Annotated in this window: 43 protein-coding genes (1 of these 43 running past the window's edge); 32 read left to right on the top strand and 11 right to left on the bottom strand. The window is 42.9% G+C overall.

Features of this window, described 5'->3' with window-relative positions:
* The 5 genes in view from DXB58_RS08755 to DXB58_RS08735 are tightly spaced (at most 47 nt apart) and all read left to right on the top strand, a layout consistent with a single transcriptional unit that may run on beyond the window.
* Window positions 1-636, top strand: the 3' portion of a protein-coding gene (locus tag DXB58_RS08755; protein ID WP_122136569.1) for a ribonuclease Z. It extends 303 nt beyond the left edge of the window; only the last 636 of its 939 coding nucleotides appear in the window; the start codon falls outside the window, past its left edge; its stop codon occupies window positions 634-636.
* Complete coding sequence (locus tag DXB58_RS08750) at window positions 626-2,167, top strand: L,D-transpeptidase family protein (RefSeq protein WP_233527263.1); 1,542 nt, start codon at window positions 626-628, stop codon at window positions 2,165-2,167. The genes DXB58_RS08755 and DXB58_RS08750 overlap by 11 nt, the downstream gene beginning before the upstream one ends.
* A 24-nt stretch (window positions 2,168-2,191) precedes the next feature.
* Window positions 2,192-2,743, top strand: a complete 552-nt coding sequence (locus DXB58_RS08745; protein WP_004304634.1) for an RNA polymerase sigma factor — start codon at window positions 2,192-2,194, stop codon at window positions 2,741-2,743.
* 47 nt (window positions 2,744-2,790) lie between these two features.
* Window positions 2,791-3,171, top strand: a complete 381-nt coding sequence (locus DXB58_RS08740; protein WP_122136567.1) for a hypothetical protein — start codon at window positions 2,791-2,793, stop codon at window positions 3,169-3,171.
* A 27-nt stretch (window positions 3,172-3,198) separates the two neighbouring features.
* Complete coding sequence (locus tag DXB58_RS08735; protein ID WP_122136566.1) at window positions 3,199-3,666, top strand: hypothetical protein; 468 nt, start codon at window positions 3,199-3,201, stop codon at window positions 3,664-3,666.
* 106 nt (window positions 3,667-3,772) lie between these two features.
* On the opposite strand, the gene mazG is transcribed toward DXB58_RS08735, so the two are convergent.
* Together mazG and DXB58_RS08725 are read right to left on the bottom strand one after the other, a co-directional pair.
* Window positions 3,773-4,561: a nucleoside triphosphate pyrophosphohydrolase gene (mazG, locus tag DXB58_RS08730; RefSeq protein ID WP_008775510.1), complete on the bottom strand. Its 789-nt coding sequence runs from the start codon at window positions 4,559-4,561 to the stop codon at window positions 3,773-3,775.
* 12 nt (window positions 4,562-4,573) lie between these two features.
* A complete protein-coding gene (locus DXB58_RS08725) occupies window positions 4,574-5,629 on the bottom strand; it encodes a DUF3810 domain-containing protein (RefSeq protein WP_122136565.1) in 1,056 nt (351 codons plus the stop codon).
* A 140-nt stretch (window positions 5,630-5,769) separates the two neighbouring features.
* On the opposite strand from DXB58_RS08725, the gene DXB58_RS08715 reads away from it, so the two are divergent.
* The 3 genes from DXB58_RS08715 (at window position 5,770) to DXB58_RS08705 (ending at window position 11,126) form a co-directional block, all read left to right on the top strand.
* Entirely contained in the window at window positions 5,770-6,408 is a 639-nt protein-coding gene (locus tag DXB58_RS08715; RefSeq protein WP_122136563.1) for a hypothetical protein, read from the top strand.
* A 65-nt stretch (window positions 6,409-6,473) separates the two neighbouring features.
* The gene (locus DXB58_RS08710; protein WP_122136562.1) at window positions 6,474-9,110 is read left to right on the top strand and encodes a valine--tRNA ligase; all 2,637 of its coding nucleotides are present in this window, start codon (window positions 6,474-6,476) and stop codon (window positions 9,108-9,110) included.
* Between the two features lie 117 nt (window positions 9,111-9,227).
* Window positions 9,228-11,126 carry a HAMP domain-containing sensor histidine kinase gene (locus tag DXB58_RS08705; protein WP_122136561.1) on the top strand — a complete coding sequence of 633 codons (1,899 nt, stop codon included), beginning with the start codon at window positions 9,228-9,230 and terminating at the stop codon, window positions 11,124-11,126.
* A gap of 315 nt (window positions 11,127-11,441) precedes the next feature.
* Here DXB58_RS08705 and DXB58_RS08700 read toward each other — a convergent pair whose 3' ends face one another.
* Window positions 11,442-12,017 carry an RNA polymerase sigma-70 factor gene (locus tag DXB58_RS08700; protein WP_122136560.1) on the bottom strand — a complete coding sequence of 192 codons (576 nt, stop codon included), beginning with the start codon at window positions 12,015-12,017 and terminating at the stop codon, window positions 11,442-11,444.
* A gap of 134 nt (window positions 12,018-12,151) precedes the next feature.
* Between DXB58_RS08700 and DXB58_RS08695 the strand changes: the two genes are divergently transcribed.
* From DXB58_RS08695 to DXB58_RS08665, 7 genes are all read left to right on the top strand, one after another.
* The gene (locus DXB58_RS08695) at window positions 12,152-13,174 is read left to right on the top strand and encodes a FecR family protein (RefSeq protein ID WP_122136559.1); all 1,023 of its coding nucleotides are present in this window, start codon (window positions 12,152-12,154) and stop codon (window positions 13,172-13,174) included.
* A gap of 168 nt (window positions 13,175-13,342) precedes the next feature.
* Window positions 13,343-16,732: a TonB-dependent receptor gene (locus tag DXB58_RS08690; protein WP_008775515.1), complete on the top strand. Its 3,390-nt coding sequence runs from the start codon at window positions 13,343-13,345 to the stop codon at window positions 16,730-16,732.
* Between the two features lie 12 nt (window positions 16,733-16,744).
* Complete coding sequence (locus DXB58_RS08685) at window positions 16,745-18,259, top strand: RagB/SusD family nutrient uptake outer membrane protein (protein ID WP_122136646.1); 1,515 nt, start codon at window positions 16,745-16,747, stop codon at window positions 18,257-18,259.
* Window positions 18,260-18,274: 15 nt separating this feature from the next.
* On the top strand, window positions 18,275-19,585 hold the full coding sequence (locus DXB58_RS08680) for a SusE domain-containing protein (protein ID WP_122136558.1): 1,311 nt from the start codon (window positions 18,275-18,277) through the stop codon (window positions 19,583-19,585).
* A 28-nt stretch (window positions 19,586-19,613) separates the two neighbouring features.
* Complete coding sequence (locus DXB58_RS08675; protein WP_122136645.1) at window positions 19,614-21,179, top strand: DUF4874 domain-containing protein; 1,566 nt, start codon at window positions 19,614-19,616, stop codon at window positions 21,177-21,179.
* An 88-nt stretch (window positions 21,180-21,267) separates the two neighbouring features.
* Window positions 21,268-23,595 carry a beta-galactosidase gene (locus DXB58_RS08670; protein WP_199487939.1) on the top strand — a complete coding sequence of 776 codons (2,328 nt, stop codon included), beginning with the start codon at window positions 21,268-21,270 and terminating at the stop codon, window positions 23,593-23,595.
* Between the two features lie 67 nt (window positions 23,596-23,662).
* The gene (locus DXB58_RS08665) at window positions 23,663-25,798 is read left to right on the top strand and encodes an alpha-N-acetylglucosaminidase (RefSeq protein ID WP_122136556.1); all 2,136 of its coding nucleotides are present in this window, start codon (window positions 23,663-23,665) and stop codon (window positions 25,796-25,798) included.
* Between the two features lie 236 nt (window positions 25,799-26,034).
* Here DXB58_RS08665 and DXB58_RS08660 read toward each other — a convergent pair whose 3' ends face one another.
* The 5 genes from DXB58_RS08660 to DXB58_RS08640 form a co-directional block, all read right to left on the bottom strand.
* Window positions 26,035-26,481 (bottom strand): hypothetical protein, encoded by a 447-nt coding sequence (locus tag DXB58_RS08660; RefSeq protein ID WP_117936535.1) that lies wholly within the window; start codon window positions 26,479-26,481, stop codon window positions 26,035-26,037.
* A 61-nt stretch (window positions 26,482-26,542) separates the two neighbouring features.
* The gene (locus tag DXB58_RS08655; RefSeq protein WP_122136555.1) at window positions 26,543-27,649 is read right to left on the bottom strand and encodes a DUF6340 family protein; all 1,107 of its coding nucleotides are present in this window, start codon (window positions 27,647-27,649) and stop codon (window positions 26,543-26,545) included.
* 181 nt (window positions 27,650-27,830) lie between these two features.
* Entirely contained in the window at window positions 27,831-31,148 is a 3,318-nt protein-coding gene (secA, locus tag DXB58_RS08650) for a preprotein translocase subunit SecA (protein ID WP_122136554.1), read from the bottom strand.
* 212 nt (window positions 31,149-31,360) lie between these two features.
* The gene (locus DXB58_RS08645; protein ID WP_122136553.1) at window positions 31,361-32,935 is read right to left on the bottom strand and encodes an alkaline phosphatase family protein; all 1,575 of its coding nucleotides are present in this window, start codon (window positions 32,933-32,935) and stop codon (window positions 31,361-31,363) included.
* Window positions 32,935-34,122: a DUF4105 domain-containing protein gene (locus DXB58_RS08640; RefSeq protein ID WP_122136552.1), complete on the bottom strand. Its 1,188-nt coding sequence runs from the start codon at window positions 34,120-34,122 to the stop codon at window positions 32,935-32,937. Before DXB58_RS08640 ends, DXB58_RS08645 begins: the two co-directional genes overlap by 1 nt.
* Between DXB58_RS08640 and DXB58_RS08635 the strand changes: the two genes are divergently transcribed.
* The 17 genes from DXB58_RS08635 to DXB58_RS08555 all read left to right on the top strand — a co-directional run bounded on the left by DXB58_RS08635 (window position 34,104) and on the right by DXB58_RS08555 (window position 54,113).
* Window positions 34,104-34,442, top strand: a complete 339-nt coding sequence (locus tag DXB58_RS08635; RefSeq protein WP_122136551.1) for a hypothetical protein — start codon at window positions 34,104-34,106, stop codon at window positions 34,440-34,442. The two genes, DXB58_RS08640 and DXB58_RS08635, sit on opposite strands and share 19 nt — an antisense overlap.
* 88 nt (window positions 34,443-34,530) lie before the next feature.
* Complete coding sequence (locus DXB58_RS08630; RefSeq protein WP_187343993.1) at window positions 34,531-35,319, top strand: type III pantothenate kinase; 789 nt, start codon at window positions 34,531-34,533, stop codon at window positions 35,317-35,319.
* Window positions 35,306-36,619 (top strand): outer membrane protein transport protein, encoded by a 1,314-nt coding sequence (locus DXB58_RS08625; protein ID WP_122136550.1) that lies wholly within the window; start codon window positions 35,306-35,308, stop codon window positions 36,617-36,619. Before DXB58_RS08630 ends, DXB58_RS08625 begins: the two co-directional genes overlap by 14 nt.
* A gap of 62 nt (window positions 36,620-36,681) precedes the next feature.
* Window positions 36,682-38,007 (top strand): hypothetical protein, encoded by a 1,326-nt coding sequence (locus DXB58_RS08620; protein WP_122136549.1) that lies wholly within the window; start codon window positions 36,682-36,684, stop codon window positions 38,005-38,007.
* A gap of 43 nt (window positions 38,008-38,050) precedes the next feature.
* Window positions 38,051-38,665 carry an LPS export ABC transporter periplasmic protein LptC gene (gene lptC / locus DXB58_RS08615; RefSeq protein WP_122136548.1) on the top strand — a complete coding sequence of 205 codons (615 nt, stop codon included), beginning with the start codon at window positions 38,051-38,053 and terminating at the stop codon, window positions 38,663-38,665.
* Between the two features lie 53 nt (window positions 38,666-38,718).
* Window positions 38,719-39,975, top strand: coding sequence for a hemolysin family protein (locus DXB58_RS08610; RefSeq protein ID WP_122136547.1), 1,257 nt, complete (start codon window positions 38,719-38,721; stop codon window positions 39,973-39,975).
* Window positions 39,976-40,094: 119 nt separating this feature from the next.
* On the top strand, window positions 40,095-42,236 hold the full coding sequence (locus tag DXB58_RS08605) for a peptidylprolyl isomerase (protein ID WP_122136546.1): 2,142 nt from the start codon (window positions 40,095-40,097) through the stop codon (window positions 42,234-42,236).
* Between the two features lie 209 nt (window positions 42,237-42,445).
* Entirely contained in the window at window positions 42,446-45,796 is a 3,351-nt protein-coding gene (locus DXB58_RS08600) for a DUF4062 domain-containing protein (RefSeq protein ID WP_122136545.1), read from the top strand.
* A 103-nt stretch (window positions 45,797-45,899) separates the two neighbouring features.
* Window positions 45,900-46,934 (top strand): 23S rRNA (adenine(2503)-C(2))-methyltransferase RlmN, encoded by a 1,035-nt coding sequence (gene rlmN / locus DXB58_RS08595; RefSeq protein WP_117971798.1) that lies wholly within the window; start codon window positions 45,900-45,902, stop codon window positions 46,932-46,934.
* Between the two features lie 18 nt (window positions 46,935-46,952).
* On the top strand, window positions 46,953-47,996 hold the full coding sequence (locus DXB58_RS08590) for a DUF4837 family protein (protein ID WP_122136544.1): 1,044 nt from the start codon (window positions 46,953-46,955) through the stop codon (window positions 47,994-47,996).
* A 4-nt stretch (window positions 47,997-48,000) separates the two neighbouring features.
* Window positions 48,001-49,095, top strand: coding sequence for a 4-hydroxythreonine-4-phosphate dehydrogenase PdxA (gene pdxA, locus DXB58_RS08585; RefSeq protein ID WP_122136543.1), 1,095 nt, complete (start codon window positions 48,001-48,003; stop codon window positions 49,093-49,095).
* Window positions 49,096-49,104: 9 nt separating this feature from the next.
* The gene (locus tag DXB58_RS08580) at window positions 49,105-50,346 is read left to right on the top strand and encodes a sigma-54-dependent Fis family transcriptional regulator (RefSeq protein ID WP_122136542.1); all 1,242 of its coding nucleotides are present in this window, start codon (window positions 49,105-49,107) and stop codon (window positions 50,344-50,346) included.
* Window positions 50,333-50,860, top strand: a complete 528-nt coding sequence (lptE, locus tag DXB58_RS08575; protein WP_009000581.1) for an LptE family protein — start codon at window positions 50,333-50,335, stop codon at window positions 50,858-50,860. The genes DXB58_RS08580 and lptE overlap by 14 nt, the downstream gene beginning before the upstream one ends.
* A gap of 5 nt (window positions 50,861-50,865) precedes the next feature.
* Window positions 50,866-51,639, top strand: coding sequence for a tetratricopeptide repeat protein (locus tag DXB58_RS08570; RefSeq protein ID WP_122136541.1), 774 nt, complete (start codon window positions 50,866-50,868; stop codon window positions 51,637-51,639).
* A gap of 6 nt (window positions 51,640-51,645) precedes the next feature.
* Window positions 51,646-52,038: a preprotein translocase subunit SecG gene (gene secG, locus DXB58_RS08565; RefSeq protein WP_009000583.1), complete on the top strand. Its 393-nt coding sequence runs from the start codon at window positions 51,646-51,648 to the stop codon at window positions 52,036-52,038.
* Window positions 52,039-52,284: 246 nt separating this feature from the next.
* Complete coding sequence (locus tag DXB58_RS08560; protein ID WP_009000584.1) at window positions 52,285-53,673, top strand: MFS transporter; 1,389 nt, start codon at window positions 52,285-52,287, stop codon at window positions 53,671-53,673.
* 95 nt (window positions 53,674-53,768) lie between these two features.
* Window positions 53,769-54,113: a PqqD family protein gene (locus tag DXB58_RS08555; protein WP_117936564.1), complete on the top strand. Its 345-nt coding sequence runs from the start codon at window positions 53,769-53,771 to the stop codon at window positions 54,111-54,113.
* Between the two features lie 261 nt (window positions 54,114-54,374).
* Here the strand turns inward: DXB58_RS08555 and DXB58_RS08550 are convergent, their stop codons facing one another.
* The 3 genes from DXB58_RS08550 to DXB58_RS08540 form a co-directional block, all read right to left on the bottom strand.
* Window positions 54,375-54,659, bottom strand: a complete 285-nt coding sequence (locus DXB58_RS08550; RefSeq protein WP_032843181.1) for a hypothetical protein — start codon at window positions 54,657-54,659, stop codon at window positions 54,375-54,377.
* 23 nt (window positions 54,660-54,682) lie between these two features.
* Complete coding sequence (locus tag DXB58_RS08545; RefSeq protein ID WP_122136540.1) at window positions 54,683-55,750, bottom strand: DUF4831 family protein; 1,068 nt, start codon at window positions 55,748-55,750, stop codon at window positions 54,683-54,685.
* A 72-nt stretch (window positions 55,751-55,822) separates the two neighbouring features.
* Window positions 55,823-57,334, bottom strand: coding sequence for an NAD(P)H-hydrate dehydratase (locus DXB58_RS08540; protein WP_122136539.1), 1,512 nt, complete (start codon window positions 57,332-57,334; stop codon window positions 55,823-55,825).
* Window positions 57,335-57,671 lie beyond the last annotated feature (337 nt).

Genomic DNA, 57,671 nt, shown 5'->3' with positions numbered 1-57,671 from the left:
CCGATGCTCGCTTTCTTTTGCAAGACTCTGACCTACAAAGTGTTCTTTCACGAATTCGAAACGAAGGAGCCGATGCTCATTTACGATGACCGCTCCGTGACTGTGACGACGATTCCCCTGAAACACCGTATTCCCTGTTGTGGTTTCCTTTTTGAAGAAAAACAGCGTCCTAATCATATCATCAGAGACATGGTAGACTTTTATAAAGTCCCGGTCTATGAACTGAACCGCATCAAGAACGGAGCGGATTTTGTAACTCCCGAAGGAGAAGTAATACCCAATTTACGTTTAACCCGCCCTTCGGCTCCGGCGCGTAAATATGCTTATTGTTCCGATACAATCTATCGTCCGTCCCTTGCTGAACAAATTAAAAATGTAGATTTGCTTTTCCATGAGGCCACCTTTGCACAGACCGAGCGGGCACGCGCCAAGGAAACTTATCATACCACTGCTGCACAAGCTGCGCAACTTGCTTTGGATGCCAATGTGAGACAACTGGTGATCGGACATTTTTCCGCCCGTTATGAAGATGAATCTGTCTTACTTCATGAAGCGTCCGCCATTTTCCCACAAACCATTTTAGCGAAAGAAAATTTGTGTATTGACGTTGATGGAGGGACTGTCTATGAAAAGTAGTAGACTGCTCTGGGGAGTAATCATCCTGCTCTTCGGTTGCCTGGCAGCCTGTAAAAAAGAGAAACCTCAATCTCCGATACCGGATTCTTTGTCTTCCCTCCGGGAACTGTTTCATCCTGCTTATCAAATAAATGCAGACAGCATTCATCAGATGATTCGTATTGGTCTGAACGAAAATCCGGTAACTCCCTGGGATTCGGTTTTGCTGGCGCATTATCAGGAAAAGGATGAATTCTTTTGGCTGAACGATTCTCTCATATCCGATAAACCTGCCGTACAGGTAGCGGACTCGATGTTATTCTGGTTAGGAAACATTTCACAACATGGAGTTAATCCGAATCTGTATCCTGTTGATAGCATCCGTGAGGAATTGCAGCAGATACGAACCTTGAAGCTGCGCGAAGGGAAGACGATGAACCGTCTGCTGGCAGACGTGGAATATCAGTTGACAGCCGCCTATCTTTCGTATGTGTGTCAATTGAAATTCGGATTCCTGCCTGCGGAGCGCAGATGGAATGATTCGATCAACCGTATTCCTTTGAAACAATGTGATGTGAAGTTTGCAATGGCCGCTCTCGACTCTTTGCGTGCAAATCCTAACGCCGCTTTTCGTCGGGCGCAACCCTCTTCTCCGCTTTATCATAAGATGCAGGAAGAACTGGTTCGTGTGAATGGCTGGGGAGCGACAGATACTACGGATTATTATCGCGACCGCCTATTGGTAAACATGGAGCGGGCACGTTGGCAGTATGCATTGGATAAAGGACGGAAATATGTGATAGCCAATGTGGCGGCATTTATGTTGCAGGCCGTCAACGAAGAAACGGATTCTATCCTGGAGATGCGTATTTGTGTGGGGAGTGTGAAGAATAAAACTCCTCTGTTGTCAAGCAGGATTTATTATATGGAACTGAATCCCTATTGGAATGTGCCTCAAAGCATTATCCGCAAAGAGATTATCCCTACTTACCGCAGAGATACGACGTATTTTACCCGTAACCGCATGAAGGTGTACGATAAGAATGGACTCCAGGTAGATCCTCACAGTATTAAATGGGCGAAGTATATAGGGAAGGGCGTACCTTATACGGTGAAACAGGATAATAAAACGGGAAATTCTCTGGGACGTATCATCTTCCGTTTTCCCAATCCTCATTCCGTATATCTGCATGATACTCCGTCACGGTGGGCTTTTACACGGAATAATCGTGCGGTGAGCCACGGTTGCGTCCGTCTTCAAAAAGCACTCGACTTCGCGTTCTTCCTGTTGAAAGAGCCGGATGAATTGTTGGAAGACCGTATTCGTATTGCAATGGATATCAAGCCGGTGAGTGAAGAAGGAAAGAAGCTGCCCATCAGTGCGGCTTATCGTGAATTGAAACATTATAGTTTGGAACAATATATACCTTTATTTATAGATTATCAGACGGTTTATCTGTCTGCCGATAATAATTTGAGGTATTGTGAGGACATTTATAAATATGATCCGTCCTTACTAGAGGCGATGAATAACCTGAATTTGAAACCATAAATAAACATACAGATACGAGAGATTATGATCCCTTATAACGAACGCGAAGTTCTGAAACTCCTTCAGGAGGAGAGTACACAGCGGAAAGGATTTGAAATGATTGTGGGGCAGTATAGCGAGCAATTGTATTGGCAAATCCGCCGGATGGTACTGTCGCATGAGGATGCGAACGATCTCCTGCAAAACACTTTCATCAAGGCATGGACGAATATCGATTATTTCCGTGCCGAGGCGAAGCTGTCGACCTGGCTCTATCGCATCGCGCTGAATGAGTGTCTTACCTTTCTGAATAAGCAGCGTGCCATGACTACCGTGGATATTGACGATCCCGAAGCAGTAGTTGTGCAAAAGCTGGAAAGTGACGCCTACTTCTCGGGCGACAAGATACAGATGTGCTTGCAAAAAGCCTTGCAGACTTTGCCCGAAAAGCAGCGTATGGTGTTCAACCTGAAATACTATCAGGAAATGAAGTACGAAGAGATGTCGGAAATCTTCGGCACGTCGGTCGGTGCATTGAAAGCATCTTATCATCATGCGGTGAAGAAAATTGAGAAGTTTTTAGAAGAAATAGATTAAACCTTTTAAATGAGACACTGTCTAATGAAAAGAGAGGAGAAAAACGTATGAAAGAAGAAGATATTTTATTGAAGAAGCTTGGAAAGGAAAATTCCTTCAAAGTGCCCGATGGTTACTTTGAGAACCTGACTTCGGAGGTAATGAATAAACTTCCTGAAAAAGAGAAAGTTGCTTTTAAGGAAGAGCCTGGCAGCACATGGACAAGACTGAAACCATTGCTCTATATGGCAGCTATGTTTGTAGGGGCGGCCTTGATTATCCGGGTGGCGTCAACAGACCATAAACCTGCTACAGCAGATGATGTAGCGGTGACAGAAGTGGATACTGAAGTAGTCGTATCTGACGAAATGATTGATGTAGCAGTGGATCGTGCCATGCTGGATGATTATTCGTTATATGTTTATTTGAGTGACGCAAGTGTAGAATGATTTATAAAAACTGATTGAATACAGAAAATGAGAAAACTTATCGCATGGATCGTTTTGTTATGTGGCTTTATGCCTGTTCTTTGGGCTGCTGATGGATGTGATCAGCACTTATCCCGGGAGGAGTTCAGGGCAAAACAAAAAGCTTTCATTATCGAACAGGCTGGATTGAATAAAGAAGAAGCAGCCAAGTTCTTTCCCGTTTATTTTGAACTCCAGGATAAAAAGAAGAAACTGAATGATGAGTCATGGGATTTGATGCGCAAAGGCAAGGATGATAAAACGACGGAAGCTCAATATGCAGAAATCAACGAGAAAGTAGCCAACAACCGTATTGCTGCCGACCAGCTTGATAAAACTTATTTGGGTAAGTTTAAAAAGATTCTTTCAAGCAAGAAGATTTTTCTCGTGCAACGTGCAGAGATGCGTTTTCACCGCGAAATGATAAAAGGTATGAATCGTAGCAAAGACAAGGGAGACGATTCAAAGAAGAAATAAAGAAAAACAGAGCGTCTGATTCGTATGAACAGACGCTCTATTTGAGTAAAATGAAGGCTCTATTCCCACCGGATAGAGCCTCTGTTTTTTTATGCCGGTAAGGAAGTTACAGTCCTTTTTTCTTTGCTTCATTCCAAATGGCATCCATCTCTTCGAGAGACATATCTTTCAGACTTTTTCCTTCCTTGATGGTGTGCTCTTCCAGATAATTGAAACGGCGGATAAACTTCTGGTTGGTAAGTTCCAGTGCATTATCGGGGTTGATTTTATAAAGGCGTGCCGCATTGATGAGGCTGAACATCACGTCGCCGAATTCAGCTTCTGCCTTCTCTTTATCCATGTTGGCCACTTCTTCCTGAAACTCACCTATTTCTTCTTTCACTTTATCCCAAACCTGTTCCCGTTCTTCCCAGTCGAAGCCTACATTGCGGGCTTTGTCCTGAATACGGTAAGCCTTGATAAGCGAGGGCAGGGCAGCGGGCACACCGCTCAATACACTCTTGTTTCCATCTTTCTCTTTGAGTTTCAACTGTTCCCAATTCTCGGAAACTTGTCCGGCTGTCTCTGCTTTCACCTCTCCGAACACATGCGGATGGCGGAAAATCAGCTTATCGCACAACTTGTCGCAAACATCTTTGATGTCAAAATCTCCTGTTTCAGAGCCTATCTTGGCATAGAAAGCGACGTGCAATAATACGTCTCCCAATTCTTTGCAGATCTCTTTCTTGTCATCCCTCATCAGGGCATCACAAAGTTCGTAAGTCTCTTCTATGGTGTTGGGACGCAGACTTTCATTCGTCTGTTTACGGTCCCAGGGACATTTAACACGCAGTTCGTCGAGAATGTCCAGGAAGCGTCCGAAGGCTTCCATCTGTTCTTGTCTGGTATGTGACATAAATCTATCTATTTAATTCATTTTTTTCCATTCCTGGTAAGAAATCAACAACCCTACTACTTCCGAGTAATTCTGGCGTCCGCTTTCTATCTTGTTTCCTTTCAGGTAAAGATCGTATATCCAATCCTGTACGGCTCCCACTACCGGGCTATACTTGGCAGCCCAATAGGCTTGATTATTCTTGGCTAATTCAATAATTTCCGGTCGGATGCGTTGAAAGAGTTTTGCATATTCTTCTTCTGAAAGTAATCTTTTTGCATTCCCCAATACATGCCCCAGTACAGAGAAATATCCGGAGAAACGGATACCCATCGCCTGTGAACGGGTGCAAACCTGATAAGCATAGAAATTGGCTTCCGCTTCGCTGGTGATACCTAACAGGTGGGCTAGTTCATGAGCATAAGTGGCGGGGTAGTTGGTGGGAAGCAAATCTCCGTTAAGGGTGAATTCGCAGAAGAAAGGCCCCATGCTACCGGTTACTCCTACCATGGAAATGAATGGAGTAAACAACATGGTCTTTACTCTCGGATGATCGTGAGGAGGTCGGTGTACGCCCAGACTATCACTTAACTGATTATAGATTCGTACGGTTTCTTCCTGTATCAAATCCTGGTTGATACTATTTACAGGGGTGTACGAACGATTTAATTGGGTGATATAGTCGTCAACGAACTCCTGAAAATTTTCGGGAGTGTAGGCTGTATACGGGATTTCGGTTCGTTGGTAAAAGTTCTTTTGAGAATAATTCAGTCCCCAAGCCAGATAGAACCATACATAAATCCACAACAGATATTCGCCGTCACGCAATAAAATTTTCTTCCAAGGCAACTTTTTACGGAGCCGGGCATAAATAGGGTAAATAATCACGCCTGCGATACTAAGGAAGATAAATAAGTCTCCTATCGCAAAAGGAAATAAATTGGAAAAAAACGACAAAACGTAAGAGATAAAAGGATAGATTGTTTGCGAATAGATTGTTGCCAGGGCAGGAATCCATTGCGTTAGCCACACCAGGATTAAGATTGCTCCTAAGGCTAAATATCTTATATTTGGCTTCTTTTTCATCATTTGTCTAATATCAGTCAACAAAAATATGCATTAAATAGACGTCGCGCGAAAAAATACCTCTATATTTGCAAAAAATCTGTTAACAATGGCTTTATAACTTCTGTAATAGGGAAAGTCATTCAACATAAACCGGATAGAAGATGGCTACATCAGAAGAAATTGAAAAGTATTGCCGGAATTGCGTATCACGTGATTTCGTGAATGGTAAAGGTCTTGTTTGTAAGCGTACCAGAGAACTTCCTGCTTTTGAAGAAGAATGTGAAAGTTTTGAGAAAGATGAAGAGCTGGAAAGATTAGCCCCTCCCAAGCCGGAAGACTTCCCGGTATCTATGACAGAAGAAGAAATGCTTGCCGAAGAGAATCTCTCCAAAGGAGTGCTGTACGCAGTCGCTGCCTGTATTGTGGGTGCGGTGGCATGGGGACTGATATCTGTTTCTACGGGTCGCCAGATTGGATTTATGCCCATTGCTATCGGGCTTATGGTGGGTTTTTCTATGCGGAAAGGGAAAGGAATACGTCCCATTTTTGGAATTATCGGTGCGGCATTAGCCCTGGTTAGTTGCATCTTGGGAGATTTCTTATCTATTATAGGGTATATTTCCCAAAGTTATGATATGGGCTATTTTGAAGTCCTGACAAGTGCAGACTATGGGGAAATATTTTCTGTTATGTTGAAAAATATGATGTCAATGACTGCTTTTTTCTACGGATTCGCTCTTTATGAGGGATATAAATACTCTTTCCGTGCACAGAAACGCCCCGAGGGTGGCAAGATTTGAATTTAAATTATTAATTTTGCACCCGTTATTTTAGAATATACATTATCATATATACATAAAACAATATGGAATTAGCAAGTAAGTACAATCCCGCTGACGTGGAGGGAAAATGGTACCAGTATTGGCTGGACCATCATTTATTCAGTTCGAAACCCGATGGCCGTGAACCTTACACCATCGTCATTCCACCCCCAAACGTCACCGGTGTGTTGCACATGGGACACATGCTTAATAATACCATTCAGGATATTTTGGTTCGTCGTGCCCGTATGGAAGGCAAGAATGCCTGCTGGGTACCGGGAACTGACCACGCCTCTATCGCTACCGAAGCAAAAGTTGTAAACCGACTTGCTGCTCAAGGCATTAAGAAAACCGACTTGACCCGTGACGAGTTTCTGAAACACGCTTGGGATTGGACAGATGAGCACGGTGGTATTATCCTGAAACAACTCCGTAAACTCGGTGCATCCTGCGACTGGGAACGTACGGCTTTCACTATGGATGAGAAACGTAGCGAAAGCGTAATCAAAGTGTTTGTAGACCTGTTCGAAAAAGGACTGATCTATCGCGGCGTCCGTATGGTAAACTGGGACCCGAAAGCATTGACCGCTCTTTCTGACGAGGAAGTGATCTACAAAGAAGAGCACGGAAAATTATATTATCTCCGCTATAAAGTAGAAGGTGACCCGGAAGGACGCTATGCCGTAGTGGCAACTACCCGCCCTGAAACAATCATGGGTGACACAGCGATGTGTATCAATCCAAACGACCCGAAAAACGAATGGCTGAAAGGCAAGAAAGTGATCGTTCCGCTGGTAAACCGCGCCATCCCTGTGATTGAAGATGATTATGTAGACATCGAATTTGGTACAGGTTGCCTGAAAGTGACTCCGGCTCATGACGTAAACGACTATATGCTGGGCGAAAAGTACAACCTGCCTAGCATTGATATCTTCAACGATAACGGTACATTGAGCGAAGCTGCCGGTATGTATATCGGCATGGATCGTTTCGACGTTCGTAAACAGATAGAGAAAGACCTCGAAGCTGCCGGACTGCTGGACAAGACAGAAGCCTATACAAATAAGGTAGGTTACTCGGAACGTACCAACGTAGTGATCGAACCGAAACTATCTATGCAATGGTTCCTCAAGATGCAGCATTTTGCAGACATGGCATTGCCTCCGGTAATGAACGATGAACTGAAGTTCTATCCTGCAAAATACAAGAATACCTACCGTCACTGGATGGAGAACATCAAAGACTGGTGTATCAGCCGTCAGTTGTGGTGGGGACATCGCATTCCTGCTTACTTCCTCCCGGAGGGCGGTTATGTGGTAGCTGCTACAGCAGAAGAAGCATTGGCAAAAGTGAAAGAGAAAACCGGCAATGCCGCCTTGACAATCGAAGATCTCCGTCAGGATGAAGACTGTCTGGATACCTGGTTCTCTTCCTGGTTGTGGCCTATCTCTTTGTTCGATGGAATCAACAATCCGGGTAACGAAGAAATCAACTATTACTATCCTACCAGCGACCTTGTGACAGGACCGGATATTATCTTCTTCTGGGTAGCCCGTATGATTATGGCAGGCTACGAGTACGAAGGACAGATGCCGTTTAAGAACGTTTACTTCACAGGAATCGTTCGTGATAAACTGGGACGTAAAATGTCCAAGTCACTCGGTAATTCTCCCGACCCATTGGAGTTGATCGAGAAATACGGAGCCGATGGAGTACGTATGGGTATGATGCTTTCTGCTCCTGCCGGAAATGATATTCTTTTCGATGACGCACTTTGCGAACAGGGACGTAACTTCTGCAACAAGATATGGAATGCTTTCCGTCTGATTAAGGGCTGGACAAATGCCAAAGGTACTATTGAGATCCCTACCGATGCGCATCTGGCAGTTCAGTGGTTTGACCAAAGACTGGATGCGGCAGCTGTTGAAGTGGCCGATCTCTTCTCCAAATATCGTTTGAGCGAAGCGTTGATGCTGGTTTACAAACTGTTCTGGGATGAATTCTCTTCTTGGCTGTTGGAAATCGTGAAACCTGCTTATGGACAGCCAGTTAATGGCTTTATTTATAGTATGGTTCTTAGCTCTTTCGAGCGTCTGCTTGAATTGCTGCATCCTTTTATGCCATTTATCACAGAAGAATTGTGGCAACAATTGCGTGAGCGTGAACCGGGTGAAAGTCTGATGGTTACTCAACTGTTTGAACCGGTTGGAGCAAATGAACAGTTTCTGGCAGATTTTGAAGTAGCTAAGGAAATCATCAGTAATGTCCGTAGCATCCGTTTGCAGAAGAACATTGCTCTGAAAGAAGAACTCGAATTGCAGGTTGTAGGCACTCATCCGGTAGAGAAATTGAATCCGGTGATTATCAAGATGTGTAACCTGTCTTCCGTAACAGTGGTAGAAAGCAAATCAGAAGGTGCTTCTTCTTTCATGATAGGAACGACCGAATTTGCCGTGCCATTGGGTAATATGATTGACGTGGAAGCCGAAATCGCCCGTATGGAAGCCGAATTGAAGCATAAAGAAGGATTCTTGCAGGGAGTGATGAAGAAACTTAGCAACGAGAAATTCGTCAATAATGCTCCGGCTGCCGTTCTTGAACTGGAACGTAAGAAGCAAGCCGATGCAGAGAGCATCATTAATTCTTTGAAAGAAAGTATTGCGGCTTTGAAGAAATCATAATCCTTTGATACTTAATTTTATATAATAAAGGGCATCTCAATTCGTTTTGGGATGCCTTTTTTTTGCACTAAAGAAATTAATACTATCTTTGCTTCCGCTATTTATAGAATACCACAAATGAAACAATCGTTACGGATCATTCCATTCCTCCTTGGATTATTCCTTTTTATTGAAGGATTCTTATCACCTGCGTCAGCCCGAACCGAAAATACAAATAAAGAAGTACTGGTTTTAAACTCAATTAATTTCAATCTGCCCTGGGCTAAAAACTTTTATTGGTGTCTTCATGATGCTCTTCAGAAACAAGGTATATCGGTCAAAGCGGAGTCGCTTTCTGTAGCTGCTTTGGAGAATGAGGTGGAAGTGAATGCTCTGATTATTCATTTGCGCCAGAAATATCCAACTCCTCCCACTGCGGTTGTGCTGATTGGAGATCCGGGATGGATGGTTTGCCGTGAGTTATTTGATGATGTATGGAAAGAGGTCCCGGTAATTGTGACAAATGCCCGCGATTATTTACCTGCTTCTCTTGAGGTCTTATTATCTCACGCCCCGTTGACGGAAGCCAATACAGTTTCGGGTGATGAATGGAGGCGGGGATATAATATAACCATTTTGAAGCAACATTATTATGTAAAGGAGACGATCGGCTTAATTAATAAACTGATACCTGATATGGAATGTCTGGCGTTTATCTCCGATGATAGGTATATCAGTGAGGAAACTCGCCGAGATGTAAAGGAAGCTGTAGAAGAGAACTTCCCGGATTTGCATTTGGATTTACTTTCCACCACTCAATTATCTACGGAAATGTTGCTGGATACTTTACGTGGTTATAAACCGAATACGGGAATCATCTATTATTCATGGTTTGAGTCACATAACAAAAATGACAATAACTATCTTTTCGATCATATTCAGGAGGTGATTGTCAATTTTACTCCATCTCCATTATTTTTGCTTTCTCCCGAAGACTTGTCGAACAATACTTTTGCTGGGGGGTATTACGTTTCGACAGAATCGTTCTGTAAATCTTTGTTGGAAATACTCGGTCGTGTATTGGATGGAGAGCAAGCACGTAATATTCCCGGTGGGGTAGGAGGACAGGGAAGTGCCAATCTCTGCTATCAGGTGTTGAAATCCCACAATATACCTTCGTCCCGCTATCCGGACGATGCGGTTTATGTCAATGAACCCAAAACTTTTTTCCAACAGTATTATATTCAAATTCTTTCTTGCTCTTTCTTTTTATTGATATTGATTGTTGCTATCATATATTATATCAGTATTCTTCGGAAAGCATATAGTCGTTTGCATGAAGCAATGGAAAAAGCGGAACAGGCCAATCAATTGAAATCTGCATTCCTGGCTAATATGAGTCATGAGATACGTACGCCCTTGAATGCCATTGTAGGATTCTCCAATATGCTTCCTCATGTCGAAAACCGTGAAGAAATGTCCGAATATGCAGACCTCATTGAAACAAATACGGATTTGTTGCTCCAGTTGATTAATGATATTCTGGATTTGTCGAAGATTGAAGCCGGTACATTCGATTTCTATCCTGCCTTGATTGATGTGAATCAGACGCTTGAAGAAATCGAGCAGAGTATGCAGCTACGTCTGCGACACAATAATGTGACTTTCACATTTGTGGAGAGACTGCCCGAATGTACATTATATACGGATAAGAACCGTTTGATTCAGTTACTTACCAATTTCATTGTTAATGCCATCAAATTTACAGAAGTGGGTACCATTCGTATGGGGTATCGTCTGCTAGGCTCCGAAACGATTTATTTTTATGTGTCGGATACTGGCTGTGGAATGTCTTCTGAACAGTGTATTCATGTCTTCGAACGGTTTGTGAAGTACAATTCCTTTGTGCAAGGTACCGGACTGGGACTTTCTATCTGCCATACGATTGTAGACCGCCTGGGAGGGAAAATAGGAGTGGAGTCGAAAGAGAACAAAGGATCTACTTTCTGGTTTACCTTACCTTATCGGCAGAATTAATGCTTTACTTCTCTCCAATCTATCAGTAGATAAGTTGCTATGCTCTTATTGCAAACTTCCTTTTCCTTATTGGATAAGTTGTCTTTGACTAAGAAGAAACTATAAACGCAAGTTCTGATTGTATAAACGAAACTTGCAATTATATAATCAGAACTTCCGTTTTTATAAATGAAGCTTGCAATTATAGATTTCTCTTAGCCAAAAAGAAGTTTGGCAGTAGGGGAATGTAAGTTTATCCCTAATACAAAGGAAGTTGTCTATTAGTACTTTAGTAAATAGATCGTAATAGATCAGAAAATAGATAGTAGGTTTATTTTAAGGAAATAGAATCGGTAGCAATAAAGGCAGATAATCCTTTAAATCTATACGTAGTTGCTTTAATGCTTGTTGAATGCGGTAATCTACTGTTTTGGGAGATACTCCCAGAATTTCCGCTATTTCTTTATAACTCATATCCCGGAACCGATGCATCACGAAAGCTTCCCGGTAACTTTCCGGCAATGTGGCAATGGCATCCTTGATGCGTTGTGTCAACTCTTCGACTTGATAAAGATCCGTATCTTGTAGCATTTCCTGCATTTCTTCATAAAATCGAGTGTCGGCACGTTGAGTGGCGTCAATATGTGCAAGCTTGTTCAGAGCTTTGCGGTATATCATTTTAAAGAGGTACGAACTAAGCGAGGTTTCGATAAACAAATTTTCTCTGTTCTCCCAAATCCATAAAAGAGAATCCTGCACAATTTCTTCCGCATCTTCCAGATCGACGAAGCGATGGCCGTAGGCACACAGTGCCGGATAATACCTCCGAAACAGTGCATCGAATGCTTTTTGGTCGCCTCGCTGTATAGCAGATAATAGGAAATTGCTTTCTGACAGGTGAACTTCTTTCATGTATTAGTTTGATATTTCACTGCAAATATAGCTTTTTTATAAGAAAACAAAGATTTTCTGAAAAAAAATGAGATTTGGTTTAGGAATCCCACAAGTCTCTCTTGTCTTATAGTAAAAGGCAATAAAATACGAATATGGATAAGACTGATAAAAATACAATAGAAGAATTGCTTCCCCGTTATTGTGAGGGACTGGCAACGGAAGAAGAACGTCTGCAAGTTGAGACGTGGATGGATGAGTCGGAAGAAAACCGGCGGATGGCCAAACAGATACATGCTCTCTATCTTGCTACAGATACCGTTCACATCATGACGAAAGTCGACACAGAGAAAGCATTGACAAAGGTGAAAAGTAGAATGTCGGGTAACAGACAAAGGAAAACGACATGGTGGGAATGGGCGCAACGTGCGGCAGCAGTGCTGTTCATTCCACTTCTCGTTACTCTGATGGTACAACATTGGGGAGGAAGCGAACAGGAATTGGCACAAATGATGGAAGTGAAAACAAATCCCGGAATGATGACTTCTCTGACATTGCCCGATGGCACATTGGTTTTCCTGAATTCCGAATCTACCTTGAGTTATCCCTCACGCTTCGATAGCGACACGAGAAATGTAACATTGCAGGGAGAGGCTTATTTTGAAGTAGCCAAGAACCCGGAAAAGAAGTTTATAGTTTCTACTTCCCACCAATCACAGATCGAAGTACTGGGAACTCATTTTAATGTAGAGGCTTATGAAAAAGAAGACCGGATTGCAGCAACATTGGTTGAAGGAAAGATAGGTTTTATTTATTCATCTGACAATGGTTCGAAAAAGGTGCTGATGGATCCCGGACAGAAGCTGGTCTATGATACAAGAGACAGTAAAGTGCAGCTTTATGCCACCTCCGGTGAGTCGGAAATAGCTTGGAAAGAGGGAAAGATTATATTTAGAAATACTCCTCTCGAAGAGGGATTGCGAATGTTGGAGAAGCGGTATAATGTGGAATTCATTATTAAAAACGACCGCTTGAAAGGAGACTCGTTTACAGGTACGTTTACAAATCAACGCCTCGAGCGTATTCTGGAATATTTCCAGCTTTCTTCTCAAATCCGTTGGCGTTATCTTGATTCGCCGGATATAAAAGATGAAAAGAGTAAAATAGAAATATATTGATTGATTAACCTTAAAACAAAAATGCAATGAAAGACAGACCCCCTTAAACAAAAACATACGGGAGGATATTGGCGTATCTTCCCGTATGGAAATCGGTAAATCTTTTTGATGCTTGTTTGGCGACAAGCTTAGATAAACTTTTTATTAACTTTAAGTCATTACAAAATTATGCAAAATTATTTTAGCATCCAATTTTTATGGGTGGTAAAGTCACTTTGGCTAACCTCAAAAAAAATCCCATTATCTATGAGACTATTGGTTTTGTTCTTAGTATGTTCTATTGGGCTGACCTATGCAGCCGATAGTTACGCTCAAAAGGCTTTAATCAGTATTGATGTACGTAATCAGCGGGTGGAGGACATTCTAAAAGAAATTGAAGAGCAGTCTGATTTTGATTTCTTCTTCAATAATAAGCATGTCGATTTGAATCGTCGCGTATCAGTTTCTGCTGATAAAAGCAACATTTTTAGTGTGTTGAAAGAAATCTTTTCTGGTACTAATGTAAAATATTCGGTACTAGACAAGAAGATTATATTATCCATTGAGGCACAGTCTCCTGAACAAGAAAAGAAAATAACCGTATCCGGTACTATATCAGATGCACAGGGGGAGCCGATTATCGGAGCCAGTGTATTAGAAAAAGGAGTACAGGGTAACGGTACGATAACAGATATTGACGGGAACTTCAAAATATCCGTCTCTTCATCGAAGGCACAGCTCGATATCTCCTATATCGGCTATCAGTCTCAAACGGTTGCCGTGCAACCCGGAAAAAATATGAAAATCATTTTGCAGGAAGATTCCAAACAACTCGATGAAGTGGTAGTGGTGGGTTATGGTACACAGAGCAAGAAGACATTGACAGGTGCCGTTTCTATGGTAAACATGGGAGATGTGGAGATGAATACCGTACCGAATGTATCTCGTGCGTTGGCGGGTAAAGCAGCGGGGTTCCGTGTGAACCAGGTTTCTGCACAGCCGGGTGGTGAGGCGAAGTTTCGTATTCGTGGAGAAGCGTCTACCGGTGCTGGTAATGAACCTTTATTTGTAATCGACGGCTTCCCGGTATCTTCTACTTCCAATTTAAGTTCTGGTAATGGTTTCTATGAATCGGGTAATATTGATAATGTACTGGAATCATTGAATCCGGATGATATTGAATCCATTTCTGTGTTGAAAGATGCTGCTTCCACAGCTATTTATGGTGCGCGTGCCGGACATGGAGTTGTTTTGATTACCACCAAACGTGGTAAAAGTCAAAAGCCCAGAGTGACTTATTCCGGTATGGGGTCGGTGCAGGTAGCTCGTTCCAACTACAAGATGCTTGATACTCGTATGTATATGGATATGTATAATAAACAGATGCATGAAGAGTGGTTAAAGTTGAACGGAATGGGTATTTATGAAGGATATGTTGAGAAGCAGGACACTCCGCCTACTCAATATAAACCCACTTTCAATAATGATGAAATATTGACTGCTAGCGGTACCGATTGGTTGGATGCGGTGATGCGCAATGGATATACGCAACAGCACAATCTTTCTGTGAATGGTGGTACGGAGAAAACTCGTTATCTGGCTTCTGTCAACTATATGAACCAAGAAGGAATTGTCAAGAATAATGGTGTCAGTCGTTTTTCTGCCCGTTTGAATCTGGATCAAGAATTGAGTGAATATGTTTCTTTCGGACTGACTGCTACTTACTCGCAGAATAAGTATGACAATGTTCCTCTGGGAGACAATGCCAATGAATATTCCGGCGTATTGACCGGTGCTATCCAATCCAATCCTACAATTCCTATCTATGACTCTGAAGGAAATTATTTCATTGATCCGAAACGTCCCTTCGTTGCGAATCCGGTGTCTTTGTTGGATATTAAGGATAATACGGTAAAAGACCGGATCATAGGATCTGCATTCGTATCCGTGAAACCGTTGAAAGACTTGGAAGTGAAGTTGCAGTTAGGTGTCGACCGTAGTTTCCAGAAACGTTCCAGCTATTTGCCTAAGACAACTTTGCAGGGAAAGACCAAAAACGGAAGAGCGGATATTTCGCAGGAAACAAGTACTGCCTATCTGATGGAGCTGACAGCTCAATACTCCAAGAGCTTTGGCGATCATAACGTGAAAGCTATTGGTGGTTATTCGTTCCAAAAATTTAAAAATGATGGATTGAGTGCCGGAAATGAAGATTTTCTTGTAGATGGCTTTGGATATAATAGTTTGGGTTCAGGAAATTACAAGAAACCATCTGTAGGTTCATGGGCTTCTATTAACAGTATTGCTTCTTTGTTTGCCCGTGCCAATTACTCGTATAAAGGCAGATATTTACTGGAAGCTACAGTTCGTGCTGATGCTGCTTCCAATTTCGCCCCGGAAAATCGTTGGGGGTATTTCCCGTCCGTATCAGCCGGTTGGATGATAAGTGAAGAAAATTTCATGAAAGGGGCTTCAAACTGGTTGTCTATGTTGAAGTTAAGAACTTCTTATGGACAGACGGGTAACTCTAATGTCGGTTATCGCATTTACGACTATTATGAAGTGGGAAGAAGTGCCATTATCGGAGGTGCAGAATCAACAGGAGTATATGCTTCAGATTTGGGCAACAGGAGCCTGACTTGGGAAACGACTACGGAATTTAATGTAGGTGTGGATCTAGGTATACTCAACAACCGGTTTAAGTTGACAGCCGAATATTTCAAACGTAAGATTACAGACTTGTTGGTGACAAATAAACCATTGCCTTTTTATAATGAAATAAATAAAATAGCGGGTAATATAGGATCAACACAAAGTCAGGGTGTGGAAATCACTGTGAATACGGTGAATATCGTTACTAAAGATTTTGAATGGGATACGACATTAACCTTGTCACATTACAATGACCGTTGGCTGACACGTGACCCGAACTGGAAACCCAAACCTTATGAAAAAGAAAATGATCCGATTCGTGCATGGTGGGAATATGAAGCGCTTGGCATCCTGCAACCGGGAGAAAAAGTTCCGGACGCTCAAAAAGACTTGGTTCCGGGTATGATGAAGTTGAAAGACCGCGATGGAAACGGAGTATTGGGAGATGAGGATAAAGTATATATGGGTAATGGTGATCCTAAAATTATCTACGGTCTGAACAACTCGTTCAGATATAAGAACTTCGACTTGAATATCTATTTCTATGGAGAAGCCGGCAGAAAGAGAGGAGCCAGTTATTATGAGGGCTGGACACGTATGGACAATGGTATCAATGTTTCTACTTATGCCCTGAAAGCTTTTAATAGCAATAACCTGACAGCCACAGATCCGACATTTGTCAGAGGTGGAAGCGGATGGGGGGATTACTATGTGAAATCTATCTATTACGTTCGTTGTGGAAGCATTACATTAGGATATAAAGTGCCTATCAGCCAGAAGATTGCCAAGAATCTCCGTGTATATGTAGACGTGAATAATCCATTTGTGATTACTAACTGGACAGGTCTGGACCCGGAAACGGACAATGGAACCTATGCATATCCGAATGTAACCTCATATAATTTTGGTGTATCAATATCTTTCTAATAAGTGATGAATATGAAAAAGACAATTTATACTGCAATAGCAACTCTCTTGTTCCTCATTTCGTCTTGTACGCTGGAGCAGGAAGTATATAATAAAATTAATCCGGGAATGTTTCCCCAAAATGCTGAAGATGTAAATGCTTTGGTCAATTCGAGTGCTTATTATGTGTTTTCTCCGTGGGGAATTTTTGAAGTAGCGGCAGGCTATGTGACGACTTCGGAAATGGTAACCGATTATGTGGAAAACACTTGGGGATGGACTACCGTATACAATTCGTATGAAGCTAATGACTGGCATATCGACGGTGACTATCGTCGTGTGTATGACTATTCCCAGTATTTGGCTTCCATGACTTTGACAATGGATCGCATCAAGGACGTGAATATGGATGAAACCTTGAAAGCTCGCTATATGGCGGAATTGAAATGCGGACGTGGTTTCCTGGCTTTTCTGATGTATGATATGTATGGTCCGATACCTATCGCCGATCTGGAGACTTTGCAAAAACCGGAAGCAGAGATTGTTATTCCACGTTTGTCGGAAGAAGCTATGCGTGAATACATTGTTTCCAACTTGAAAGATGCAGCTAATGTGTTGCCCTATAAGTATGAAGATACAAATTACGGACGCTTCACCAAAGGATTGGCCAATACATTATTGCTGAAATTCTACATGATGACCAAGCAATGGGATGAGGCGGAGAAAATAGGACGTGAATTGACAAAACCGGAATACGGTTATAAATTGGTAGACGATTATAACTCTCTGTTCTCTTTATCTGGTGAAAAGAATTCGGAAGTCATATTCTCATGTGTGGCCGAGGCCGGTGTGATGGAACAGAAATGGCTCGCTCACGTACTGACTTCTGACTATCCGCTTCCTGCCGGAATGTCGGTGACTGCCTGGGGAGGATTTAAAATATCCTGGCCTGCATACGAATCTTATGATCCTAAAGACAAGAGACGTGAAAGAATTATTGGTGAATATACAGGTACAGAGGGCGTACACCATAGCCGGGCGCTTGACCGTGACGGTGGTACGACAGGTATACTCTTCTACGGTGCAATTCCGGTGAAATATAAAATTGAGGGGGTAGTAGGTGAGAAGTGCGAAATAGATATGCCCATCTATCGTTATGCGGATGTATTGACTTTACTTTCGGAAGCTATCGTTCGCAATGGAAACAGTATCACTCAAGAGGCGATTGGCCTGTTGAATCAGGTGCGGGTTACTCATGGTGGACTAAAAGCTTATCAATTGAGTGATTTTTCATCTGTAGAAGATTTTCTGGATAAATTGTTGGAAGAACGTGGACATGAATTTTATTTTGAAGGAGTGCGTCGTCAGGATTTGATCCGTCACGGAAAATTTATTGAAGCAGCACTTGCCAAAGCAAGATTTGCCGGACAGCCGACAGGTAAAATAGAAACGAAAGTGGATGGACAATATAAATATGAGAAATTCCCGTTGCCTACTCATCTGATTACTGAAGGACAAGGTATTATAATTCAAAATCCCGGTTACTAAAAAATAGATAGCATTATGAAACATTTATTATATAGTCTATTAGGAATCTTGTTGCTTGCCGGATGTAAGGAAGACAAGTACAATGTAATCATTCCGATGTCGGATATTTACTTGAGCGCGCCTCAAGATGGAGCGATCATTGATTTGAATGATTTATCGATTGAGAAATATAGTTTCTCTTGGGAGAAACCTCTGGAAAATGGAGCAAAGCTGCTTATTTGTGCTGACAGGAAATTCAAAGAACCGGTGATAATTGATGCAGGAAAATCGACTTCTGTTGCGATATCTGCACTGACTGCCGATCAGAGTTTTTCTCAATTGGGAATTAAAGCGGGGCAGGAAGCGGTACTGTATTGGACAGTCAAAGAAACCGGTAATATAACCGCAGCAGCTTCGGAAGCACGCACCATTCGGGTGAAACGTATGACTAGCAAATTAGTGCAGCCGGAAGATTTGACTAAGATTTCTTTGGCTGAAAATGCCCCGGAGACTGCTGTGCAGTTTGAATGGGATACCCAGGAATGGCCTGAATCTACCTCGTACTCGCTTTGTTTCTCACTGGATCCTGAAATGAAACAGACGGTTGCCGAACATAGTGTGGGAGTTGTGAATGGTAAATCATCATTGACTCATGAAGAACTTCAGGCACTGCTCGATAAACTTTCTATCAAACGTTGGACTTCCAATTCTGTGTATTGGAATGTGAAGACTGATGATGGGCAATGGGTGTCACGTTCTTCCGGAGTACTGAATATGACAGAAATGATGCGCTTCATAGATGTTCGTGGAGATGAAAAGATTACTTATCGTGTTGTTCGTATATTTTATAGTGACAAAACATCATTGGTTTGGTTGGCAGATAACCTGCGCGCAACTAAATATGCTGATGGTACAGATATTGAAGCGAATAATTTCAAAAAGACACCTGCATCGCTCGGAGAAGGTAGAGTGAAAGCCTATGGAGTGCATTATCATTACGATATTCGTGATAAGATAGCACCTAAGGGATGGCGTTTGCCGACCATACAGGAATATAAGAATTTGTTTGCAGAAGCCGGAACTGCCGAAGGTCAATGGAATGTATTGAAAGATCCTGAATATTATGAATCAGTAAAAGGACAGGCGCATTTGAACGACTGGAAATTCAATTTGTGTGCTTCCGGTCAATGGAGCGGTGATGCAATCACTAATCATACCGGACCGTACTGTTATCTGTTGGTCACTGATGATATGTCTCATCAATGTATTCTTCATGATGGAGGGGCAACATTGTGGAGTCCTTGGACAACCGGTGCTCCTGCACGTTTTATCTACAATGAAAATTAATCGGGTGAAAATTAAAAGTATATCAATCATGTTAATCAATATAAAGAAAACTATGACCATATTATCTACCTTATTATTAGGTATTATGTGTAGCTTTTGTTCTGATACAATAGATGTATATGCGGGACAATATGGAGAAGAAGACGGAACGAGTGAACCGGAAACTCCGGAGGTAACAGGAAATATTGTACCGATCGAGTCGCTTAGGAATCCCGATAGGGGATTCCACTTGGAATGTAATTTGCTTGCCGACCAAATGAAAAGTCCATATAATGATTATGAGGTTTATGGCAATGATTTGTATACGAAGAAAGTAGAGCAATTTGATGCAAAGGACGACAACCTGACTCTTGTACAGCAATATATCTACTTAACTAACTGGGTGAGTAAAGACCTGGATGCTGAAGCTCTGTCGAATATCCGCAAGATATTCGAGTTGATGAAAGCGCAGGGGTATAAAGCCATTCTTCGTTTTGCATACAATCACGCCGGACTGAATACTTCCGGTGGCGAATCCAAACAATGGATTCTCCGGCACATCGAGCAACTTACTCCTCTGTTGAATGAATACATTGGACAAATTGCTACCATGCAGGTTGGTTTTATCGGTGCTTGGGGAGAGTGGCATACTTCTCCGTTGATGAATGACCAGAGTGCGAAGAATGCAATCGTCAGTGCTTTATTGAGAGCCTTGCCTGCACCTTATTGTGTAGAAATGCGTTATCCGAATCATAAGAAAGCGTTGACACTGGAACAGGAAGGATCTCGTGGACGTATCGGGTATGCGAATGATTATTTTACAGCCGGCGAACATCCGCTTGCACCGGGCAATGACTTTGTTCCTAATACGGATGATTACAAGCAGATAACGGAAGAGGTGAAAGTGAACAATTTCTATATGAGCGGTGAGATCCCTTATAATGAGGATACAGAATGGGGATTGGCGGAGTTGATTAGTCCGATAAAATCACTGCGTATTTTGCGCGAACACCGTTACTCGGCATTTGATGTGACGCAAAACTATGATTTGAATATCATGAGTTGGAAACGGGTAAAGGTAAATCCCGCTTTATTAAATGATAATCACATTCTGTTCGATGAGAGTTACTTCAAAGATGAGGAGGGCAATGAAGTTGTTCGTTCATTCTATGATTTTGTACGCGACCATTTGGGGTATCGTCTGAATCTTCAAAGTGAATCGAAAGTAGAAGCAAAAAGTGGAAATCTGGAATACGATCTGACGATTACGAATACCGGTTTTGCTACGGTGATTAATCCGAAAGAGGTATATCTCGTACTGGTTTCCGAAAGCGGTCAGGTAGTGAAAGAATTCAAACTGGATGTGGATCCTAAGACCTGGATTCCGGCTACCGAACAGGAACCGAATCAGGCTGCGAAATACACTATCAAAGGAAGTGTGGCAGCCGGTGTGAGCGGAACCTATAAAGTGGGGATCTGGATGCCCGAAAAAGTAGCCGATTGGAAATACAATTCGGTATATGCCATTAAGTTTGCTAAAACAGAGAATGTGACTCATTGGTATGATGATGCAGACAAATATGCCGTGAACCTGTTCGGAACAGTTACATTCTAAAAATAAATTGATGAATACTTCCGACCGTATAGAACAGATCTCATGTTGCGGTCGGAGTATTCGAAACTCACATCTTATTTGAATGAAGATGAACAAAAATCATAAAACCGTACTTGTTATACTTAACATCATAGTATCATTTCTAATTTCTTCCTGTTCCTCCCCCAAGGAACAGGTTAGAATAGGAAATGGTACTTTTACTATCGAGGGAAAGGATATCCAGTTGATTTGTGGAGAAATGCACTATCCCCGCATTCCGCACGAGTATTGGCGTGACCGCCTGAAGAGAGCGCGTGCGATGGGACTGAATACGGTGTCTGCCTACGTTTTCTGGAACTTCCATGAACGTCAGCCGGGAGAGTTTGATTTTAGCGGACAGGCTGATATTGCGGAATTTATCCGTACGGCACAGGAAGAGGGACTGTATGTGATTCTTCGTCCCGGTCCGTATGTCTGTGCAGAATGGGATTTCGGAGGTTACCCATCGTGGCTGCTGAAAGAAAAGGATATGACTTATCGCAGTAAAGATCCGTGTTTCCTGTCCTATTGTGAACGATATATCAAAGAACTTGGCAAACAACTGTCTCCTTTGACCATCAATAATGGAGGCAATATTATTATGGTGCAGGTGGAGAATGAATATGGATCGTATGCAGCGGATAAAGAGTATCTTGCCGCTATCCGCGATATGATTAAAGAAGCAGGATTCAATGTTCCGCTATTTACCTGTGACGGTGGTGGACAGGTGGAAGCCGGACATGTTGAGGGCGCACTGCCTACATTGAACGGAGTGTTTGGTGAAGATATATTCAAAGTGGTAGATAAGTACCAAAAGGGCGGTCCCTATTTTGTTGCGGAGTTTTATCCGGCCTGGTTTGATGAGTGGGGCAGACGACATTCCTCTGTTGCTTATGAACGTCCCGCCGAACAGCTGGACTGGATGTTGAGCCACGGTGTTTCTGTCAGCATGTATATGTTTCACGGTGGTACAAACTTTGAGTATACCAATGGAGCCAATACCGGAGGCGGTTATCAGCCCCAACCCACAAGCTATGATTATGACGCTCCCTTGGGTGAATGGGGAAATTGTTATCCCAAATATCATGCATTCAGGGAAGTGATTCAGAAATACCTGCCTGCGGGAACAGTACTGCCGGAAGTTCCGGCAGATAATCCGACTACCACTTTTGCAACAGTCGAATTAAAGGAAAGTGCTCCATTAAGGACTGCATTTCATCAGACTACCCAGTCTGAAAATGTGCTGTCGATGGAGGATTTGGGAGTTGATTTCGGATATATTCATTATCAGACCACACTTCAAAAAGCGGGGAAACAGAAACTTGTCATACAGGATTTGCGTGACTATGCTGTGATCCTCATAGATGGTAAGCAAGTAGCCAGCCTGGATCGTCGTTACAATCAGAACAGTGTGACCTTGAATGTGCCGAAGACACCTGCCACACTGGAGATTCTGGTAGAAAATACCGGACGCGTCAACTATGGTCCCGATATACTGTTTAACCGGAAAGGTATCACCAGCCAAGTTTTGTGGGGAAATGAAAAGCTGACCGGATGGTCTATTACTCCATTGCCTCTGTATAAAGAAAAAGTTTCGGAAATGGAGTTTGGCGAAACCATCAAAGGCGTTCCTGCTTTCCATAAAGGAACGTTTACAGTAGAGAAGAAAGGTGACTGCTTTGTGGATATGAGTCAATGGGGCAAAGGTGCTGTCTGGGTAAATGGCAAATCTTTGGGACGTTTCTGGAATATCGGTCCTCAACAAACACTCTATCTGCCCGCTCCATGGCTGAAAGAGGGAGAAAATGAAATTGTAGTGTTTGAAATGGAAGATACGGGTAAGCGTGTTTTGCAAGGATTGAATCAACCCATTCTGGATAGTTTGGGTATTGATAAGAATTATCAGAAAGGCCAGCGTCGTGCAGTGGTAGGCACTCCGATTCTGGAAGATGGTGATCTTGCATTAAAAACTACTTTGCAGGAGACTAATGAGTGGCAGTCATTCGATTTACCGGTTGCGACTACTCTTCGCCACTTCTGTATAGAGACTCTGTCTTCCTACACAGAGGATAATCAGGCCTGCATTTCGGAAGTGGAACTGATAGATGATAAGGGACAGCCGATTGACAAAACTAAATGGGAAGTCGTTTATGTAAGCAGCGAACAAGCTGATAAGAACTTGGGAATAGCAGAAAACTTGTTTGATGGAGATATCTCTTCTTTCTGGCATACGAATGTGGCCGTGGAGTCTAACCATCCTCACCGGGTTATTATAGATATGAAAGAAATTTATAAGGTTTCGGCTTTTCGCGTGAAAGTTCGTAAAGGTTCATTCTTATCAGGAAAGGTGAAAGATATAAATATATATGGTCGTCCACAATTCTTCTTATTTCATTGAATAAAACGTAGTAAATAGATAAAATACGACTCTTAATTATTATATTTGACAAACTGTAAATAAAACTATGTATACACGTCTTTTATTCATTCTATTATTGGGGGCTACATGGATGTGTAGCTGCCAAACCGAACAGTCTCCTGTCAATACATTGGCAGATCGTGTGACGGAAGGTACTTCGAAAGATCGAATTCTTTTTCGGATGATTGCTGATGAAAACAATCTGTTAAAAGATTATTTTGAAATATCTTCTGAAGACGGTAAAGTGCTGATAACCGGAAATTCTGATTTGTCTCTGGCTACGGGGTTGAACTGGTATCTGAAATATGTAGCCGGTATTCATCTTTCCTGGAATAATCTTTCGCAGAAGTTACCGGAAGTGCTACCGCTTCCACAAGAAAAGATACGTAAGGAGACATCCATGCAGAACAGATATTATCTGAACTATTGCACCTATTCTTATTCCATGGCTTTCTGGGATTGGGAGCGTTGGGAAAAAGAAATAGACTGGATGGCAATGCATGGCATCAATACGCCTTTGAGCATCACCGGAATGGAGGTGGTCTGGTACAATTTGCTGAAACGTTTGGGATACACAACAGAAGAAGTCAATGAATTTATTTCCGGCCCGGCCTTTATGGCTTGGTGGCAAATGAATAATCTCGAGGGTTGGGGCGGACCGAATCCCGATAGCTGGTATCAGCAACAAGAAGCGCTTCAGAAGAAGATCGTAGCCCGTATGCGGGAGTTGGGTATTGAACCAGTATTCCCCGGATATGCTGGAATGGTTCCCCGTAACATTGGTGAAAAGCTAGGTTATCAGATTGCTGATCCCGGTAAATGGTGTGGATTCCCCCGTCCGGCTTTCCTTTCTACGGAAGATGAACACTTCGATTCTTTTGCCGCTATGTATTATGAGGAATTGGAGAAACTCTATGGAAAAGCCAACTATTACAGCATGGATCCATTTCATGAGGGAGGTAACACGGAAGGAGTCGACTTGGCGAAAACCGGTGCTTCCATTATGGCAGCTATGAAGAAAGCCAATCCGAAGGCTGTTTGGATCATTCAGGCCTGGCAGGCGAATCCTCGGGAAGAAATGATTGCTTCTCTTAATCAGGGAGATTTGCTCGTTTTAGATTTATATAGTGAGAAACGTCCCCAATGGGGAGATCCGGATTCCATGTGGTATCGGGAAAAAGGCTTTGGCAAACACGATTGGCTCTATTGTATGTTACTGAATTTTGGAGGTAATGTTGGTTTGCACGGCCGGATGAATCAGCTGGTGAACGGGTATTATGATGCTTGTGCACACACTAACGGGAAAACGTTGCATGGAGTAGGAGCAACCCCGGAGGGCATAGAGAATAATCCGGTGATGTTCGAACTCCTTTACGAACTTCCTTGGCGTGAAGAACGCTTCTCTTCCGATGAATGGTTGCAGACTTACTTGAAAGCTCGTTATGGCAGAGAAGTTTCACCGGAAATAATGGAGGCTTGGCGTGCATTGGAACACACCGTTTACAATGCTCCGAAAGATTATCAGGGTGAAGGAACCATTGAGTCTTTGTTATGTGCCCGTCCGGGTTTCCATCTGGATAGAACTTCCACTTGGGGATATTCCAAACTATTTTATGCTCCCGATTCTACTGCAAAGGCAGCCCGGCTATTTACTTCCGTTGCCGACCAGTATAAAGGAAACAATAATTTTGAGTATGACTTGGTAGACATCGTACGTCAGAGTAATGCCGATAAAGGAAATGTGTTACTTGAAGAAATATCACAGAGCTATGACCGAAAGGACAAAGAGGATTTCCGCAAACAAACACAGCAATTCCTGGACTTGATATTGGCGCAAGATCGTTTGTTATCTACCCGGAAAGAATTTTCCGTTTCCTCTTGGTTGAATGCAGCTCGTTCTCTGGGAACTACAGAAGAAGAAAAGCGATTGTACGAATGGAATGCTTCCGCATTAATCACAGTCTGGGGAGATAGCATTGCTGCCAATCAAGGCGGACTACATGATTATTCGCATCGGGAATGGAGTGGACTTTTGAAAGACTTGTATTATCAGCGTTGGAAAGCCTTCTTTGAGCAGAAACAGGCGGAGCTGGATGGGAAGCCTGCAGGACAGGAAATAAACTTCTATGGGATGGAGAAAGCCTGGGCAGAGAAGAGTAAGGCACAGACATTGAAGAACTAAATAATTGAATAGAAATGCAAATGTTATAGCCGGACATATTTCATGTCCGGCTATAACATTTGCATTAGAACTTTTTTATAAGGAATCTCAAGTTTCATTGCTGAAAGGTATATATATAAAATAATCGGAAGCAATAAAGGACATATCCTGATTGCTTCCGATTATCTTTTTATGTGTGGATCTTGAACGATCTCTATTCAAAAAGAACGGTATCTTATTTCTCCAACAATTCTTCTTTATTTTTCCAATAAATCCTTTAAGAAGTCATCCAACTCTTTATCCAACCCTTTCAGCAATTCATCATTCACCAGTATGGTATCGTCGTCAATCAACAACAATTCTGCTACGGTTTCTTTCTCTTCATCTACCAAAACGAAAGAATAAGGTTTCAGAATAGTCACTTTGTCGAAATCTCCGGCATCCTTCATTCTACAAAGAATGTTGCGAAGAGAAGGTTCCACGTTTTCAAGGAAATCATCCCCTTCATAAGTAGTCCATTCTTCGATCATGATGTTTGCCAGTTCTTCATCATCATCGTTGTAAATATTAAGTTGTCCCGATGCCTGATCCGGTTGGAGATGGATATCGGTTACGACTGTTTGTTCACAGCTACATACATATTTAGCGACTGCCTTTTGGATAGCCGATTCGATAATAGATAATGATTGTTGGCTCAATTTCATGGGTTCCTTCTTTTTATAAGTTCAAAGGTATAAAAAAAATAAGATTTGATACACAATTTCCTTAAAAATCATCATTAAATCGGCTCATTTGCAATTTTAACTTGGGTAATTGAGCATTTCTTTCCTTTAGTTCAGCTAAATACAAGGTAGTAAGATAATAATTCGGCACATCATCAATGGTAGCTTGAGGGCTATCTGTGATGTTCTTTTTATCTATTTTCTTAGCCAGTTGTTGTGCCTTTTCTGCCCATTCTTCCGCTTTAGCCAAACTATCTTTCATTTCGTAGTAAACAGCGATGTTGAGAGCTGCCCGCATTTTTTTCTTTTGGTTCTTGGTACCTTCGAAAGCCTGACGCCAAAGTTCGTATGCGTCGTCCCATGAATTTTCGCGTACATAAATGGCAGCGTCACGCATAGGAACCGAACCACCAGTATAAAGATACCGTGTTCCTTTTTTCCAGATGGGTACAAGGTGTTTCACCGGAACCGTTCCTGCGAATGCTGCCGCTTCTTCCAGCATCTGCTTGTCGGGAATCATGCGAGTGGCGGCTTCTATGGCTGTACCTCCAAACTCCTCCCAAAAAATGCTATCATTAGGATGGAGCGTAGTCATCGGTCTACTACGTTCGGGAAGATAAACTTTCACCGTGGGATAAACTTTCACGTCTACCGCTCCTTGAAAGCAGTTGAACTCATCCAGATAACGGACAGTCTTTGTTGCTTTGAGTTGCAGGTTTTCCAGCGCAATAATAAAGTCCACTCCCAGGTTAGAAGCCAGTTGACGCACTTCCTCCTGGCTCAATGTACTTTCGCGGGCCAGTTTATCATTGGCGCGTAAGGCAGAATCACAGATAACCACTTCATCGAAGTAGTTCTGCTGTGCAATTTCTTCTGCCAGTGATTCAGTGGCTGTCTTAGGATCTCCGTTGGCATAAGCCGTTGCACGACTTATCAATGGTGTACCTTCTTTAATTTTTTCAGTCTCTGTTATCAGTTTATTATCCGGGGCGTCGCTGGTGTTATTCACAATAGCTACTTTTCGGAGTTGCGGAGGAAAGCTCAAGTCGGCAGGTTGCAGATAATCAATGGGAATCTGTTCCAGACTCTGACAGCTACCCAGAGTCAGCAGGAATAAAACGATGAGAACCAGTGAATAAGATTTTGCCATAGTTTTGTTCTATTTAGTAATTTGAACAAAAGTACAACTTTGGAAGAATAAAAGAAAGCCTCAAACAGTTTTTAACCGTTTGAGGCTTTCTTTTATAAGTTGAATATAGAGAGGCTATGCCATAAAGCACATTACCCTACAATTTCCAACCTTTAATTTATAATTTTTAATTATTAATTAATCAAAGGTTCTTTCCATGGCAGTTTTTATACTTTTTGCCGCTTCCGCATGGACAAGGGTCGTTACGACCCACTGTCTTCTCTGCACGAATCGGTTCACGTTTCTGCTGTTCACGAGTATCTTGGCTTGCAGCAGCCTGCTGGTTCGGATCACTCAAATCTTCTTTGTTTTCGCGATACTTGCTCATATCCTGGCGTTGTTCGGGAGCAGCCTGACGCACTTCTACACGACGTGCAGCTGATTCGTCCGGAGCTTCCTGTACAGGAATTTGTCCACGCATCAAGATCGATATAGTCTGGTTATTGATCTTGTTCACCATAGCGTCAAACAAAGTCACAGATTCCAGTTTATAGATCAATAGCGGGTCTTTCTGTTCGTAGCTTGCATTCTGTACAGAATGTTTCAGTTCGTCCAGTTCGCGCAAGTTTTCTTTCCATGCTTCGTCGATTACGTGGAGCAAGATTGATTTCTCGAACGATTTCACCACTTCTTTAGATTCCGATTCGTAAGCCGCTTTCAGGTTACAAGAGATATTATACATCCGTTTACCGTCTGTGATAGGAATCAGGATGTTTTCGTACATGTGTCCCTGGTTTTCATATACCTGTTTGATAACCGGATTAGCGATCTGTGCCAGACGTTCAGTTTTGCGTTTGAAGTTCTCCATAGCAATGTTGAAAGTCTTTTCGGCCAACTTATCTTTCTTCTCGTTACGGAATTCTTCTTCAGTGAACGGAGTTTCCATTGCCAATGTCTGGAGCAATTCCATCTGGCAACCTTCATAATCGTTGTTCTCGATAGCGTTGGCGCAACGGTCCCAAATCATGTTCACGATATCCATACCGATACGTTCACCCATCAGAGCGTGACGACGTTTCGTATAAACCACCGTACGTTGCTTGTTCATTACGTCGTCATATTCCAACAGACGTTTACGAATACCGAAGTTGTTTTCTTCCACTTTCTTCTGTGCACGTTCGATGGAGTTGGAAATCATCTTGTGTTCGATCATTTCGCCTTCCTGGAAACCGAGCTTGTCCATTACACTGGCAATACGGTCGGAAGAGAACAGACGCATCAGGTCGTCTTCCAATGACACGAAGAATACAGAAGAACCCGGGTCACCCTGACGTCCTGCACGACCACGCAACTGGCGGTCTACACGACGGGATTCGTGACGTTCCGTACCGATGATTGCCAAACCGCCCGCAGCTTTTACTTCCGGACTTAGTTTGATGTCGGTACCACGACCTGCCATATTGGTAGCAATGGTTACTGTTCCGCTCAAACCGGCAGTAGCAACGATGTCTGCTTCTTTCTGGTGCAGTTTAGCATTCAACACCTTGTGCTCAATCTTACGCATGGTAAGCATTTTGCTCAACATTTCGGAGATTTCTACCGAAGTAGTACCTACCAGTACCGGGCGTCCTGCCTGAACCAGTTTCTCAATTTCTTCGATAACAGCTTTATACTTTTCGCGTTTTGTCTTGTAAACGCGGTCGTTCATATCCTTACGGGCAATCGGACGGTTGGTCGGGATAACGACTACGTCCAATTTATAGATGTCCCAAAGTTCGCCTGCTTCCGTTTCAGCAGTACCGGTCATACCGGATAGTTTGTGATACATACGGAAGTAGTTCTGCAAAGTAATGGTAGCGAAGGTCTGTGTAGCAGCTTCCACTTTCACACGTTCCTTGGCTTCGATAGCCTGGTGCAATCCGTCAGAGTAACGACGACCTTCCATAATACGACCGGTCTGCTCGTCTACAATCTTCACCTGACCGTCGATTACTACGTATTCATCGTCTTTTTCGAACATCGTGTAAGCCTTCAATAGCTGATTGATGGTGTGTACACGTTCCGATTTGATGGCATAGTTAGTCAGCAACTCATCCTTCTTTTCAAGCAGTTGCTCGTTGGTCAGATTCAGGTTTTCCAATTCCGAAAGTTGTCCGGCGATGTCCGGAAGCACGAACAATGTCGGGTCTTCAGAGTTACCGGTAATCAGGTCTACACCTTTATCTGTCAGGTCTACGCTATTCAGTTTTTCGTCGATTACGAAGTACAGCGGATCAGTCACTTCATGCATACGCTTGTTGTTCTGTTCCATGTAGATCTCTTCCGTCTTGAGCATACCTGCCTTGATTCCCTGTTCACTAAGGAACTTAATCAACGGTTTGTTTTTCGGCAATGCTTTATGACTGCGGTATAGAGCGAGGAATCCTTCTTCCACCTCTTTCTTATCGTTGGATGCGATCAGTTTTTTTGCTTCGGAAAGATATTTGGTAGCCAGTACCTTTTGTGCTTCTACCAGACGTTCCACTAGCGGACGGAGTTGCTCGAACAACTGGTCATCGCCTTTGGGTACAGGACCGGAGATAATCAACGGAGTACGTGCGTCGTCAATCAATACCGAGTCGACCTCATCGACGATGGCATAATTGTGCTGACGTTGTACAAGGTCTTTCGGGCTGATAGCCATGTTGTCACGCAGGTAGTCGAAACCGAATTCGTTGTTTGTACCGAAAGTGATATCTGCCAGATATGCCTGACGACGTGCGTCGGAGTTCGGCTGATGACGGTCGATACAATCTACGCTCAAACCGTGGAACATATAAAGAGGACCCATCCATTCGGAGTCACGTTTGGCGAGGTAATCATTCACGGTAACTACGTGTACACCGTTTCCGGTCAATGCGTTGAGGAATACCGGGAGTGTAGCCACTAATGTTTTACCTTCACCGGTTGCCATTTCTGCAATCTTACCTTTGTGCAGAACGACGCCACCGAAGAGCTGTACGTCATAGTGAACCATGTTCCATACAGTATCGTTACCACCGGCTATCCAGTGATTCTGGTAGATAGCTTTATCACCTTCGATACGTACGAAATCTTTCGTAGCAGCCAGTTGACGGTCGAAGTCGGTAGCAGTTACAACGATTTCTTCATTTTCTGTAAAACGCTTGGCAGTAGCCTTTACGATAGAAAAAGCAACAGGCAGTACTTCGTCCAGTGCTTTTTCATATTTTTCCAGAATTTCTTTTTCTATCTTGTCGATTTGTGTAAAGACTTCTTCGCGGTCTTCCAGTTCGAGAGTTTCAATGCTTGCCTTCAACTCTTCCACTTTCGCACGTTCGGCAGTAGCCGATTCATGGATATATTTTTTGAGTTCTTCCGTTTTGGCACGGAGGGCGTCGTTGTCTAGTTTTTCAATCTCCGGGTAAGCAGCTTTGATCTTTTCCACCCAGGGCTTGATTTCTTTCATGTCTCGTGTGGATTTGTTTCCGAAAATCGAGCTTAAAAATTCATTAAATCCCATGTTATATTATTTAGTTTATTATTTATTTCAATTTCAACGCGGATTAACGCAGATTTACGCAGATTAAAAGAAAGATTAAACTGGATTTGTTTTTATCCGCGTAAATCTGCGTTAATCCGCGTTGGGGAATCTTTATATCAAGAAACCTCCGCAAAGTTACATTAAAATGCTGATTTATTTATGTTTTGCTCCCTGTTTTTGTGAGTAAATTGTTACCGAATGTCGGTAATAGGAGCAGAAGTACAGGCGTTGGGAGCCCGGATGCGCATAAAATGTGCCAGTGTAGGCGCAATATGGTCAATGGTTACAGGTGTCTGGATAATGGCCGGTTTCACGGAATGTCCCATGAAAATCAGCGGTGAGGGAATATAGGAATGACGTACCACTTTGTTTTCGCCGCCGTTTTCGTTGACGATGGTCCATCCGGGGAGGACATCGATTACGAGGTCACCCGAACGTTTGCGGTGGTAGCCGTTACGTATTTTGTAGATTTCCGGAGTCCATGAACCCAGTAATAGCCGGTTAGCCGAATAGGCTTCGTTCACTCCGCTGAACTGCATCAGGAATTCTGCTGACTTTTGTTGGATCTCTGCCAGATTCAGTTCTTTCTTTTCCAATAACTTATGATTCAGATAAATCTGCTGATTATGGTGAGCTTCCACATACTTTCCTTCGCCATACGTAGCCATCAGGTACATATTCAATAGAGCCGCACAACGGTTGAGATAAAACTCTCCGCCGGGAACCTTGTACAATCCCGAATCAGGCGATTCGCTGTCTATATATCCGGTGGAAGTGACGAAAATAAGCACATTTTGCAGTCCTACTTTCTTATCAAGAACTTCAAGCAGGTCGGCAATGCTGCGGTCAAGACGCACGTAGGTGTCTTGTATTTCCATGGCACATTCCTGTACGGATTTGTGCGCATAGTTTCCGGCATAGTAAGTGAGTGCCAATAAGTCAGTAATGTCATCCATGCCGATGGAACTTTTGTTCAATGCTTCTTCGGCAAGCGCATTCACTTCATCATTCACAAAAGGGCTGGCGATGAAGCGGCGGTATTTATTACTGCGGTCATCATCGAATTTATATTTGAAGAGCATATCCCGCCAATCTGGCAGGAAAGTGTACATGCCCCGCGGAAATATAGGCTCCCATGTCATACCGGCAATACGGAAATCGACCGCCTGACGGTCGTTATATTGGCTTGCCCACCACGGAAACTCTCCGTAATAGGTGGTTCCGCTCCATTTTCCGGTGTTGGGATTGAGCCAGAAAGCAGCGTTTCCGGCATGTCCGGCTGCAAAAAGTGCGGCATCGCAATCAGGTGCAATGGCATATACGAGTCCTTTGCCTTGTGTCGCTATTTTAAGCTCGTCGGCAATGGTTGAAGTCAGTAGTTTGGTGGGGGCGACAGTCTGGTCGGTGTAATACCCCATAAATGCCGTGTCGTCTGTGCTGTTGACGGGGCGGAGGGTAGAGGCATCCATCCAGCGTTGAGAAATAATTCCGTTCATGGAAGGCGTCGTACCGCTATAAATAGCCGCTATGGCAGAAGCGCGGTCTATACCGGAGAAGGTATATTCGGCGTTATGGAACACTCTTCCCTCTTTCCAAAGACGTTTGAAGCCTTTCTCACCGTAGAGTGACGAAAAAGCTTCCAGATAGTCCGTACGTAATTGGTCAATCGTCAGCCCTACCACTAATTTAGGGGCGGCAGGCAGTGACTGGGCTTGTAGCCCGGTGAAAGTCAGTACGGTGATGAGGGAAGTTAGTAGTCCTTTCATTATTTCTTTTTAGATGTCACAATCAGATTGCTCGCTGAACGTATCAGCAAAACGAGTGCCAAAGGTACAACAGCAAAGTCAAATCTTTGCGGAATTACAGGAAAAAGCACTATAAAAAGTGTTAAAACCACCAGATTCAGGGCTAAATACCAACATTTCTTCCCTTTTCGGACACAATATATAATGTATGGCAAGAAAAGAAGTTGTCCCGGATGGAATACCAATAATAGGAAATTGGAGCTGACTGCCGGGTGTTGGGAGAAGAGTGCGAGAAATGCAAGGACACATCCCACAATACCTGCTATACCAAAAAGGAAGAGGTCGATTCCCCATAATCCGGTTCTCCGGCGGATTCCATAGATGGTGGCGGCGGTTGTCAATATAAATAAGAGTAAGGAGTATTGAAGCGGAGTAGGCATCCAGTCGCTTTCATCCGGTTCGGGAGTGGCATCGACTACCAGTTCGTTGGTCGTTATGAGTGGGCGCTGGATAGAATCTCCTTTAATTTGTGCACCGTCGAAAGCATCCATCAGGTAGAAAGGGGCAAACATCATCTGACGTTGTGTGATGGGCCGGTCGGCTTCATTTCCGATGCAGAGATCAATGCCGAAACGTGCCCATGGATGTCCTTTGCAATACTGATGTACGATGTCGCGGAAAGTGAGGGAGCCATCCTGCGGTTCTGCGGGATAAATCACTTTTCCTGCAATGCTTTCTTCTATCTTGTCCCGGGGGCGGGTAGCACAATTATCGTAAAAGAAATTATAACGGTACACCCGGTTTTCCGGACGATAGTTTTCTTGTAATAACCGGATCAGTTCTGTCTTTTCTTCATCGGTCAGATTCAGCGTCTGCTGCCATACGCTGCGTCCGAAAAATGCGTATTCAGCTGCAAAACGTTCATAATCCGTTGCTCCCAGTTGGTAGTCTGTTTCTCCGAGCGAGAAGCGGAAAATGAAGTTGGGAGTGTTGAAACTGAACAATCCGTAGTTGAATACAACGTCAATCCCTTGTGAAGGATTTTCGTAACGGATGGCAGTGTGTCCGAACAGGGAATATATTTCCTCTCCGGGGGCACAAGTCAACAGGCTCAAACGGATGGAGTCGTTGTTATTGGCAGATGCTTGTCCGGTGGGCAGAAGCAACAGGAAGAAGGAGAGGATGATGTATGAGAAAAACCGTTTCATTAGCTGGTTCGTTTTATTTTGGTGGCAAATATAGAAAGAATAGTTGGATTCGGGAAAACGGAGCCTTTATTTTATCAGAATATAGGCTCTGTTTCATACAAGCAGAGGCTCTATATGGCTTAAACAGAGGCTCTGTTTTCTTTAAATGGAGCCTCTGTTTGGGTGAAATAATGTTTCTGCTTGAACGGAAAATTGATTACAAAATAGTGGAACACTTTTTGGAACGCTATTTTTCTCTTGTAATCTATTGCTTATTAGCTGTTTATGATGTAATAAAAAAAGACTGCCGAACGCAAAGTGGAATACATAATAAACAATAAAAGATAATTGATCTATTTAAAAATAGATAGTTCGATTTTTTTGTTTTTGTGGATTTCTAAAATGAAAAAAGAAGATAATTCCTCTTCTATGCTTCAACTTTTCTTTTTTTACTTTACCTTTGCGCCCGCTAAAGAACCAAAAGAGTTGAATTTAATAATCGACATAGGAAATACAAAGGCAAAGATTGCTTTCTTCGACGGCGGAGAAATTGTGGATGTAGTAGCTGAATCCAATCAGTCGCTGGATTGCTTGAAGGCTTTTTGTTCCCAATATCCGGTTGAACAGGGGATTGTGGCTACTGTCATTGATTTAAGCGAAAAGGTATTAGCTGATTTGGCAGCTTTGCCATTTCCTTTGCTCTGGCTCAATCATCAGACTCCGCTTCCGGTTGTCAACCTGTACGAAACTCCCGAAACATTGGGATATGACCGTATGGCTGCCGTAGTGGGTGCTAATGAGCAGTTTCCTCATCGGGATATATTGGTGATTGATGCGGGAACTTGCATTACTTATGAGTTTATTGACTCAAAGGGTCAGTATCATGGCGGTAATATTTCTCCCGGTATGCAGATGCGTTTCAAAGCACTTCATCAGTTTACGGGGCGTTTACCTCTGGTAGACACCAACGGGCGCAAACTCCCGATGGGACGGGACACCGAAACGGCTATACGTGCCGGAGTGATGAAAGGGATGGAATACGAAATTTCAGGTTATATTGAGTCTATGAAGCATAAATATCCTGAACTTTTGGTTTTTTTAACGGGCGGAGATGATTTTTCTTTTGATAGCAGCGTAAAAAGTATCATCTTTGCAGATAGATTTTTAGTGTTGAAAGGATTAAATAGAATTTTAAACTATAATAATGGTAGGATTTAAACACACACTTTGTGCGCTTTTGCTCACGATGGTTACCGGAATGGCAATCGCTCAAAATAATACAAACTCTCCTTATACACGATATGGCTATGGCGACTTGTCCGATCAGAGTTTCGGTAACAGCAAGGCGATGGGGGGAATTGCTTTTGGACTTCGGGATGGAGCACAGATCAATCCACTGAATCCTGCTTCGTATACAGCCATTGACTCATTGACATTCCTCTTTGAAGGAGGTGTCAGTCTGCAGAACATGAATATTAGCGGTAGTGGTGTGAAACTGAACGCTAAAAATTCCAGCTTTGACTATCTGGCTATGCAATTTCGTTTGCATCCGCGGATAGCGATGAGTATCGGACTATTGCCGTTCTCCAATGTGGGATATTCAGTGTCGGATACACAGACTGCAACAGATCCTACTACCGGCAATACGGCTGATTATGCCAGAAGCTATACCGGAGATGGAGGTTTGCATCAATTATATGCCGGATTAGGAGTGAAAGTGCTCAAAAACCTTTCGGTAGGTGTGAATGCTTCTTATTTCTGGGGAGATATCAATCGTACACGTGTTGTTTATTTTCCAAGTGTATCAGGTGCTTATAATTATAATCACCAATCGGTTGCATCAGTATCGAGTTATAAACTTGATTTTGGAGCACAATATACATTGGATATTGATAAAAAACATTCAGTGACAATTGGAGCAGTATATTCTCCGGAGTTGAAATTGGGTAATGATTACAGTGTAACGACACAAATGGTATCAAACTCTACGGGTACAGCGGTTTCTACTACCACCTTGAGTCCGGATGCTACATTTAAAGTGCCTAATACATTTGGAGTCGGATTTACATATAACTATGACAAACGCCTGACTGTTGGTCTGGATTATAGTTTGCAACAATGGTCAAAAACGAAATTTGACGTAAATACACCAGACGAAGCTGTACGTGAAGACTTTAATGAGACATATACGTATTGCGACCGTCATAAGATATCAGTGGGTGCGGAATATATTCCTAATTTGATAGGACGTTCTTATTTATCCCATATCAAATACCGTTTGGGAGCTTATTATACGACGCCGTATTATAAGATCGGCGGCAAAGAGGCTACCCGTGAATATGGCGTAACTGCCGGTTTCGGTCTGCCTGTACCCCGGTCCCGTTCCATTCTTAGCATCAGCGGACAGTTTGTTCGTATCAGTGGACAGGAAGCGGCTTTTGTAAACGAAAATATCTTCCGCGTTAGCATCGGATTGACGTTTAACGAACGTTGGTTCTTCAAACGCAGAGTGGAGTAATGAGATGAATAAATGTGAGAGAGAATAGACGACTATATAATAACAACTAAAATTTAGATACAATGAAAATTAAAACGCTTGTGGCTATGTTGTTCCTTTCGGCAGGGGCAACCACTGTGGTAGCACAGGATGCGACTAACTGTAACTCGAACAGTAGCATCTCGCATGAAGCTGTGCGTGCAGGTAATTTTAAAGATGCGTATACTCCTTGGAAAGCTGTGTTGGAAAACTGCCCGACGCTTCGTTTCTATACTTTTACTGACGGATATAAAATTCTGAAAGGTTTGATGGGACAAATCAAGGATAGGAATAATCCGGAATATCAGAAATATTTTGATGAATTGATGAATACGCATGATTTGCGTATCAAATACACAGACGAGTTCTTGGCTAAAGGTACAAAAGTGTCTTCTGCTGATGAGGCTCTGGGTATCAAAGCAGTAGATTACATTGCTTTCGCTCCGAAAATTGATGTTAATCAGGCTTATCAATGGTTGAGCCAGTCGGTAAATGCTGTAAAAGCTGAATCTGCTGCCGCTACTATCTTCTATTTCCTGCAAATGTCTTTGGATAAACTGAAAACAGATCCTAACCACAAGGAACAATTCATCCAGGATTATCTGGCTGCTTCTGAATATGCTGATGCTGCTATTGCCGCTGAAACGAATGAAGCAAAGAAGAAAAATTTGCAAGGTATCAAAGATAATCTGGTTGCTTTGTTTGTAAACAGCGGAACAGCTGATTGCGAATCACTGCAAAACATCTATGGACCGAAAGTGGAAGCTAACCAAACAGACTTGGCTTACTTGAAGAAAGTAATCGACATCATGAAGATGATGAGATGTACTGAAAGCGAAGCTTATCAACAGGCGGCTTTCTATGTGTACAAGATAGAACCTAGTGCAGATGCCGCTACCGGATGTGCTTACCAAGCATTTAAGAAAGGTGACATTGACGGTGCTGTAAAATTCTTCGACGAAGCCATTGGATTGGAAACAGACAACGTGAAGAAAGCTGAAAAAGCATACGCTGCCGGAGCTGTATTGGCTTCTGCCAAAAAACTGTCTCAAGCAAGAGCGTATTGCCAGAAAGCTATCGGGTTCAACGAGAACTATGGTGCTCCATATATCCTGATTGCCAATCTGTATGCAATGAGTCCTAACTGGAGCGACGAGTCAGCTTTGAACAAGTGTACTTACTTTGCAGTAATCGACAAACTGCAACGTGCAAAACAAGTAGATCCGAGTGTAGCTGAAGAAGCTAACAGCTTGATCGGTAGATATTCAGCTCATACTCCGCAAGCTAAAGACCTATTTATGTTAGGTTACAAGCAAGGCGACCGCATCACTATCGGCGGTTGGATAGGAGAGACTACAACGATTAGATAAATGTATGTTGCGAAAACGAAGAAACCGTTTATTGCATAAAAGCATGAGCATAACAATCGCCTTCGGGGCGATTGTTATGCTTCTTTTATTATCTTCCTGTGGCGGAAAGAAGAAAGCTATGGGTGAGGCTATCACAGAACGTGATTCCCTTCCGATGATGACAACATTGGGAGTCACCACCCTTATCTCCGATTCCGGAGTGACACGCTACAGAGTGAATACGGAAGAATGGTCGGTGTACGACCGTAAGAAACCATCCTATTGGGCCTTTGAGAAAGGCGTATATCTGGAACAGTTCGACTCTATCTTTCATATAGAAGCCAGTATCAAAGCGGATACTGCCTACTATTATGACAAAGAAAGGCTTTGGAAGCTGATAGGGAACGTAGATATACAGAACCGGAAAGGAGAGCGTTTTAATACGGAACTGTTGTACTGGAACGAAGTCACCCAAAAGGTGTATTCCGACAAGTTTATACGTATTCAACAACCGGATAGAATTATTACAGGGCATGGATTCGACTCGAACCAGCAAATGACCATATATACCATCCATAATATCGAAGGTATTTTCTATGTGGATGAGGAAGCGGGTGGTCCGCCCCAACCGGAAACAAAAGCGCTGCCGGATTCAGTGCAAAAAGATTCAGCGAAATAGGCGAAGTACTATCAATCGTACATCGTAAATCGTCTAATCGTAAATCAGAACTTATGAATATTTATATATCTCTAATTATCACCATGGTCTTCTCCGCCTTCTTTTCAGGAATGGAGATCGCCTTTGTGTCGGTAGACAAACTGCGTTTTGAGATGGAACGCAAGGGGGGAATTACGTCCCGCATCCTTTCCATCTTCTTCAAGAACCCGAATGAATTTATCTCTACCATGTTGGTGGGGAATAACATTGCCCTGGTCATCTATGGTATCCTGATGGCACAGATTATCGGCGACAATCTGCTGGCGGGATTCATTGACAATCATTTTCTGATGGTATTGGCGCAGACCGTTATTTCTACCCTTATTATTCTGGTGACCGGAGAGTTTCTGCCGAAAACAATCTTCAAAATCAATCCCAATCTGGTCTTGAATGTTTTTGCCATTCCACTGATTATTTGTTATGTCATTCTATATCCTATATCCAAACTGGCTTCCGGTTTGTCTTGTTTGTTCCTCCGTGTCTTTGGAATGAAGATCAACAAGGATGCATCCGACAGAGCGTTTGGAAAAGTCGACTTGGACTACTTCGTGCAAAGCAGTATTGATAATGCCGAGAATGAGGAGGAGCTGGATACGGAAGTGAAAATCTTCCAGAACGCTTTGGATTTCTCGAACATAAAAATCCGCGACTGTATCGTTCCGCGTACTGAAGTGGTGGCTGTTGACCTGACAACTTCACTGGACGAGTTGAAAAGCCGCTTCATCGAATCCGGAATTTCCAAGATCATTGTGTACGATGGAAATATCGACAACGTAGTGGGTTATATCCATTCGTCGGAAATGTTTCGCGCTCCGAAAAACTGGCATGAGAATGTGAAGCAAGTGCCGATTGTGCCCGAAACCATGTCCGCCAATAAACTGATGAAACTCTTTATGCAGCAGAAGAAAACGATTGCTGTAGTGGTGGATGAATTTGGCGGTACGTCCGGTATTGCATCTCTGGAAGATCTGGTAGAAGAAATCTTTGGAGATATAGAAGATGAGCACGATAATACTTCCTATATCAGCAAGCAGATTGATGAACGTGAGTATGTGTTGTCCGCCCGCTTGGAGATAGAAAAAGTCAATGAGACGTTCGGACTCGATTTGCCCGAATCGGACGATTATCTGACGGTAGGAGGACTGATTCTGAACCAATATCAGAGTTTTCCGAAGCTGCATGAAGTGGTGCGGGTAGGACGTTATCAATTCAAGATAATTAAGGTCACAGCGACAAAAATAGAACTCGTGCGATTAAAAGTCTTGGAATAATGACGATAATCAAGAAATTTTTAGCCAATAAATAGATGCATATTAGCATTTTTTGTATCTTCGTGCGCTAAAACGACAAAAGAAAGAAATAATAATAAACATAAATCGTATTAATCAAAATGGCAACGTTACAAAACATTAGGTCGAAAGGACCTCTATTGGTGATTGTTATCGGCTTGGCGCTGTTTGCTTTCATTGCGGGTGACGCATGGAAAGTGATGCAGCCGCATCAGGCGCATGACGTAGGTGAGGTGAACGGAGACGCTCTTTCCGCTCAAGAGTATCAGAATTTGGTAGAAGAATATACCGAAGTGGTGAAACTCATGCGTGGAGTGAACGCCTTGAATGACGAACAGACCAATCAGGTGCGCGATGAAGTATGGCGTTCCTACGTAAACAATAAACTGATTGAAAAAGAAGCAAAAGCACTCGGACTGACTGTTTCTGCTGCTGAAATTCAGGACATCCTGAAAGCCGGTGTTCATCCTTTGTTGAGACAAACTCCTTTCCAGAATCCGCAAACAGGTGCTTTTGACAAGGATATGTTGAACAAATTCCTCGTAGAATATGCCAAAATGAGCGAATCACAGATGCCGGCACAGTATGCTGAACAATACAACAACATGTATAAATACTGGACATTCATTCAGAAAACTTTGATTGAAAGCCGTCTGGCAGAGAAATACCAGGCATTGGTGTCTAAAGCTCTTCTTTCTAATCCGGTGGAAGCACAGGATGCTTTCGACGCAAGAGTAAACCAGTACAATGTGTTGATGGCTGGTATTCCTTACTCTTCTGTGGTAGATTCTACAATTGTAGTGAAAGAATCGGAACTGAAAGATTTGTATAACAAGAAGAAAGAACAATTCAAGCAATATCAGGAAACTCGTGACGTCAAATATATTGATGTACAGGTAACTGCAAGTGCTGAAGATAGAGCAGCTATCCAGAAAGAAGTAGACGAAGCTACTGCACAGTTGGCTACTACTACGGATGATTATACTTCTTTTATCCGTTCGGTTGGCTCGGAAGCTCCTTATGTAGACTTGTTCTACAACAAGACTGCTTTCCCGTCAGATGTAGTTGCACGTTTGGACTCTGCTTCTGTTGGTGTTATTTATGGTCCTTACTATAACGGAACCGACAATACAATCAACTCTTTCAAGATAGTTGCTAAAGCTGCTGCTGCCGACTCTGTGGAATTCCGTCAGATTCAGGTATACGCAGAAGATGCAGTGAAGACAAAGACATTGGCTGACAGTATCTATAACGCTATCAAAGGCGGTGCTAACTTTGCGGACCTTGCAAAGAAATACGGTCAGACAGGTGACGCTAATTGGTTGACTTCTGCACAATATGAAGGTGCACAGATAGATGGTGACAACCTGAAGTTCATCTCTGCTATCAACAATGCAAGTGTGAACGAACTGGTGAACTTGCCGATGGGACAAGCAAATGTAATCCTTCAGGTGACTAACAAGAAATCTGTGAAAGATAAATATAAAGTAGCTGTAATCAAGCGTGAAGTAGAGTTCAGCAAAGAAACTTACAACCGTGCTTATAATGATTTCAGCCAGTTTATCGCAGCTAACCCTAGTGTAGAAAAGATGGTGGCTAACGCTGAAGAAGCTGGTTACAGATTGCTCGACAGAATGGATTTGAGCAGCTCTGAACATAACATCGGTGGCGTGAGAGGCACAAAAGAGGCTTTGAGATGGACATTTGATAAAGCGAAACCGGGTGATGTTTCCGGCTTGTATGAATGTGGCGAAAGCGATCACCTGATGGTGGTAGGTCTGGTAAGCATTAAGCCGGAAGGATACCGTCCGTTGAAAGCTGTACAGGATCAGTTGAGAGCTGAAATCGTAAAAGACAAGAAAGCTGAAAAGATCATGGCTGACATGAAAGCTGCCAATGCAACTTCATTCAACCAGTACAAAGATATGGCTAATGCAGTCAGCGACTCTTTGAAGATGGTTACTTTTGCAGCTCCTGCTTATGTATCGGCATTGCGTAGCAGCGAACCGTTGGTAGGTGCTTATGCTTCTGTTGCTGCAGAAAATCAGTTGAGTGCTCCTATTAAAGGTAACGCCGGAGTATTTGTATTGCAAGTATACGGTAAAGACAAGTTGAACGAAACATTCGACGCAAAAGCTGAAGAAGCTACGCTGACTAACATGCACGCACGTTTTGCCAGCCGTCTGATGAATGACTTGTATCTGAAAGCAAACGTAAAAGATACACGTTTCCTGTTCTTCTAAGGAAGTATAGGAAATAGATATTCGGGCACGGATTACACGGATTTGCGCGGTTTTAATTGATAAAGAACCGCGAGTCCGTGTAATCCGTGTCTTTTTTTTATTGTCGTTTTCCGTTTATGATCTTTGTTATCTGATTAAATTTCCATATCTTGCCAGTCTTTATCAATCGAGTCTGTGAAATATTTCATTAACTAATACAAATCTATATTATGATAAAACAACTTGCCCAGTATTCAGTACCCGCTGAAAATTCACGTGTTATTCGTGTGTTCCTTTCGTCAACGTTCAGAGATATGGAAATGGAGCGTTCTGCATTAGTCAAACTATTTAAGGGTTTGCAAGTGAAGGCTGCCAGTCGTGGTGTTACCATTTCATTGGTCGACCTGCGTTGGGGGATCACAGAAGAAGATGCAAAAAGTGGCAAGGTGGTTGAAATCTGTTTGAAAGAAATAGTGCATTCCCGGCCTTTCTTCATTGGCATGGTAGGCGAACGCTATGGATGGTGTCCCAGTTATGAAGATTTATCGCAGACTTTCAGTGATAGCCTGGAATATAGTTGGGTGGAAGATGATTTGAATAATCGTTTGAGTGTGACAGAGATGGAAATGCAGTTTGGGGTATTGCGCAATCCCAATCCGTTGCATGCCTATTTTTATATCAAGCAGTCTGCTACTGATCTCTCTTGTCCTAAAGAAGAGTTTCATAAACTGCAACACCTTAAAGAGTGTATTTTGCAGCAGGATCGTTATCCTGTGCAAGAGTATGATTCGCCCGAGCAGTTATGTCAATTTGTAGAATCTGCTTTCACAGAATTGCTCGAACAAGAGTTTCCTGATGTATTGACTGTTGAAGATAACCAGGCGTTGCAAGAACAGTTAACCCGTAATGAACTCTTATTTAATTATCATCCAATACCTGAAGCGGATCAGGCTTTTTCCGATTTCTTAGCTGCGGATGAGCAACGGTGTCTCGTTGTAACGGGTGATGGTGGTCTTGGTAAGAGTGCTCTGCTGGCTCATTGGAGTGATTGGGTGAATAATGATATGCAGATGATTCCCATATATCATCGATTGGATAATACTACGCTGTCTTCTTATCCGGAGACTTTGGTGAGGGCATTAGCTGCAAAATGCCAGAATGCACTCAAATGTCAGACTTTAGGTGAAGAAGATTTGTTTACCGCTGAAGTTTCAAAGGAATCTGATTCAACTCAAGGTACAGCCAGATCGATTCTGGACATTGTGAGAGAATCAATGGTGTTTGGGAATAATGTATTGGACGGTTTTTCAGAAAACACACTTCGAAATATTAAAGAGATTGAGGAAGATTTGAATTCTATTCAAAAGTTCAGTCAGTTGTGGGCTGCGCTAGGGAGATCAAAATATGCTATCATTTTATTGATTGATGACATCAGTTATCTAAATTCAACGGAAGTATCTCTGTTTTCTTTATTCGGATCTATACCGTCTAATGTGAAGGTAGTATTAAGTTTTGCTGCATCATCCACTGCATATTTGCCTTTTGTCCAGAACGGGTACAGTCATTATCGGTTGAATGGCTTTTCGCAGGCTGATGCAAAGTCGTTTTCAAAACAATATTTGTCTACTTATTCTAAAGCTCTGTCTGCACAGCAAGAAGATATTCTTAGCTCGTGGGTGCTGGCTAAACAACCGCGCTGCTTAAATGTATTGCTCAATGAATTGGTTTCGTTTGGCCAATATGATACTCTTAGTGAATATATGAGTGGATATTGTCAGATAAACGAGATTACCCAATTCTACGACAGCGTGCTCCGGCGTTTGTCATCTGATTATGGTTTCGATAGGATTGGAAGGGCACTTTTAATGCTTTCACTTACTTTAGAGGGATTTACCGAAGATGAAGTAAAGAGTATGACAGGAATTAATCAGCTGCTTTGGTCGCAGTTGAGAGTGGAAATGAGTAGTTGGCTCACCAACAAAGGGGGACGATATTGCATTTGTGATACGCAAATGATAGAGGCAATTGAACGGTATTTTGCTCAAGATGACGTGTCTATAGACGAGTGTCGCAAGGAGATAATTCTTGCTCTTCTGGATGATAGCGATACTCTTTCTCATCCATTAACTTTTGCTGATTATAACTATCGCATGAAACAGTTTTGTTACCATGACTCTTATCGCTATCAAGTGGAAATTACTTATCAAAGTTATAAGATGCAACATTGGGACTTTTTAAGAGATTGGATCTGTGATGCGGAAACCTTCGAAATTCTGTATCGCACTAATTATTCTCTATTAGAAGATTGCTGGAAGGCGATAATGAACGATAACCCTTCGCTTACGCCTGCAGCCTATGCTGAATTGGACTTTGGTCAGATTGACTCTTTTTTGATTCCTGTCATTGCTAATGACATGGCTACTTTCTTGAGCAGCTCTTTCCACCTGACGAAGGCGGCGATGGAGGTGAGCGAGAAGAGTATGGAAGGAGAAGCGATACCGTTAATTGCCAAGTCGGTATTAAAGATGAACGAAGGATGCCGGTACGCCCGCAATGAAGAATACGAAACAGCATGCGACTGTTTCTTGAAAGCATTGGTGATGCAGGAAAGTATTATACCAACTCCGGAATTGGAGATTGCCAATACCTGTCGGAATCTGGGTCTGGCATATTACTACAATGAGCAATACAATGAAGCTGTGATTTATTTGAATAGGGCGCTTAATTATCATGCGGCTTCTACTGACGAGAAGAGTCAGGCAGAAGTTATTGAACTTTCCGAATTCTTGGCTTATTGTGATTATTATAGGGATGAGGAAGAGAGTGCCGCCAATAAATTCCGGAAAGTGGCTGAAATGCACGAATCTTTGAATGGCAGACTGTCGAGTGGAGTGGCTAAATGTTTGCGTATGCAGGGAAAATGTCTTTATTATATTAAGCGATATGATGAAGCGTGGAGTTTGGTGAATGAGGCGTTGGGTATTGCTATACAGATAGATAATAGGAAACAGATCGTGGCTTGTCACAAAGAGTTGTATCATTTGTGCAAGGAGTTTAAGCGGGTGATGAAGGAGCGTGGAGATGAACAAAGTTCTACTTTATTTTTCCGTGAGTCTCTTCTGCATGAAAAGTTTTTCAGTGAAAAGCCGCGTCTGGCTGAATTAACTGTCCGTTACGAGGCATTGAGATGTGATATTATGCGACAATATTATGAGAATAAGGAGTATGGGAACGTAATTCGTATTGCAACGACTTTGGATATTCACGAGGATATTGATCCTGATGTTTCTAGTGAGGTCTGTTACTACGAAGCGCAAGCTTATGCAAAGATGGAAAATTATCCAATGGCGAAAGATGCTTTCTCCAGAGAGCTTGAACTGCGAAAGAAGTACTTGGGGTGGGAGGACGATCATACGATTCTGGCTTGTCAAAATCTAGGGGTTTTACACAGTTTTTGTAATGAACGGGAAGATGCGTTGGCCTGTTTTCGTGAGGCATACGATCACGAAGTGAAAAAGAATGGTAGTGACTCGGAAATGGCGAAAAAGCTGCTTCAATATATAGATGTAGTTCGTTCATAACTTGGGTATACTTTCCTTTTTTGTTAACTTTTGCATTCTCGCTGTACGGAAATCGACTTAATTTCCTTACATTTGCAAATATAATCGATCAACAGAAAGAAGAATGTCTAAATATCCCCTTTTAGGAATGACCCTTGTGGAGCTTCAATCATTGGCAAAAAGACTGGGTATGCCCAACTTTGCTGCCAAACAGATTGCATCCTGGCTTTACGAAAAGAAAGTAGCCTCGATTGATGAAATGACTAATCTGTCATTGAAACACCGGGAGTTGCTCAAGCAGAACTATGAGGTGGGAGCAGTTGCTCCGGTAGATGAAATGCGCTCTGTAGATGGCACGGTGAAGTATCTTTATAAAGTGGGTGAGAATCATTTTGTAGAGTCGGTTTATATTCCGGATGACGACCGGGCAACGTTGTGCGTGTCTTCACAAGTAGGTTGCAAGATGAACTGTAAGTTCTGCATGACGGGTAAACAAGGCTATACCGCCAACCTGACCGCCAGTCAGATCATCAACCAGATTCATTCGCTGCCGGAACGCGACAAACTGACCAATGTCGTGATGATGGGAATGGGTGAACCGCTTGATAATTTGGATGAGGTGCTGAAAGCATTGGAACTACTGACCGCTAACTACGGCTATGCCTGGAGCCCGAAGCGTATCACGCTCTCTACAGTCGGACTACGGAAAGGATTGCAGCGTTTTATCGAAGAAAATGATTGCCATCTCGCCATCAGTCTTCACTCTCCGTTGACAGCTCAACGCTCCGAATTGATGCCGGCAGAAAGAGCATATTCGATCACCGAGATGGTGGAACTGTTAAAAAACTATGATTTTAGCAAACAACGTCGACTTTCATTTGAATATATTGTTTTTAAAGGGCTTAATGATTCGCAGGTCTATGCCAAAGAGTTACTGAAGCTTCTTCGCGGACTGGATTGCAGAGTGAATCTGATTCGTTTTCATGCCATACCGGGGGTAGACCTCGAAGGAGCGGATATGGATACGATGACCCGTTTTCGTGATTATCTGACGTCACACGGGCTTTTCACCACCATCCGTTCTTCAAGAGGAGAAGATATTTTTGCAGCTTGTGGTATGTTGTCGACAGCGAAACAGGAAGAAAAGATTGAGAGTTAATATATAAAACCGAACATCATGAAAAAGTACTTTTTTTATTTAAGCATCGCTTTGGTAGCCTTTGTCGTTGCTTCTTGTGGTCTGAAAGGAAATCACACCTCTAGTGGTCGTGCTTACGAACTTTTAGTTGTAGTAGATCACGGTGTTTGGGATCGTGCTGCCGGAAGGGCCTTGCATGATGCGCTTGATTCTGATGTGCCTGGTTTGCCGCAGTCGGAACCTTCTTTCCGGATTATGTATACTTCACCGAAGGACTATGATTCTACGTTGAAACTGATACGTAACATTATTATTGTAGATATACAGGATATATATACGAAAGCATCTTTCAAATATGCGAAAGACGTATATGCCAATCCGCAAATGATATTGACTATCCAGGCTCCGAACGAAGAAGAGTTTGAAAAGTTTGTGGAAGAGAATAGAAAGACGATTGTCGACTTCTTTACCCGTGCGGAAATGAACCGTCAGATTACGTTATTGGAAGAAAAACACAGTAACTTTATCTCCAACAAAGTGGATAGTCTGTTCGGCTGCAACATCTGGTTGCCTTCCGAACTGACCAATTCTAAAACCGGTGAGGACTTTTTCTGGGCTTCTACCAACACAGGTACTGCCGACCGTAATTTTGTGATGTACTCTTATCCTTATACTGACAAAGATACATTTACGAAAGAATATTTTGTACACAAACGTGACTCTGTGATGCAGGCCAATATCCCCGGATTCAAAGAAGGTGTTTATATGTCGACTGACAGCTTGCTGACTGACGTTCGTCCCATCAATGTACAGAACAGCTACACGATGGAAGCACGCGGCTTGTGGCGTATGAAGGGCGATTTTATGGGTGGCCCATACGTTTCCCACACTCGTCTGGACGAGAAAAACCAACGAATTATTACAGCAGAAATATTTGTTTATTCACCTGATAAAATGAAACGCAACCTGGTACGCCAGATGGAAGCATCTCTTTATACACTGAAACTTCCGAATGAGGTTCAGCAGAATCAGATTCCATTGGGAGGTGTATCCAAGGCGGCAGCGGAACAAACTAAAAAATAAAAACATGGAAGATAACAAGATAAGAATAGGTATCACCCAGGGAGATATTAACGGGGTGGGCTATGAGGTGATTCTGAAGACATTTTCTGACCCTACAATGTTGGAACTATGTACTCCGATCATTTACGGTTCACCGAAAGTAGCGGCTTATCATCGTAAAGCGTTGGACATACAGACGAATTTCAGTATCGTCAACTCTGCTACCGAAGCTGGATACAATCGCTTGAGTGTGGTGAACTGTACGGATGATGAGGTGAAAGTGGAATTTTCCAAACCCGATCCCGAAGCGGGTAAAGCTGCGCTGGGAGCCTTGGAACGTGCTATTGAAGAATATCGCGAAGGTTTGATCGACGTCATCGTGACAGCTCCGATCAACAAACATACGATTCAGTCGGAAGAGTTCTCATTCCCCGGACATACGGAATATATCGAAGAACGTCTGGGTAACGGCAATAAATCATTAATGATTTTGATGAAGAATGACTTCCGGGTAGCTTTGGTTACGACGCATATCCCTGTCAGAGAGATTGCCACTACGATTACCAAAGAACTGATTCAGGAGAAGCTGATGATATTCCATCGTTGTCTGAAACAAGATTTCGGCATCGGTGCTCCGCGTATTGCGGTACTCTCTCTCAACCCTCACGCCGGAGACGGTGGTTTGTTGGGAATGGAAGAACAGGAAGTGATTATTCCTGCCATGAAAGAAATGGAAGAGAAAGGAATCCTTAGCTATGGTCCTTATGCGGCCGATGGCTTTATGGGTTCAGGCAATTATACTCATTTTGACGGTATCCTGGCAATGTATCACGATCAGGGGCTGGCTCCGTTCAAAGCATTGGCTATGGAAGACGGAGTGAACTATACGGCAGGTCTGCCGGTGGTACGTACTTCTCCGGCTCATGGCACTGCTTATGATATTGCAGGCAAGGGAGTGGCTTGTGAAGATTCCTTCCGTCAGGCAATTTATGTTGCCATCGACGTGTTCCGTAATCGTCAGCGGGAAAGAGTGGCTCGTGCCAATCCGTTGCGTAAACAGTATTACGAGAAACGTGATGATAGTGATAAACTGAAACTGGATACAGTAGACGAAGATTAAAAACAAGTAATGACAAGAGCAGAGATACAACAAGTGAAACAACGTTTCGGTATTATAGGTAATACCGAAGCATTGTCGCGCGCCATAGATGTTGCCATTCAGGTAGCTCCTACCGATTTGTCTGTGCTGATTACCGGAGAAAGTGGAGTCGGAAAAGAAAGTTTTCCGCAGATTATTCATCAATATAGCCGGAGGAAGCACGGACAGTATATTGCTGTCAACTGTGGTGCTATTCCGGAGGGTACGATTGATTCCGAACTGTTCGGGCATGAGAAGGGTGCGTTTACGGGTGCGATTGGCGAACGGAAAGGGTACTTTGGCGAAGCCGACGGTGGTACTATTTTCCTTGATGAAGTAGGGGAGTTGCCGATGCCTACCCAGGCGCGTTTGCTCCGTGTGTTGGAGAGTGGCGAGTTTATAAAAGTAGGTTCGTCCAAAGTGCAAAAGACGGATGTTCGTATTGTGGCAGCTACCAATGTCAATCTCACACAAGCAATTGCCGAAGGACGTTTCCGTGAAGATTTATATTACCGGTTGAATACGGTACCTATCCAGATTCCTCCTTTGCGTGAACGTGGAGATGATGTGCTCCTGCTGTTCCGTAAGTTTTCCGCAGACTTTGCAGAGAAATACCGGATGCCCGCTATTCAGCTGACGGAGGATGCCAAGAAAGAATTGCTGGCTTATCCGTGGCCCGGTAACGTGCGCCAGCTGAAGAACATCACCGAGCAAATATCCATTATTGAAACAAACAGGGAGATCACTGCCGCCATCTTGCAGAATTATCTTCCCGCACAAAATATGCAACGTCTTCCCGCACTGATGGGAACACGCGAAAGTAAAGGCTTTGAAAGTGAACGGGAGATTCTTTATTCCGTCCTGTTCGATATGCGCCAGGAGGTAGCGGAGTTGAAGAAGATGGTACACAACCTGATGGCTGAACGTGCCGGACAGGTGGGGCAGGTAGGACAAGTGGGAACGGTGGTTACTACTCCGGTAGTGACGACACACCAGCCTTCGGTACCTGCAATCATTCATACCATGCAGCCTGCCGTTTGCAAGGATGATGACGACATACAAGACACGGAAGAATATGTAGAAGAACCTCCTTTGTCACTGGACGAAGTGGAAAAAGAAATGATACGCAAAGCACTTGAAAGGCATCATGGAAAGCGGAAAAGTGCGGCTAAGGACTTGAATATTTCCGAGCGTACACTTTATAGAAAAATAAAAGAATATGAATTGGATTAAGAAAATAATACGCCCTTTGGTACTGTTCGTTTTACCGTTGGTAGTCATTGCGTGCACTGTCTCCTATAAGTTTAACGGATCGTCTATCAATTATGATAAGGTAAAGACTATTTCGATAGCCGACTTCCCGATCAAGTCGGAGTATGTGTATGCTCCGTTGGCGACTAAGTTTAATGAAGACCTGAAAGATATCTTCATCCGGCAAACCCGTCTGCAACTGCTCAAACCGAGTCAGAATGCCGACTTACAGATTGACGGAGAAATTACAGGGTATAATCAGTATAACCAGGCAGTATCTGCCGACGGTTACTCTTCGGAAACAAAGTTGACTATCACCGTCAATGTACGATTTGTCAATAATACTAATCATGCCGAAGACTTTGAACAACAGTTTTCTGCTTTCCGTACCTACGACTCTACCCAGTTGCTGACTGCCGTACAGGACGGATTGATTGCTGAAATGTCTAAAGAGATCACCGACCAAATTTTTAATGCAACTGTAGCAAACTGGTAATATAAATGACTGCTGTTAACTTTCAACAATGGATACAGCATCCCGAGATGCTGAATAGGGATACTTTATACGAACTGCGCAATCTTCTTGCGAGGTATCCGTATTTTCAGTCGCTTCGTCTGCTGTATTTGAAAAACCTGTATGTTCTCCATGATATTAGTTTCGGTGGGGAACTGCGAAAAGCGGTTCTTTACATTGCAGACAGACGGCAGTTGTTCCAGTTGATTGAAGGTGACCGCTATGATGTGCAGGCGCGGAAAAAAGGAGTACCCCTCACGGAGGTACTGAAAGACGAGCCGTCTGTAGATCGCACATTGGCATTGATTGACGCTTTCTTGTCCACAGTACCCGAAGAAGTAGCGGCCCAGACCGGCTTCGACTATTCGATGGATTATACTTCCTATCTTTTGGAGGAGACTCCGGCTACGGAACAGCCTTCAGAAGAAACGCCCAAACTCAAAGGCTACGAACTGATTGACGATTTTATAGAAAAGAGTGAGAGTGACTCCCCCCTCTGCATGAAGCCGTTAAGAGAAGAAGCGGTATTTTCCGCAGATGCTTCGGACGAGGTATGCGAAGAAGAAACGACGGAGGAAGAAGAGGAAGACGACAGCTGTTTCACGGAAACTTTAGCAAAAATCTATGTTAAACAGCAACGATATTCAAAAGCTCTTGAAATAATTAAAAAATTAAGCTTGAAATATCCAAAAAAAAATGCTTACTTTGCAGACCAAATCAGATTTTTGGAGAAATTGATTATTAACGCTAATTCAAAATAACTAAAAATGTACTTATTATTCGTTATCTTAATGGTTATTGCAGCCTTGTTGATGTGTTTCATCGTGCTGATTCAGAACTCAAAAGGAGGCGGACTTGCTTCTGGTTTCTCTTCATCTAACGCCATCATGGGCGTACGCAAGACTACAGACTTTCTGGAAAAAGCAACATGGGGCCTGGCCATCTTTATGGTTGTAATGAGCATTGCTACTGCTTATGTAGTTCCTCGTTCTGCAGTTGTTAAAGATGCAGTGTTGGAACAGGCACAGAAAGAACAACAGACTAACCCGTATAACTTACCCGCAGGTACGGCTGCGCCGCAAACTGAAGCTCCTGCTACCAATGCACCTGCTACAGAAACTCCGGCACCGGCTGAAACTCCTGCTCCTAAAGCAGAGTAATTTGCTCCGCCGTCAGGTAAGGCTTTGGGATAAAACCATTTAAGGGAAGGTGCAGACGGATGCTGCATTTCTTTGATATTTAAGTGCGGATTACGCAGATTACACGGATTTTCAATGTTCCGAGTGGTCAGTGTAATCCGCACTTAACTTTTTCTTGTAAAAACAATCTCTTTGTGATAGAAACAAACGAGATTTAACTACCTTTGTTGGCTGTATAAGATTATTAACTACTTTTTAAATATAACAATGACAGAACATTTGAAACAGAAACTGAATGACTCCCCCGTACTCCGATGGAGTGTTCTAGCATTGGTCGCATTTACTATGCTATGCGGCTATTTCCTCACCGACGTAATGTCTCCTCTAAAACCCATGCTTGAGAAAGAACTATTATGGGATAGTCTTGATTATGGATTCTTTACAAGCGCTTACGGTTGGTTTAACGTATTCTTGTTGATGCTGATCTTCGGTGGTATCATTTTGGACAAAATGGGAGTTCGTTTCACCGGAATGGGAGCTTGCTTATTGATGGTGTTTGGTTGTGGCTTGAAATACTATGCGATTTCTACTACTTTTCCAGAAGGTGCCATGCTCTTCGGATTCAAAACACAGGTGACGTTGGCTGCATTGGGATATGCTATCTTTGGTGTAGGTGTGGAGATTGCCGGTATCACTGTTTCCAAGATTATAGTGAAATGGTTCAAGGGCAAGGAAATGGCATTGGCTATGGGACTTGAAATGGCTACGGCACGTATCGGAACAACTCTGGCGATGGTATTGACAGTTCCTTTGGCAGACTTCTTCGGATATACGGACGAGGGTGGTGCATTCCATACCAATATTCCTGCTCCTATTCTGTTTTGTCTGATTATGCTGTGTGTAGGTACCATTGCTTTCTTCCTTTATACTTTCTACGATAAGAAATTGGATGCTTCTTTGGATGCAGAAGGCTTGGAACCGGAAGAACCGTTCCGTATGAAAGACATTGTGTACATCATCACAAATAAAGGATTCTGGTTGATCGCATTACTATGCGTATTGTTCTACTCGGCCGTATTCCCCTTTATCAAATATGCTGCCGACTTGATGGTGCAGAAATATAATGTAGATCCTAAACTGGCGGGGACGATTCCCGGATTGTTGCCGATTGGTGCAATTATCCTGACTCCGTTGTTCGGTTCGTTATATGACCGTATCGGCAAGGGAGCCACATTGATGGTGATCGGATCATTGATGCTAATTTTTGTACATACCATGTTTGCCCTGCCTATACTGAATATATGGTGGTTTGCTACTATTATAATGATTATATTGGGATTTGCTTTCTCACTGGTGCCTTCGGCTATGTGGCCTTCTGTTCCGAAGATTATTCCGGAAAAACAGCTGGGTACTGCTTACGCTTTGATTTTCTGGGTACAGAACTGGGGACTGATGGGTGTTCCTTTGTTAATCGGATGGGTATTGAATACTTATTGCAAAGGTCCGGTGGTAGACGGTGCACAGACTTATGATTACACATTGCCGATGACTATTTTTGCTCTCTTTGGTGTACTTGCTCTGATTGTTGCTTTGATGTTGAAAGCAGAGAATAAGAAGAAAGGATACGGTTTGGAAGAGGCAAATATCCAAAAGTAACAGTTACAATTCGAAGTAACGTTATAAATCCGAGAGTATAAGATTTGAAAATAAAAGAGGGTTAGTATTAATGCTCTGAAATAAAAAAAAGAATTATGGCTGCCAAAGAGAAAATAAACCTGTTAGAGGTCATTCCTTGTCGCAGTGAACATATTACAGCAGAAAGGGAAGGGGAGACGATTGTGCTCTCCTTTCCCCGTTTTAAATATCCGTGGATGCAACGCTTCCTTGTACCGGCAGGAATGTCGAAAGAACTTCATGTGCGATTGGAAGAACACGGTACGGCTGTATGGGAACTGATAGATGGAAAACGTACTGTTCGTGAGATCATAGAAGGGCTCGCAGATCATTTTCAAAATGAAGCGGGATACGAGTCTCGTGTATCGGCTTATCTTTCTCAAATGCAGAAAGATGGATTTATAAAACTTTTTATTAATTGACTTAATCAGATGATAGGTGATAAATGATAGTTACTATACGGCATAATAGCTAGTTATATGATAGTGCAGCCTCCTAAGGAGGTTTATCAAATATCCCGTTTAAAGATATGAAAAAAGGCAACTGATTCGTAATGATGTAGTTGCCTTTTTAGTATTTTGAGAATATCTTTAGTTACTTATATTTCTTATTTACTGAATATCCCTTATCATTTAGGAAGCATCTCCCATCTATCATTTATCACCTATCATCTAATAAATTATCTAATTAAGGAAAATAGCCCAGAATATGACAGCAGTTGCAATGAGGACTCCCATAATAATAAGCGTCCCCCAAACGAAATAATTGCTGTCCTTTTCTTTCTTTTTCTCCGAGTCGTGGATGATACGTCCCATTTCCTCGGGAGTGGTGTTGGGCAGTGGATAAGGCTCGTTGGTGCGGTTTAAGTGCTTCAGTTTGTCGTTGGCACGTTCACGGCGTAGACGGGAAGCCTCTCGCCCTTCGCTAAGCCGACGTATCATGTCGAGCATGTGTCCTTCACCACCCATATTCTTTGCCCTTTAGAAGTTTACTATTTGCCTTCTTCTCTATCCACTTTTAACAATCCTCCCGTATTCGGATCAAAATAAACTTTGATTGTAGAATTCTTATTGAATAAGACAGGAGCCAGATATTCTATCACACCGAATTGAGTAATAGGAAGTTCACCTTCGTAAAGTTTCTTTTTACCGTCGGTCAATGTAACCATTGCTTGTCCGGGCACGTTGTAGGCGATTCCATCCAAATCTTTCTTCTTCTTACCGTCTTCCTGTGGAATCTTGACAGATTTCAGGTCTTTCAAGCTGATATAAAACGGAGTTCCTGCCAGATCGTTGTTGGCAACTACACCCAGTTTCTTGGAGAAGCGGAAAGCAACTTCGTTGTTAAATTCCTTGTCCGGAGTAAGACGGACGGTGAATGTCTTCTCTTCCTTATCACGAGTGCCGGAGAACATTTGCGTCATTGCTTCTTCCTGTGCATTCAGATTATCAAGCATAATTTTAAGCTGTGCTCCGTCTGAAGGCATATTGTCAGCTTGTCCACGCAATAAGGCATTCTTGCTTTCGCGGATGTTATAGATCTCTTTAGCCACCAGTTCAGCCATCTTCGCGGTAGAACTGGCCATCAGAATTTCTTCGGTCAGGAATTCGCGGGGATTCGCTGTTTTTGAGAGGACAGTGGGAGCAGGAGCTGTTTTCTTGTCTGAACTGCTTTTGCTGTAAGGCACATTGATGGTTTTCACGATGCCGTCCTCTGTCAGTTCCATGAGTGGTGCTACTGTTTTATCCTTCAATTTTACGAAGTAAGTAGTTTCGCTGTTGGGTACACCTACAGATTTCACTTTCACACTAGCCAGTTCCCAATACTCTTCGGGTTCGGTGGAGACATTGGCCAATCGCAGGTAACGATCAGCGTATTTGCTGAATTCTCCTGGAGTATAGTTGACTTTGTTGGCTTTTATTTCAAGCTCTATTTGGGTTTTGGGAAGACTGTAAACTACTCCGTAATCTTTTCCCCGGGTAACTCCCGTCAGTACTTCGGTTTGTGCATAGGCGGACGTTGCCATCAGTAGTCCCGCTGCTATAATCAACTTTTTCATATTCGGTTCTTTTTAACTGGTTTTGAAAACAAAGTTAATGAAGTTATTGAAAAAACTGTAAGTTCTTAACTTTTATTCGCTTACAAGTCGCCATGCTGTCGGTAGACAGGTGATAATATCGCTTGCGATCATTCCGATCATTCCCTGCTTCTTTTGAGCAACATCGCCCGCCAATCCGTGAATGTAAGTGCCGATTTTAGCAGCTTCTTCGGTTGGATAACCTTGGGCAAGCAGTGCCAGGATTACTCCGGTCAATACGTCACCACTACCTCCGGTTGCCATTCCGGGATTTCCGGTCGGATTGAAGAAACATTTGCCTTCGGGGGTGATGATGGCAGAATAGGCTCCTTTTAAAATAATGTGTACATGAGCGGCACGAGCCAACTCGCAAGCTTTCATCAGACGTTCGTAAGAATCCTGACATTTGCCGGTCAGACGTTCCAGCTCCTTCGGATGTGGGGTGAGGATGGAACCTTTCGGCAGATGTGTAAGTGCGTGGCGGTGGTTGGCTAGGATATTAAGTGCGTCGGCGTCTACTACAACAGGGGCTTGGCAGTGTTCCAGTTGTTCCAATAGGGCAGCTTCCGTTTCTTCATTTCGTCCCAGTCCCGGGCCGATGCCGACTGCTTGATAATCATCTGTGTCGGTGGGTACGGCAAAACAGGTCTCGTTAGCGTCGGTTTCTACGATTGCTTCGGGTATGGAAGTCTGCAAGATGTCGTTGTTACACATTGGTGCATGAACGGTCAGCAGTCCTACTCCCGAACGGAGGCAGGCACGGGCAGCCAGAGCGGAAGCTCCTGCCATTCCTTTTGAACCGGCTATTAATAGTGCATGACCAAAGTTTCCCTTGTGGGCAAACTGTTTACGTGGTTTGATGAGTGAACGGATATCCTCTATTTCCAACATCTCGTAGTTTGTTTCCGTCTCTTCAATGCCGTCCTCGCTCAATTGGATATCCAATAATTCCCATTCTCCTACAAATTCAGTGTTTTCAGCGAACAGAAAGGCCAGCTTCGGCAGTTGCAGACTGAAGGTAACGTCGGCACGGATAATATTGGTTTTTACGTTGAATGTGTTTTCTTCTCCCATCAGTCCGGAAGGAATGTCAATGGCTACTACCATGGCAGGGGAAGAATTGATGTATTTCACTACGGCAGCGAATCCTCCGCTCAACGGCTTGTTCAGGCCGGAACCGAATAATCCATCAATAACCAGATGATCGGGCGTCAGGACAGGAGGAACGAATTGGGTACTAATTTCGTGGAATGTCACTTCTTCCATCATTTCTACCAGTTCTTTATTAGTCTGGCAGTCGGGCGAAAGTTCTCCCTTTGGGTTGAAGAGATATACTTCGATCTTATACCCTTTTTCAGCCATCATGCGGGCTACGGCAAGAGCGTCTCCGCCATTATTTCCCGGTCCGGCAAAGATGGTGACCGGTGTTTCCATATTCCATCTGTCTGTGATGGCTTTAGTTAATGCGGTTGCTGCACGTTCCATCAGGTCGATTGATGCAATAGGTTCGTTCTCAATAGTATAAGCGTCCAATTTCTTGATACTGCTGCTTGGAAATATTTTCATTGCGATGTTCTTTTAGTTTTCGGATTACAAATGTACATGATTCTTCTGACTTTTCCCGTTTGTTGTGGGAAGAAAACTTATTAATTATAAGGAGATGAGCTGCAGGGAATAGGGAAATAAGTTGTTCCTGACCCATAGCAAAGTTCTTTTCTATGGGTTGCAAAGTTTTTGAGTATAGGAAGAAAACTATAATTGCAACCTTTGATTATATAAATGAAGCTTTCATTTATATAAACGAAAGCTTTGTTTTTATAAATGCAACTTGCATTTATAGATTTGGGTTAGTGAAACAGGGCAGACGCATTAAATATTTTACTATTTCATAAGGGATTATATT

It is taken from the genome of Bacteroides sp. OM05-10AA (genome assembly GCF_003439055.1).
In the GTDB taxonomy this organism is placed as follows: Bacteria; Bacteroidota; Bacteroidia; order Bacteroidales; family Bacteroidaceae; genus Bacteroides; species Bacteroides intestinigallinarum.
The sequence above is the reverse complement of the archived record's forward strand: the minus strand, read 5'-3'. Positions and strand labels throughout refer to the sequence as shown.

Coding starts and splice junctions, on each gene's coding strand:
- DXB58_RS08635 (WP_122136551.1), top strand. CDS start 34,104: ATGAGAAAAACCGTTTCATTAGCTGGTTCGTTTTATTTTGGTGGCAAA.
- DXB58_RS08550 (WP_032843181.1), bottom strand. CDS start 54,659: ATGGGTGGTGAAGGACACATGCTCGACATGATACGTCGGCTTAGCGAA.
- DXB58_RS08715 (WP_122136563.1), top strand. CDS start 5,770: ATGGCTACATCAGAAGAAATTGAAAAGTATTGCCGGAATTGCGTATCA.
- DXB58_RS08690 (WP_008775515.1), top strand. CDS start 13,343: ATGCAAAATTATTTTAGCATCCAATTTTTATGGGTGGTAAAGTCACTT.
- DXB58_RS08745 (WP_004304634.1), top strand. CDS start 2,192: ATGATCCCTTATAACGAACGCGAAGTTCTGAAACTCCTTCAGGAGGAG.
- DXB58_RS08605 (WP_122136546.1), top strand. CDS start 40,095: ATGGCAACGTTACAAAACATTAGGTCGAAAGGACCTCTATTGGTGATT.
- mazG (WP_008775510.1), bottom strand. CDS start 4,561: ATGTCACATACCAGACAAGAACAGATGGAAGCCTTCGGACGCTTCCTG.
- DXB58_RS08685 (WP_122136646.1), top strand. CDS start 16,745: ATGAAAAAGACAATTTATACTGCAATAGCAACTCTCTTGTTCCTCATT.
- DXB58_RS08700 (WP_122136560.1), bottom strand. CDS start 12,017: ATGAAAGAAGTTCACCTGTCAGAAAGCAATTTCCTATTATCTGCTATA.
- DXB58_RS08670 (WP_199487939.1), top strand. CDS start 21,268: ATGAACAAAAATCATAAAACCGTACTTGTTATACTTAACATCATAGTA.
- DXB58_RS08540 (WP_122136539.1), bottom strand. CDS start 57,334: ATGAAAATATTTCCAAGCAGCAGTATCAAGAAATTGGACGCTTATACT.
- DXB58_RS08710 (WP_122136562.1), top strand. CDS start 6,474: ATGGAATTAGCAAGTAAGTACAATCCCGCTGACGTGGAGGGAAAATGG.
- DXB58_RS08545 (WP_122136540.1), bottom strand. CDS start 55,750: ATGAAAAAGTTGATTATAGCAGCGGGACTACTGATGGCAACGTCCGCC.
- DXB58_RS08655 (WP_122136555.1), bottom strand. CDS start 27,649: ATGGCAAAATCTTATTCACTGGTTCTCATCGTTTTATTCCTGCTGACT.
- DXB58_RS08580 (WP_122136542.1), top strand. CDS start 49,105: ATGACAAGAGCAGAGATACAACAAGTGAAACAACGTTTCGGTATTATA.
- DXB58_RS08705 (WP_122136561.1), top strand. CDS start 9,228: ATGAAACAATCGTTACGGATCATTCCATTCCTCCTTGGATTATTCCTT.
- rlmN (WP_117971798.1), top strand. CDS start 45,900: ATGTCTAAATATCCCCTTTTAGGAATGACCCTTGTGGAGCTTCAATCA.
- DXB58_RS08675 (WP_122136645.1), top strand. CDS start 19,614: ATGTTAATCAATATAAAGAAAACTATGACCATATTATCTACCTTATTA.
- DXB58_RS08610 (WP_122136547.1), top strand. CDS start 38,719: ATGAATATTTATATATCTCTAATTATCACCATGGTCTTCTCCGCCTTC.
- DXB58_RS08725 (WP_122136565.1), bottom strand. CDS start 5,629: ATGATGAAAAAGAAGCCAAATATAAGATATTTAGCCTTAGGAGCAATC.
- DXB58_RS08665 (WP_122136556.1), top strand. CDS start 23,663: ATGTATACACGTCTTTTATTCATTCTATTATTGGGGGCTACATGGATG.
- DXB58_RS08750 (WP_233527263.1), top strand. CDS start 626: ATGAAAAGTAGTAGACTGCTCTGGGGAGTAATCATCCTGCTCTTCGGT.
- DXB58_RS08570 (WP_122136541.1), top strand. CDS start 50,866: ATGACTGCTGTTAACTTTCAACAATGGATACAGCATCCCGAGATGCTG.
- DXB58_RS08555 (WP_117936564.1), top strand. CDS start 53,769: ATGGCTGCCAAAGAGAAAATAAACCTGTTAGAGGTCATTCCTTGTCGC.
- pdxA (WP_122136543.1), top strand. CDS start 48,001: ATGGAAGATAACAAGATAAGAATAGGTATCACCCAGGGAGATATTAAC.
- DXB58_RS08740 (WP_122136567.1), top strand. CDS start 2,791: ATGAAAGAAGAAGATATTTTATTGAAGAAGCTTGGAAAGGAAAATTCC.
- DXB58_RS08560 (WP_009000584.1), top strand. CDS start 52,285: ATGACAGAACATTTGAAACAGAAACTGAATGACTCCCCCGTACTCCGA.
- lptE (WP_009000581.1), top strand. CDS start 50,333: ATGAATTGGATTAAGAAAATAATACGCCCTTTGGTACTGTTCGTTTTA.
- secG (WP_009000583.1), top strand. CDS start 51,646: ATGTACTTATTATTCGTTATCTTAATGGTTATTGCAGCCTTGTTGATG.
- DXB58_RS08695 (WP_122136559.1), top strand. CDS start 12,152: ATGGATAAGACTGATAAAAATACAATAGAAGAATTGCTTCCCCGTTAT.
- DXB58_RS08590 (WP_122136544.1), top strand. CDS start 46,953: ATGAAAAAGTACTTTTTTTATTTAAGCATCGCTTTGGTAGCCTTTGTC.
- secA (WP_122136554.1), bottom strand. CDS start 31,148: ATGGGATTTAATGAATTTTTAAGCTCGATTTTCGGAAACAAATCCACA.
- DXB58_RS08645 (WP_122136553.1), bottom strand. CDS start 32,935: ATGAAAGGACTACTAACTTCCCTCATCACCGTACTGACTTTCACCGGG.
- lptC (WP_122136548.1), top strand. CDS start 38,051: ATGAGCATAACAATCGCCTTCGGGGCGATTGTTATGCTTCTTTTATTA.
- DXB58_RS08660 (WP_117936535.1), bottom strand. CDS start 26,481: ATGAAATTGAGCCAACAATCATTATCTATTATCGAATCGGCTATCCAA.
- DXB58_RS08625 (WP_122136550.1), top strand. CDS start 35,306: ATGGTAGGATTTAAACACACACTTTGTGCGCTTTTGCTCACGATGGTT.
- DXB58_RS08630 (WP_187343993.1), top strand. CDS start 34,531: ATGCTTCAACTTTTCTTTTTTTACTTTACCTTTGCGCCCGCTAAAGAA.
- DXB58_RS08735 (WP_122136566.1), top strand. CDS start 3,199: ATGAGAAAACTTATCGCATGGATCGTTTTGTTATGTGGCTTTATGCCT.
- DXB58_RS08640 (WP_122136552.1), bottom strand. CDS start 34,122: ATGAAACGGTTTTTCTCATACATCATCCTCTCCTTCTTCCTGTTGCTT.
- DXB58_RS08620 (WP_122136549.1), top strand. CDS start 36,682: ATGAAAATTAAAACGCTTGTGGCTATGTTGTTCCTTTCGGCAGGGGCA.
- DXB58_RS08680 (WP_122136558.1), top strand. CDS start 18,275: ATGAAACATTTATTATATAGTCTATTAGGAATCTTGTTGCTTGCCGGA.
- DXB58_RS08600 (WP_122136545.1), top strand. CDS start 42,446: ATGATAAAACAACTTGCCCAGTATTCAGTACCCGCTGAAAATTCACGT.